This is a genomic window from Kitasatospora sp. NPDC001540 (assembly GCF_042894345.1).
Classification (GTDB): Bacteria; Actinomycetota; Actinomycetes; order Streptomycetales; family Streptomycetaceae; genus Kitasatospora; species Kitasatospora phosalacinea_C.
The window spans coordinates 1-54,713 of sequence record NZ_JBIAVO010000021.1; the positions used below are offsets into that span (position 1 = coordinate 1).

Annotated in this window: 55 protein-coding genes and 1 pseudogene (1 of these 56 running past the window's edge); 31 read left to right on the forward strand and 25 right to left on the reverse strand. The window is 76.4% G+C overall.

Going from position 1 to position 54,713, the window contains the following annotated elements; translation table 11 throughout:
• Window positions 1-259: 259 nt before the first annotated feature.
• From ACFY00_RS23400 to ACFY00_RS23425, 6 genes are read right to left on the reverse strand one after another with little or no spacing between them, the layout of a single operon-like run.
• Window positions 260-859, reverse strand: a complete 600-nt coding sequence (locus tag ACFY00_RS23400; RefSeq protein ID WP_388033472.1) for a GAF domain-containing protein — start codon at window positions 857-859, stop codon at window positions 260-262.
• Between the two features lie 11 nt (window positions 860-870).
• Entirely contained in the window at window positions 871-1,740 is an 870-nt protein-coding gene (locus ACFY00_RS23405; RefSeq protein WP_388033474.1) for a S8 family serine peptidase, read from the reverse strand.
• The gene (locus tag ACFY00_RS23410) at window positions 1,737-4,907 is read right to left on the reverse strand and encodes an adenylate/guanylate cyclase domain-containing protein (protein WP_388033476.1); all 3,171 of its coding nucleotides are present in this window, start codon (window positions 4,905-4,907) and stop codon (window positions 1,737-1,739) included. The genes ACFY00_RS23405 and ACFY00_RS23410 overlap by 4 nt, the downstream gene beginning before the upstream one ends.
• A gap of 1 nt (window position 4,908) precedes the next feature.
• Window positions 4,909-5,109, reverse strand: a complete 201-nt coding sequence (locus ACFY00_RS23415; protein ID WP_388033478.1) for an aroma-sacti cluster domain-containing protein — start codon at window positions 5,107-5,109, stop codon at window positions 4,909-4,911.
• The gene (locus ACFY00_RS23420; protein ID WP_388033480.1) at window positions 5,106-5,789 is read right to left on the reverse strand and encodes an iron-containing redox enzyme family protein; all 684 of its coding nucleotides are present in this window, start codon (window positions 5,787-5,789) and stop codon (window positions 5,106-5,108) included. The genes ACFY00_RS23415 and ACFY00_RS23420 overlap by 4 nt, the downstream gene beginning before the upstream one ends.
• Complete coding sequence (locus tag ACFY00_RS23425) at window positions 5,786-6,874, reverse strand: radical SAM protein (RefSeq protein ID WP_388033482.1); 1,089 nt, start codon at window positions 6,872-6,874, stop codon at window positions 5,786-5,788. The genes ACFY00_RS23420 and ACFY00_RS23425 overlap by 4 nt, the downstream gene beginning before the upstream one ends.
• Before the next feature lie 295 nt (window positions 6,875-7,169).
• Between ACFY00_RS23425 and ACFY00_RS23430 the strand changes: the two genes are divergently transcribed.
• The 6 genes from ACFY00_RS23430 to ACFY00_RS23455 all read left to right on the forward strand — a co-directional run bounded on the left by ACFY00_RS23430 (window position 7,170) and on the right by ACFY00_RS23455 (window position 12,147).
• A complete protein-coding gene (locus tag ACFY00_RS23430) occupies window positions 7,170-7,328 on the forward strand; it encodes a hypothetical protein (RefSeq protein WP_388033483.1) in 159 nt (52 codons plus the stop codon).
• A 77-nt stretch (window positions 7,329-7,405) separates the two neighbouring features.
• Window positions 7,406-7,570: a hypothetical protein gene (locus ACFY00_RS23435; protein WP_388033484.1), complete on the forward strand. Its 165-nt coding sequence runs from the start codon at window positions 7,406-7,408 to the stop codon at window positions 7,568-7,570.
• Between the two features lie 104 nt (window positions 7,571-7,674).
• Window positions 7,675-8,838: a radical SAM protein gene (locus ACFY00_RS23440; RefSeq protein ID WP_388033485.1), complete on the forward strand. Its 1,164-nt coding sequence runs from the start codon at window positions 7,675-7,677 to the stop codon at window positions 8,836-8,838.
• Window positions 8,835-9,992 (forward strand): glycosyltransferase, encoded by a 1,158-nt coding sequence (locus tag ACFY00_RS23445; protein ID WP_388033486.1) that lies wholly within the window; start codon window positions 8,835-8,837, stop codon window positions 9,990-9,992. Before ACFY00_RS23440 ends, ACFY00_RS23445 begins: the two co-directional genes overlap by 4 nt.
• Window positions 9,993-10,053: 61 nt before the next feature.
• Window positions 10,054-10,866 (forward strand): class I SAM-dependent DNA methyltransferase, encoded by an 813-nt coding sequence (locus tag ACFY00_RS23450; protein ID WP_388033487.1) that lies wholly within the window; start codon window positions 10,054-10,056, stop codon window positions 10,864-10,866.
• Between the two features lie 12 nt (window positions 10,867-10,878).
• Window positions 10,879-12,147 carry an MFS transporter gene (locus ACFY00_RS23455; RefSeq protein ID WP_388033488.1) on the forward strand — a complete coding sequence of 423 codons (1,269 nt, stop codon included), beginning with the start codon at window positions 10,879-10,881 and terminating at the stop codon, window positions 12,145-12,147.
• A gap of 42 nt (window positions 12,148-12,189) precedes the next feature.
• Here the strand turns inward: ACFY00_RS23455 and ACFY00_RS23460 are convergent, their stop codons facing one another.
• Window positions 12,190-13,992, reverse strand: coding sequence for a BTAD domain-containing putative transcriptional regulator (locus ACFY00_RS23460; RefSeq protein WP_388033489.1), 1,803 nt, complete (start codon window positions 13,990-13,992; stop codon window positions 12,190-12,192).
• A 296-nt stretch (window positions 13,993-14,288) separates the two neighbouring features.
• On the opposite strand from ACFY00_RS23460, the gene ACFY00_RS23465 reads away from it, so the two are divergent.
• Window positions 14,289-14,750: an Lrp/AsnC family transcriptional regulator gene (locus ACFY00_RS23465; protein WP_388033490.1), complete on the forward strand. Its 462-nt coding sequence runs from the start codon at window positions 14,289-14,291 to the stop codon at window positions 14,748-14,750.
• Window positions 14,751-14,887: 137 nt separating this feature from the next.
• Entirely contained in the window at window positions 14,888-17,743 is a 2,856-nt protein-coding gene (locus ACFY00_RS23470) for a LuxR C-terminal-related transcriptional regulator (protein ID WP_388033491.1), read from the forward strand.
• Between the two features lie 92 nt (window positions 17,744-17,835).
• On the opposite strand, the gene ACFY00_RS23475 is transcribed toward ACFY00_RS23470, so the two are convergent.
• Both ACFY00_RS23475 and ACFY00_RS23480 read right to left on the reverse strand, forming a co-directional pair.
• Window positions 17,836-19,023 carry an alcohol dehydrogenase catalytic domain-containing protein gene (locus ACFY00_RS23475; protein ID WP_388033492.1) on the reverse strand — a complete coding sequence of 396 codons (1,188 nt, stop codon included), beginning with the start codon at window positions 19,021-19,023 and terminating at the stop codon, window positions 17,836-17,838.
• A 24-nt stretch (window positions 19,024-19,047) separates the two neighbouring features.
• Complete coding sequence (locus ACFY00_RS23480; protein ID WP_388033493.1) at window positions 19,048-20,010, reverse strand: SDR family NAD(P)-dependent oxidoreductase; 963 nt, start codon at window positions 20,008-20,010, stop codon at window positions 19,048-19,050.
• 168 nt (window positions 20,011-20,178) lie between these two features.
• Here ACFY00_RS23480 and ACFY00_RS23485 point away from each other — a divergent pair, with 168 nt between their 5' ends.
• Window positions 20,179-22,380 (forward strand): catalase, encoded by a 2,202-nt coding sequence (locus tag ACFY00_RS23485; protein ID WP_388033494.1) that lies wholly within the window; start codon window positions 20,179-20,181, stop codon window positions 22,378-22,380.
• 98 nt (window positions 22,381-22,478) lie between these two features.
• A complete protein-coding gene (locus ACFY00_RS23490; protein ID WP_380475053.1) occupies window positions 22,479-22,649 on the forward strand; it encodes a hydrophobic protein in 171 nt (56 codons plus the stop codon).
• 87 nt (window positions 22,650-22,736) lie between these two features.
• Here the strand turns inward: ACFY00_RS23490 and ACFY00_RS23495 are convergent, their stop codons facing one another.
• The 3 genes from ACFY00_RS23495 to ACFY00_RS23505 all read right to left on the reverse strand — a co-directional run bounded on the left by ACFY00_RS23495 (window position 22,737) and on the right by ACFY00_RS23505 (window position 24,884).
• Window positions 22,737-23,966, reverse strand: a complete 1,230-nt coding sequence (locus ACFY00_RS23495) for a PP2C family protein-serine/threonine phosphatase (RefSeq protein WP_388033495.1) — start codon at window positions 23,964-23,966, stop codon at window positions 22,737-22,739.
• 3 nt (window positions 23,967-23,969) lie between these two features.
• A complete protein-coding gene (locus tag ACFY00_RS23500) occupies window positions 23,970-24,488 on the reverse strand; it encodes a hypothetical protein (protein ID WP_388033496.1) in 519 nt (172 codons plus the stop codon).
• A 129-nt stretch (window positions 24,489-24,617) separates the two neighbouring features.
• Window positions 24,618-24,884 carry a DUF6479 family protein gene (locus ACFY00_RS23505; protein WP_388033497.1) on the reverse strand — a complete coding sequence of 89 codons (267 nt, stop codon included), beginning with the start codon at window positions 24,882-24,884 and terminating at the stop codon, window positions 24,618-24,620.
• 205 nt (window positions 24,885-25,089) lie between these two features.
• On the opposite strand from ACFY00_RS23505, the gene ACFY00_RS23510 reads away from it, so the two are divergent.
• From ACFY00_RS23510 to ACFY00_RS23555, 10 genes are read left to right on the forward strand one after another with little or no spacing between them, the layout of a single operon-like run.
• Entirely contained in the window at window positions 25,090-25,920 is an 831-nt protein-coding gene (locus ACFY00_RS23510; RefSeq protein ID WP_388033498.1) for a hypothetical protein, read from the forward strand.
• A gap of 6 nt (window positions 25,921-25,926) precedes the next feature.
• Complete coding sequence (locus ACFY00_RS23515; protein ID WP_388033499.1) at window positions 25,927-27,087, forward strand: SRPBCC family protein; 1,161 nt, start codon at window positions 25,927-25,929, stop codon at window positions 27,085-27,087.
• 5 nt (window positions 27,088-27,092) lie between these two features.
• The gene (gene gvpJ / locus ACFY00_RS23520) at window positions 27,093-27,518 is read left to right on the forward strand and encodes a gas vesicle protein GvpJ (protein WP_388033500.1); all 426 of its coding nucleotides are present in this window, start codon (window positions 27,093-27,095) and stop codon (window positions 27,516-27,518) included.
• Window positions 27,515-28,303 carry a GvpL/GvpF family gas vesicle protein gene (locus tag ACFY00_RS23525; protein ID WP_388033501.1) on the forward strand — a complete coding sequence of 263 codons (789 nt, stop codon included), beginning with the start codon at window positions 27,515-27,517 and terminating at the stop codon, window positions 28,301-28,303. Before gvpJ ends, ACFY00_RS23525 begins: the two co-directional genes overlap by 4 nt.
• The gene (locus tag ACFY00_RS23530; RefSeq protein WP_388033502.1) at window positions 28,294-28,536 is read left to right on the forward strand and encodes a gas vesicle protein GvpG; all 243 of its coding nucleotides are present in this window, start codon (window positions 28,294-28,296) and stop codon (window positions 28,534-28,536) included. Before ACFY00_RS23525 ends, ACFY00_RS23530 begins: the two co-directional genes overlap by 10 nt.
• Window positions 28,537-28,539: 3 nt before the next feature.
• Window positions 28,540-29,199, forward strand: coding sequence for a gas vesicle protein GvpO (gene gvpO / locus ACFY00_RS23535; protein ID WP_388033503.1), 660 nt, complete (start codon window positions 28,540-28,542; stop codon window positions 29,197-29,199).
• Window positions 29,196-29,663, forward strand: a complete 468-nt coding sequence (locus tag ACFY00_RS23540) for a gas vesicle protein (RefSeq protein WP_388033504.1) — start codon at window positions 29,196-29,198, stop codon at window positions 29,661-29,663. Before gvpO ends, ACFY00_RS23540 begins: the two co-directional genes overlap by 4 nt.
• Complete coding sequence (locus tag ACFY00_RS23545) at window positions 29,660-30,481, forward strand: GvpL/GvpF family gas vesicle protein (RefSeq protein WP_388033505.1); 822 nt, start codon at window positions 29,660-29,662, stop codon at window positions 30,479-30,481. Before ACFY00_RS23540 ends, ACFY00_RS23545 begins: the two co-directional genes overlap by 4 nt.
• Window positions 30,478-30,696 (forward strand): gas vesicle protein, encoded by a 219-nt coding sequence (locus tag ACFY00_RS23550; protein ID WP_388033506.1) that lies wholly within the window; start codon window positions 30,478-30,480, stop codon window positions 30,694-30,696. Before ACFY00_RS23545 ends, ACFY00_RS23550 begins: the two co-directional genes overlap by 4 nt.
• Window positions 30,693-30,980, forward strand: a complete 288-nt coding sequence (locus ACFY00_RS23555) for a gas vesicle protein K (protein ID WP_285738539.1) — start codon at window positions 30,693-30,695, stop codon at window positions 30,978-30,980. The genes ACFY00_RS23550 and ACFY00_RS23555 overlap by 4 nt, the downstream gene beginning before the upstream one ends.
• 20 nt (window positions 30,981-31,000) lie before the next feature.
• On the opposite strand, the gene ACFY00_RS23560 is transcribed toward ACFY00_RS23555, so the two are convergent.
• Window positions 31,001-32,089, reverse strand: coding sequence for a Ku protein (locus tag ACFY00_RS23560; protein ID WP_388033594.1), 1,089 nt, complete (start codon window positions 32,087-32,089; stop codon window positions 31,001-31,003).
• A 135-nt stretch (window positions 32,090-32,224) separates the two neighbouring features.
• Window positions 32,225-32,833, reverse strand: coding sequence for an endonuclease (locus tag ACFY00_RS23565; RefSeq protein WP_388033507.1), 609 nt, complete (start codon window positions 32,831-32,833; stop codon window positions 32,225-32,227).
• A 139-nt stretch (window positions 32,834-32,972) separates the two neighbouring features.
• Here ACFY00_RS23565 and ligD (ACFY00_RS23570) point away from each other — a divergent pair, with 139 nt between their 5' ends.
• Together ligD (ACFY00_RS23570) and ligD (ACFY00_RS23575) are read left to right on the forward strand one after the other, a co-directional pair.
• Window positions 32,973-33,935 (forward strand): non-homologous end-joining DNA ligase, encoded by a 963-nt coding sequence (gene ligD, locus ACFY00_RS23570; protein ID WP_388033508.1) that lies wholly within the window; start codon window positions 32,973-32,975, stop codon window positions 33,933-33,935.
• Window positions 33,932-34,834: a non-homologous end-joining DNA ligase gene (gene ligD, locus ACFY00_RS23575; protein ID WP_388033509.1), complete on the forward strand. Its 903-nt coding sequence runs from the start codon at window positions 33,932-33,934 to the stop codon at window positions 34,832-34,834. Before ligD (ACFY00_RS23570) ends, ligD (ACFY00_RS23575) begins: the two co-directional genes overlap by 4 nt.
• Window positions 34,835-34,877: 43 nt before the next feature.
• Here ligD (ACFY00_RS23575) and ACFY00_RS23580 read toward each other — a convergent pair whose 3' ends face one another.
• From ACFY00_RS23580 to ACFY00_RS23590, 3 genes are all read right to left on the reverse strand, one after another.
• Window positions 34,878-35,681 carry a DUF1206 domain-containing protein gene (locus ACFY00_RS23580; protein ID WP_388033510.1) on the reverse strand — a complete coding sequence of 268 codons (804 nt, stop codon included), beginning with the start codon at window positions 35,679-35,681 and terminating at the stop codon, window positions 34,878-34,880.
• 43 nt (window positions 35,682-35,724) lie between these two features.
• Entirely contained in the window at window positions 35,725-35,994 is a 270-nt protein-coding gene (locus tag ACFY00_RS23585) for a hypothetical protein (protein WP_388033511.1), read from the reverse strand.
• Window positions 35,995-36,076: 82 nt separating this feature from the next.
• Window positions 36,077-37,279, reverse strand: coding sequence for a phosphatidylserine/phosphatidylglycerophosphate/cardiolipin synthase family protein (locus tag ACFY00_RS23590; protein ID WP_388033512.1), 1,203 nt, complete (start codon window positions 37,277-37,279; stop codon window positions 36,077-36,079).
• 132 nt (window positions 37,280-37,411) lie between these two features.
• Between ACFY00_RS23590 and ACFY00_RS23595 the strand changes: the two genes are divergently transcribed.
• The 3 genes and pseudogenes from ACFY00_RS23595 to ACFY00_RS23605 all read left to right on the forward strand — a co-directional run bounded on the left by ACFY00_RS23595 (window position 37,412) and on the right by ACFY00_RS23605 (window position 41,009).
• Entirely contained in the window at window positions 37,412-39,055 is a 1,644-nt protein-coding gene (locus ACFY00_RS23595) for a diacylglycerol kinase family protein (protein WP_388033513.1), read from the forward strand.
• Window positions 39,055-39,981 (forward strand): annotated as a pseudogene (locus ACFY00_RS23600) (YihY/virulence factor BrkB family protein); the annotation flags it as partial. The gene ACFY00_RS23595 and the pseudogene ACFY00_RS23600, both read left to right, overlap by 1 nt.
• A 278-nt stretch (window positions 39,982-40,259) precedes the next feature.
• A complete protein-coding gene (locus ACFY00_RS23605) occupies window positions 40,260-41,009 on the forward strand; it encodes a phosphatase PAP2 family protein (RefSeq protein WP_388033595.1) in 750 nt (249 codons plus the stop codon).
• Between the two features lie 19 nt (window positions 41,010-41,028).
• On the opposite strand, the gene ACFY00_RS23610 is transcribed toward ACFY00_RS23605, so the two are convergent.
• From ACFY00_RS23610 to ACFY00_RS23645, 8 genes are all read right to left on the reverse strand, one after another.
• Window positions 41,029-41,385: an anti-sigma factor antagonist gene (locus ACFY00_RS23610; protein WP_388033514.1), complete on the reverse strand. Its 357-nt coding sequence runs from the start codon at window positions 41,383-41,385 to the stop codon at window positions 41,029-41,031.
• A 72-nt stretch (window positions 41,386-41,457) separates the two neighbouring features.
• The gene (locus tag ACFY00_RS23615) at window positions 41,458-43,089 is read right to left on the reverse strand and encodes a SpoIIE family protein phosphatase (protein ID WP_388033515.1); all 1,632 of its coding nucleotides are present in this window, start codon (window positions 43,087-43,089) and stop codon (window positions 41,458-41,460) included.
• Window positions 43,086-44,846: an ATP-binding protein gene (locus ACFY00_RS23620; RefSeq protein ID WP_388033596.1), complete on the reverse strand. Its 1,761-nt coding sequence runs from the start codon at window positions 44,844-44,846 to the stop codon at window positions 43,086-43,088. Before ACFY00_RS23620 ends, ACFY00_RS23615 begins: the two co-directional genes overlap by 4 nt.
• A 131-nt stretch (window positions 44,847-44,977) precedes the next feature.
• Window positions 44,978-46,156 (reverse strand): ATP-binding SpoIIE family protein phosphatase, encoded by a 1,179-nt coding sequence (locus ACFY00_RS23625; RefSeq protein WP_388033516.1) that lies wholly within the window; start codon window positions 46,154-46,156, stop codon window positions 44,978-44,980.
• Window positions 46,153-46,572 carry an anti-sigma regulatory factor gene (locus tag ACFY00_RS23630; protein WP_388033517.1) on the reverse strand — a complete coding sequence of 140 codons (420 nt, stop codon included), beginning with the start codon at window positions 46,570-46,572 and terminating at the stop codon, window positions 46,153-46,155. The genes ACFY00_RS23625 and ACFY00_RS23630 overlap by 4 nt, the downstream gene beginning before the upstream one ends.
• On the reverse strand, window positions 46,569-46,946 hold the full coding sequence (locus ACFY00_RS23635) for an STAS domain-containing protein (RefSeq protein WP_033216718.1): 378 nt from the start codon (window positions 46,944-46,946) through the stop codon (window positions 46,569-46,571). The genes ACFY00_RS23630 and ACFY00_RS23635 overlap by 4 nt, the downstream gene beginning before the upstream one ends.
• Window positions 46,943-47,782, reverse strand: coding sequence for an STAS domain-containing protein (locus ACFY00_RS23640; protein WP_388033518.1), 840 nt, complete (start codon window positions 47,780-47,782; stop codon window positions 46,943-46,945). Before ACFY00_RS23640 ends, ACFY00_RS23635 begins: the two co-directional genes overlap by 4 nt.
• Before the next feature lie 333 nt (window positions 47,783-48,115).
• Window positions 48,116-48,595: a Dps family protein gene (locus tag ACFY00_RS23645; protein WP_388033519.1), complete on the reverse strand. Its 480-nt coding sequence runs from the start codon at window positions 48,593-48,595 to the stop codon at window positions 48,116-48,118.
• A gap of 242 nt (window positions 48,596-48,837) precedes the next feature.
• On the opposite strand from ACFY00_RS23645, the gene ACFY00_RS23650 reads away from it, so the two are divergent.
• The 6 genes from ACFY00_RS23650 to ACFY00_RS23675 form a co-directional block, all read left to right on the forward strand.
• Window positions 48,838-49,242, forward strand: a complete 405-nt coding sequence (locus tag ACFY00_RS23650) for an SsgA family sporulation/cell division regulator (RefSeq protein ID WP_388033520.1) — start codon at window positions 48,838-48,840, stop codon at window positions 49,240-49,242.
• A gap of 199 nt (window positions 49,243-49,441) precedes the next feature.
• Window positions 49,442-51,055, forward strand: a complete 1,614-nt coding sequence (locus ACFY00_RS23655) for a PP2C family protein-serine/threonine phosphatase (RefSeq protein ID WP_388033521.1) — start codon at window positions 49,442-49,444, stop codon at window positions 51,053-51,055.
• Between the two features lie 218 nt (window positions 51,056-51,273).
• The gene (locus ACFY00_RS23660) at window positions 51,274-52,320 is read left to right on the forward strand and encodes a B12-binding domain-containing protein (protein WP_388033522.1); all 1,047 of its coding nucleotides are present in this window, start codon (window positions 51,274-51,276) and stop codon (window positions 52,318-52,320) included.
• The gene (locus ACFY00_RS23665; RefSeq protein ID WP_388033523.1) at window positions 52,317-52,664 is read left to right on the forward strand and encodes an STAS domain-containing protein; all 348 of its coding nucleotides are present in this window, start codon (window positions 52,317-52,319) and stop codon (window positions 52,662-52,664) included. Before ACFY00_RS23660 ends, ACFY00_RS23665 begins: the two co-directional genes overlap by 4 nt.
• Before the next feature lie 100 nt (window positions 52,665-52,764).
• The gene (locus tag ACFY00_RS23670) at window positions 52,765-54,009 is read left to right on the forward strand and encodes a cytochrome P450 (protein ID WP_388033524.1); all 1,245 of its coding nucleotides are present in this window, start codon (window positions 52,765-52,767) and stop codon (window positions 54,007-54,009) included.
• Window positions 54,006-54,713: the 5' portion of a YihY/virulence factor BrkB family protein gene (locus ACFY00_RS23675; RefSeq protein ID WP_388033525.1), read on the forward strand. It continues 384 nt past the right edge of the window; only the first 708 of its 1,092 coding nucleotides appear in the window; the start codon lies at window positions 54,006-54,008; its stop codon lies off the right edge, out of view. The genes ACFY00_RS23670 and ACFY00_RS23675 overlap by 4 nt, the downstream gene beginning before the upstream one ends.

Sequence of the window (54,713 nt, forward strand, 5' to 3'; positions counted from 1 at the left end):
GCCCGGGAGAGCTCGGCGGCCCACCGCACCCCCGGCCGGTGGCCCTTGGCGCGGAACCGGGCCCCGGGCGCCGCCCCGGCCCCCCCGGGGGGGGGGGCGCCGCCGCCCCCCCCCCCCGGGGGGGCGGGGGGCACGGGGGGCCCGCCCCCCCCCCCCCAACCCACCCCCCCCCCCCACCCCACCCCCCCGCGCCCCCCCGGGGCGGGGGGGGGCCCCCCCCCCCCCCCCCCCGGGGGGGGGGCGCCGCGGCGTCCCTCGTTCAGGCGTGCGGGGCGTCCGCCAGCAGCCGCTCCAGGCGGCGCACCAGCTCGGCCGCCTCGGTGCGCCGCTCGGGGGCCAGGCCCGGACCGGCGGCCGGCCCGGTGCGCTGCCGGGTGACGACGCGCAGGGCGACCGAGGCCTGCCGGGCGAACAGGAACAGCAGGTCGAGGTCGGAGAGGCTGGAGCGGGACTGCGGGGCCGGGTCCAGCACCTCCAGCACGCCCAGCACCCGGTCGTCGTCCATCAGCGGCGCCGCCATGATCGCGTCGGGGACGTACGCGGTGGACTGCGCCAGCGAGCGGTCGAAGGAGGCGTTGGCCGCCAGGTCGTCCACGATCATGGGTTCGGCGGAGGCCGCCACCCAGCCGGCGATGCCCCGGTCGGCCGGGAAGCGCCGACCGACCAGGAAGTCCTCGCCCCGTCCGGAGACGGCCTGGAAGACCAGCTCGCCGGCCTCCTCGTCGAGGAGGAACACCGAGCTCGCCTGGGCTCCGAAGATGGCCCGGGCCACCTCGACGACCGACTGCAGCAGCTCCCGGGCGGAGGGGTCCTCCGGCGGACCGGAGGGGTCGGTGACGGATCGGTTCTCGACTGGCACAGGGACACCTCTTACTGGTGGACGCCGTCGGCGGCGCTCCGCGGACCGCTGCCGACGTGGGGGAGACGGACGTTGGCGGCGGAGAGGTAGAGCGCGCTCTTCAGCTGGAAGGGGGTCATGCGCGGGTACGCCGACAGGATGCGGGCGGCCAGACCGGTGATGAAGGGCGTGGCGAAGCTGTTGCCGGTGGTGCGGATCGTCCCGCCGCCCAGCCAGGCGACCTCGACGTTCTGGCCCGGGGCGAAGAACTCCACCGGCGGTCGCGGGTTGTACAGGTGCAGCCCGGGGTCGTCCTCGTGGTGGCTGCCGACCGAGACCACCGAGGCGAACCGCCAGGGGAAGCTCTCCACCGGGGTGTTGTGCGCCGAGGCGACGATCACCGTGCGGTTGAAGTACGCCTCGTCGGCGAGCTCGCGCAGTTCCTGCACGAACCGGGTCCGGGTGGTCGACAGGCTCAGGTTCACCACGTCGAAGCCCTGCCGGACGGCCCAGCGCAGCCCGCCCATCAGGACGTCGCCGGTGCCGGAGAACCGCTCGCCGAGCACCCGGACGCTGGAGAGCTCGCACTCCGGGGCGACCCGGCGGACGATCCCGGCGCAGGCGGTGCCGTGGCCGCAGGTGTCCCCGGTGTCGGTGGCCTCCACCCGGATCCCGTCCTCGTCCTTGACCACGACCCACGAGCCGTCGACCCGGCCCACGGCGGGGTGGTCGCGCTCGACGCCCGAGTCGACGACGCAGACCCGGACGCCCCGGCCCGTCCCCGCCGCGACGGCGGCGGCGGGGTCGGGGAAGGGGTCCGCGGCCACCGGGATGTCCTCGGGACGCCTGTCCCGCAGGCTCCAGGTGAGGGCGCGGTCGTTCGCGGCGGTCGGTGCGCTCATGGGGACTCGTTCCGGTGCGGGCCTACGGGAAGGGTGTCGGGGCGGGCCCCGGCGGCGCGGGAGAGCTCGGCGGCGCGGGAGAGCTCGGCGGCCCGGGAGAGCTCGGCGGCCCACCGCACCCCCGGCCGGTGGCCCTTGGCGCGGAACCGGGCCCCGGCCTCGGCCGCGGACACCGAGGCCCGGGCGCCGAGGCCGAGCAGCAGGCAGGTGTGCGCGTGGTCCAGGGCGGCCAGGCCCCGCACGACCGGGGAGTCGGTGTCGGCGGCCGTGGCGAGCGCCCGGTCGGCGAAGCGCAGCGCCTCCTCGGAACGGCCCTGCGCGGCGGCGATCCGGCCGCGCAGGCCGTCCAGTTCGACCGCCTCGGCGTGCGGCCGGGCGGTGGCCGCCGCCAGCCGCTCCACCACCGGGGCGGCCCGTTCGAGGTCGCCGGAGTCGACGAGCAGTCGGGCCGACTCCAGGGCGATGCCGTCCAGCAGGGTCCCGGCGCCGTAGCGGCGGCCGTGCTCGGTGGCGGTCGCCAGCAGGGCCAGCGCCCGGTCCCGGCGGCCGGCCAGCGCCTCCACCGCGGAGCCGAAGACCGGCAGGAAGACCCGGGCCTCCGCGTAGCCGAGCTCCGCGGCCAGCCGTTCGGCGTCCGCCAGGCTCGCCCGGGCCTCGTCCCAGCGGTCGTCGAGGGCGAGCAGCAGGGCCAGCGGGCAGCTCAGGGTCAGCCGGACGGTGCGGCGCCGCGCACCGTGCTCGGCGAGCAGCGCCCGGCAGTGGTCGACGGCCTCGGCGGCGGCCTGCGGCCCGCGCCACAGCGAGATGCCCGTCGCGCCCAGCGCGGCGGCCCGCTCCGGCTCGCCGTCGGCCCGCACCGCGTGGGCCAGCGCCCGGGCGAGCAGGGCGGCCGCCTCGCCGTGCCGGCCCTGCGCCTGGTGCCGCTGGCCGAGCCGCAGGCAGGCCCGGGCCTGGCCGAGCTCGTCGCGGGCGGCCTCGAAGACCGGCAGCGCCGCCCGGGCCGCCTCGGTCGGCGTCTCGCCGCCGGGGCGGACCGTCGCCAGCGCCAGCCGCGCGTGGGCGCGTTCCACCGGGTCGGCGGCGGTCGCGAGCACCCGGCGCAGCAGGTCGAGGCCCTCGTCGGTGCGACCGAGGGCGAGGCGGGTCTCGCCCAGCCGGCGCGCGACGGTCGCGCCCTCCGCCGGGTCGGCGCCGTGCAGGGCCGCCGCGCGGCCCAGCAGGTCCTCGGCCCAGGGCAGGTCGGAGCGGGCCTGGGCCTGCGCGCCGGCCCGGCCGAGCGCGTCGGCGGCGCGTCGGCGCAGGGTGTCGGTGAGGCCGTCGGACAGGCCCAGCGCGGCCCGGTGGCGGTGGGCGTGCTCCAGGTGGCCGCCGACCGCGGCGGGGCCGGCCGTGCGCACGGACGGCAGCTCCGCCGCCCGGGCGTGCCCCTCGGCCCGGGCCCGCTTGGACAGCGACTGGTAGGTGACCTCCTGGACCAGCCCGCTGACGAACCGGAACGGGGCCGGGCCCGGGCGCGGGCCGGGCACCGGCTCCACCAGCCGGTGCCGGGTGAGTCGCAGCAGGGCGGCCCGGACGGCGTCCGGCGTGTCCGGCGCGCCCGCGGGCCCGGACGCGGCCAGCCCGGCCAGTTCGGCGACCGTGAACTCCCGGCCCAGCACCGCGGCGAGGTCCAGGACCCCGCGGTCCGGCGGCGCCAGCGCGTCGATGCGCGCCCCGAGCACGGCCTGCACGGTGGGCGGGAGCCCGCCCGGCAGGCCGGACCCGGCGGCGACGGCCAGCAGTTGCTCGAGGTGCAGCGGGTTGCCCCCGGCCCGTTCCAGCAGTGCGGTCGGCGGGTGCTCGGCGTGCGCGCCGAGGTCGGTCAGCTCCGCGGCCAGCAGGGCGCACTCCCGGTCCGACAGCCCGGGCAGCGGCATCGACAGGGCCTGCTCGCCGAGCGGCTCGGCCCGGACGTCCAGCAGCTCCGGCCGGGCCAGGCAGACCAGCAGCACGGCCGCCCCCTCCAGCTCGTCCGCCAGTCGGCCGAGCACGTCCAGCAGCAGCGGCCCCGCCCACTGGGTGTCGTCGACCACCAGGACGACGGGGAGGCGGGCGGCCAGCGCCCGCAGGACGCGCACCAGCGCCGCGCAGGTCTCGTCCAGCGACGGGGTCGGGGTGCCGTCCAGCAGCAGGCCGCCGGAGAGCAGCCGCAGGGCCTCCCCGAGTCCGGGCGCGGTGCCCGTCGGGCCGGCCCCGGCCAGCAGTTCGGTCACCGCGTCGGCCAGCGGGCGCAGGCTGCCCTGCTCGCCGTACGGCCGGCAGCGGCCGGTGCCGTGCAGGTGCGGCCGCGGGGTGCGCCGGAGCCACTCGCGCAGCAGCCGGGTCTTGCCCTGCCCGGCCTCGCCGTGCACCAGCACCCGGCGGACCCGGGGGCCGTCGGCGGTGTCGGCCAGCACGGCGTCGAGCGTCTCCAGCTGGCGGCGGCGGCCGACGAAGCGGACGTCGAAGCGGCGCAGCAGTTCGGGGTCGTCCTCGCCGAGCCCGAGCAGCCGGTGCGCGGTGACCGGTTCGGCCTTCCCCTTGAGCAGCAGCGGCCCGACCGGTTCGGCCTGCACGGTGCTGCCCGCGGCGAGCAGGGTGTCCGGGCCGATCAGGATCTGCCCGGCGGCGGCGTTCTGCTCCAGCCGGGCGGCGACGTTGACGGTCTCGCCGGAGACCAGCGCCTGCCGGGTCGAGGTGTCGGCGCCCGCCACCACCTGGCCGGTGTTGACGCCGATCCTGACGTCGAGCCGCACCCCCAGCAGGGCGCTCAGTTCGGCGTTCAGCCCGTCCAGCGCGTCGACCATGTCGAGGGCCGCCGCGAGGGCGCGGCGGGCGTCGTCCTCGTGCACCGCGGGGATGCCGAAGACGGCCATCACGGCGTCGCCGATGAACTTCTCGACGGTGCCGCCGTGGGCCTCGATCTGCTGCCGCATCAGGTCGAAGTAGCGCAGCGTGACGGTGCGCAGGACCTCCGGGTCGAGCGACCCGGACAGCGCGGTGGAGCCGACCAGGTCGCAGAACAGGACGGTGACCACCTTGCGCCCGTCCGGCGAGCCGGGGCCGGGCGGGGCGCACGCGGCGCCGCAGGACGGGCAGAAGCGGGCGTCGGGCGGCAGCGCGTGCCGGCACGCGGAGCACTCGGCCATGTCAGAACAGCGCCCCGCCCGCGATGTCGACGTGCGCCTGCACTTCGGGCGCGCTCTCGTCCAGTCGGCCCTTGATCTCCACCAGCACGCCGAGTTCGTGCGGTGTCAGGGCGCTCAGCACCTCGCGCTGTTCCTCGCTGAACGCGTTCAGGTCGAACCCCGCCGCCCGCAGGCGGGCGAGTGCGTCCTGGTGCTCGGTCATGCGGAACCTCCTGGGATGGCTGCCAGCTGGAGAAAGAGGCGGGTGACGCCGTCGGTCGTGTGCAGGGCGCTGACCGCGACGGCCGCCTCCTGACCGGGCGTCAGGGGCAGGTCGTCGAGCAGGGCGTCCAGCGCCGCCAGGTGCCCGGAGTCGAGGTCCGCGTGGTCGCGGACGGTGCGGAAGGCCGCCGCGGGCAGCCCGGTGCGCGCCGCGAGCCGGTCGGCCAGCCGGGGTGCCGGGGCGTGGCCCTCCAGGACCCGGATGTAGCCGAGCAGCGCGACCGGGTGGTGGTGCTCGATCCAGTAGTACTGGGCGCCGGCCAGGCCGGCGACGACGGGCGCGCCGAGCCCGTCACGGGCGGCCGCCGGGTCGGCGCCGGCCGCGGCCAGGTCGGCCAGCAGCCACTCGTCGTGGCCGCGCTCCTCCTCGATGTGCCGCTCCAGGTACCGGCCGAGCGGCCCGGCCACCGGGTCGCCGGGCGCCAGCTCCGCGCAGCGCCGGGCGGCCCGCTCCATCAGCGGCACCGAGGCCCGCACCAGGGCGTGCATGGCGTACAGGTAGGCGACGTACCGGCGGGCGCGGCCGGACGGCTCCCACAGCGCGGCGGTGGCGGCGTCCAGCACCGGGGCGGCGAGGTCGAGCTTGACGCGCAGCGCGGCCGACCGGCCCGGGCCGCTCACGCCGCCCCGCGACCGGTCGGCGAGCCCAGCGCCACCAGCTCCGCGAACGGCGGGGAGCCGTGGCGCCGGACCAGCCCCACCGGGCCCGCCGCGAGCTGCGCCCGGGACGCCTCCCGGTCCAGCAGGGCGCCCACCGGGCCGGACGCCTCCCGCTCCGCACCGGCCAGCACCCCGGGGCGCCCGGCCAGGCCGCGGCAGGTGCCGCAGTAGTCCAGTTCGCCGCAGACCGGCTCCGCCGCGTGCCGGGCGACCAGGTGGGCGGGGCCGACGGTCCGGATCATCCGCAGCACGGGGGAGTCCAGCAGCCGGCGACGCACCGTCGGCCAGCCGTCCTCGGCGGCGTGGCCCAGCAGCAGGTGCGCGGGGGCGGGGCGGTGGTCCACGACCCGCTGGTTGCAGCAGGCCAGCACCGCGCCGTCGAACGCCACCACCGGCCAGGCGGCCATCGCGCAGGGCACCGCCCGCCCCGCGTCCACGGGCCGGCGGGCCCGGGCGGCCCAGGCGGCGGCCCGGCCCAGCGGGCGGACCTCGGTGACCAGCATCGGCACCCGGTCGGCGAACTCCCGCCGGACGGCGGCGGTGACCTCGGCCAGGTACGGGTCGTCCGGGCCGTCGCCGGTGAGGTGGAAGCTGGCCGGGACGCCCGCGTCGAGCACCCGGTGCACCGCGCGGAACACGTCGGCGCGGGGGACCTCCCGCTCGTGGTGGACGTCCAGGCTGGCCGAGAAGTGGTCGAGGGCCGAGACCGCCCGCAGGACCGGGGCCGGCACCCGCCCGCCCCGGGCGAAGAACATCCCGCTGAGCAGCGCGGTGCGGCACCCGGCGGCCCGGGCCAGCGCCGCGAGCTCCGCCGCCAGGCCGGGCCGCAGCAGCGGTTCCCCGCCGGTGAGCATCAGCACCTCGGGCCGCTCCGCGGGCGTGAACGAGCCGACGAAGCGCCGCAGGTCCGCGGCGCGCGGCTGCTCGCCCGCCAGGGACGAGGAGGTCGAGCAGTGCGCGCAGCTGAGCGGGCAGCGGCGGGTCAGGGTGAGCAGCAGTCCCGCTCCCGGAACCGGTCGCAGTCCGATGAGTTCGGCCAGTTCCACGCGCCGCCCCCGGTTCGTCGGTGTGCCGCCCCCGCGCGGCCGTGTCGCCAGCAGCGTCCCCGGGACGGGTTTCGATCCGGTCGACGCGCGGTTGCGGACCGGTATGGGCGCTGGTGGCGGGCGGGTCCCGGGCGCCCGGGCGGTGGCCGGGCGCCCGGGGACGGCCGCTCCGAGCGGCCGTGGCGTGCGCCTTAGCCGGTAGTTAAGCGGTTGCCGACCGCTTCCGAACCGGCGCCGCCGATGTTGGTGCCGTGCCGGTGCGGCGCCCGCCGCACAACCGATGCGGAGGAACCGGATGGTCGAGAAGTTCGAAGGCGGGACCCAGGTCGAGTGCCCGCTGTACTACATGACCGAGTTCGGCGTCCCGGAGGACGACGAGGTCCTGGCCCACGGTGCCGAGGTGCCCGGGCCGACCGCCGGGCCGGACGGCACCCCCGCCGGGGAACGGGCCTGACGGCCCGTCCACCGGCAGCGCCGGGGCACCGGCGAGGCACACCCGGAACACCCGCTTCTACCTCCCTGGAGAGAGACATGTCCGAGAAGCCCGAGAAGTTCGACGCCCCCAAGGTCATCTGCGGCGTCTACGACAAGGAGGCGGCCAACTTCCTCGACGACGAGGTCACCGCGCACAGCGCCGAGACGTACGCGGGCGCCGAGGTGATCTGCGGCGTCTACGACAAGGAAGCGGCCAACTAGTCCCGCGCGGCCCGGGTGGCCGGGCCCGCGTTCCGGGCCCGGCCACCCGCCCCCGCTCCCGGCGGGAGCCCCGTCCGACTCGTCACAGGAAGCACAGGCCTACCGTGAGAATCATCGAAGGCAAGTCCGGCGTCTGGCACCTGGGTCCCGGAGGGACCGTCCTCCTGCCCCACCGCTACTACCGGGGCGGGCGGCTGACCGAGGAGGGCGCGCGGGAACTGGAGCAGGCGGACATCGCGCAGGGCGCGCCGACGGACCGCTACAACCTGACCGTGGTCACCTCGACGGCCTGCAACCTCGGCTGCCCGTACTGCTTCCAGAACACCGACGCCGCGCAGCCGGGCCGCTTCGACCCGCCGCGGATCGACAAGCAGGTGCTCGACGGCCCGACCATCGACCGCATCGTGGAGTTCACCCGGCCCCGGATGGAACGGGCGGCCGTCCGGCGGCTGTTCGTGCTGCTGTTCGGCGGCGAGCCGCTGCTCAACCCGTGGGCCTGCCGCGAACTCCTGCTCCGCCTGGCCGCGTTGGGGCCGGTCACCGCCTCGATGGTCAGCAACGGGGTGCTGCTGACCCCCCGCAAGGCCGAGCGGCTGGAGGAGGTCGGGCTGCGCTCGGTGCAGATCACCCTGGACGGCCCCAAGGAGCTGCACGACTCGCTGCGCGCCACCCGCGCCGGGCGCGGCACCTACGAGTCGATCCTGGACAACATCACGGCCGTCCAGGCCGCCACCCGCCTGCGGTTCGGCCTGCGGCTCAACACCACCGCCGAGGGCCTGCCGCACCTGGAGGGCCTGGTCCGCTCGCTGGCCGAACGGGTCGACCCGTCCCGCTGCACCCTGGACATCGCCCCCGTGCTCAACTACGCGGGCATGTTCGACGGCGTGCTGGACCGCTCCGGCGGCGAGGTGGAGACCATCCTGGGCGCCTACACCGCCGCCCTGGAGGCCGGCTTCACCGTGGGCTGGCCCGGCGGCGGCTCGTGCGGCTTCTGCGGCGAGCGGGACGGCGCGTCCGGCGCGGTCATCAACGCCGACGGGACGCTGTACAGCTGCTGGGAGACGATCGGCAAGCCCGGGTACGAGGTCGGGGACATCGACGGCGGCTACCGCTCCTACCCGCAGGACCGCTGGGTCAGCTGCGGCGAGTTCGCCGAGCGGTCGACGACCCGGGCGGCCTCGCAGGCGTTCGAGGACGCGCTCTCGGTGGGCCTGCTGGAGCTGCTGCGCGCGCACAAGCGCCGCGCCGAGGCGGTGACGGCCGGGTGAGGGCGCTGCTCTGCCCGCTGACCAGCCCCGGGTACAGCCACCCGGCCACCGCCGTGGCGCTGGAGCTGCACCGGCGCGGGCACGAGGTCACCTTCTGCTCCGGCGCCGCCGCCCTCGCGCCCGCCGCGGCCGCCGGCCTCGACGTCCGGCCCGGGGCCGCGGAGGCCGCCTTCGACGTCAGCCGCTGGTTCCAGGCGGGGGAGGTCCAGTACCGCACCGTGCTGGAGGCCGCGCGCGCGGTCCGGGCGGACGTCGTGGTCACCTCCGTGCTGTGCCTGGGCGCGCTGCTCGCCGCCGAGACGCTCGGCCTGCCGGTCGTCGTCCTCGGCCTGGCCTGCCACCTGTGGACCCTCCCGGACGCGAGCGGCCCCGCCGGGGACCGCGAACGGGCGGACCGCGAACGGGCGGACCGCGCCTGGCGCGAGGAGCAGACCCTGGCCCACCTCGACCGGACGCGGCGGGCCCTGGGCCTGCCGGGCCGGGACCGGACGGCCGGGGCGGGGTCGCTGTACGGACAGGCCTTCCTGCTGCGCGGCCACCCGGACCTGGAGCCCCCCGGCGCGGTGCTCCCCGCGCGGGTCCGGCACGTCGGCCCCCTGTGGTGGGAGCCGCCGGCGGACCCGGCCGAGCGGGAGGCCGTCGAGGCGTTCCTCGACCGCGGTGCCCCCGACCGGTCCGCCGTCTACGTGCACCTGGGCCGGACGTTCGGCGGCAGCACCCTGTGGCCGTGGATCGAGCGCGCGTTCACCGGCACCGGCCACCGGGCGGTGGTGGAGCTCGGCCGCACCGAGGAGCACCGTCCCGCTCCCGGAGCCGACGTACTGGCGGTGCGGCACCGCTGGATGGGCCCGCTGCTCGACCGGGTCGACCTGGTCGCCGCCAACGGCACCAGCGCCCCGGTGCTGGGCGCCCTGCTGCACGACCGACCGCTGCTGCTGCGGCCCAACGGCGGCGAGCAACCGGTCGTCGGCGGGGCCGCCCTGGCGGCGGGCGTCGCCGTCGAGCTGACCGAGTCGCCCGCGGACCCGGAGCCGTTCGCGCGGGTACTGGGCGACCCCGCACTGCGCTCCCGGGTCCGGAGGCTGGGCGAGTCCCTGCGGCAGGCCAAGAGCGCCGCCCTGGCCGCGCAGGCGGTCGAGGAAGCCGGTCGCTGAACCGGCACCGGGTGCCGCGCCCCCGCACAGGAACCGAACGACAATCGAACAGGAGTCGCTCATGAGCACCGTCCCCACCGACCACGCCGCCGTCGCCTACGACGCCACCGCGCCGTTCTACGACGCGCTGACCCGGCAGGACGACTACACCGTCTTCGGCGATCTGCTGGAACAGCTGATCAAGCGGGCCGACCCGCCCGGCGACCGGCTGCTGGACGCGGGCTGCGGCACCGGGCGCAGCACCGTGGCGTTCGCGCGGCGCGGCTTCCGGCCCACCGGGACGGACATCAGCCCCGCCATGATCGAGATCGCCCGGGCCACGCACGCGGACACCGGCATCGACTTCCACGTCCACGACATCCGGCTGCCGTTCGCGCACGGCGGCCCCTACGACGTGGTGCTGTGCATGAGCGACATCGTCAACTACCTCGCCGACGCCGCCCACCTGGCCGAGGCGCTGGTCAGCCTGGGGCGGGTGATGAGCCCCGGCGGCGTGCTGGTCTTCGACGCCAACACCCGGCGCGGCTACCGGTTGATGCACGAGCCGCACGTCTTCGAGTCGGAGGGCCTGCACGTCGCGCTGCGCGGCCGCTTCCTGCCCGAGGAGGGCGACCCGGAGCGGTTCCGGCTGAACATGACCGCCTTCCGGCGCTCCCCCCAGGCCCCCGACGCCCCCGAGACGTGGACCCGGGAGAGCATCGACCACCTCCAGCGGCACCACTCCGTCGACGAGTTCACCCGGTTCCTGGACGCGGCCGGGCTGGACCTGGTCGCCGCGCACGGCCTGAACCGCGACGGCAGCCTCGCCGACTCGGTGGACGAGGACGGCCACACCAAGGGCCTCTACGTCGCCGTCCGCCGCACCGCGTGTTGACCGGGCACCGCCGTGATCACCAAGAGCTTCACGCTGATCTGGACCAGTCAGGCGCTCTCCGACATGGCGAGCGAGATGACCGCGCTCGCCCTGCCGCTGGCGGTACTGGCCTCCACCAGGTCGCCGGTGGACGCGGCCATGGTGGCCACGGCCGTGGGGATCGCCCAGCTGGTCGCCAAACTGCCCAGCGGCCTGATCGCCGACACGGTCAACCGCAAGTCGCTGATGCTGCTCTGCGACGCCGGCCGGGCCGTGATCGCCCTGCTGCTCGTGCTCACCCTCGTGACGGGGCACCTGAGCACGGTCGTCGCGGTGACCGCGGCGGCGGCGACGGCCGTGGTCTCGACGCTGTTCTCGTCGGCCGAGGCGGGCGTGCTGCGGCAGTCCGTGCCCCCCGAGCGGCGGCAGGACGCCCTCACCCGCACCGTCGTCCGCGTCAACATCGCCATCGCGGTCGGCCCGCCGCTCGGCGGCCTGCTGCTCACGCTCGGCGCGCCGATCGCCTTCCTGGTGGACGCCGTCTCCTACCTGCTCTCCCTGGCCCTGCTGTCCCAGGTGGTGTACGAGCACCTGCCGCGCCCGGTCGAGGCGCCCGCCCGGGCGGGCGCCGGGCCGCTGCGCCACACCGCCGGCGAGCTCACCCGCGGCTTCGGCTGGGTGGTGCGGCGGCGGCCGCTGCTGTTCCTGGTGGGCGTCGCCGCCTACATCAACCTGCTGGGGCGCGCGGTCGAACTGCTCGCCGCGATCGGCGCGTCGGACGTGGGCCGGCACCCGGTCTCGGCCGGCTGGGTGCTGACCGCCGCCGGCTGCGGCGGGATCGTCGGCGGCGTCTGCACCGGCTGGATCCTGCGCCGGTTTCGGCCGGCCACGGTGCTGCTGACCGTGCTGACGGTGTGGCTGCTGGCCACGCCACTGGTGGCGCTCGGCGTGACCGGGCTCACCATCGGGGCGGTGGGCGTGATCGTCTTCTTCCTGCCGCCGATCGGCTCGCTGGTCTTCGTGCAGGTGAGCCTGGACTCGCCGGTCCACCTGCAGGGGCGGATCTCGGCGGCCGTCGCCCTGCTGGCCGGCAGCATCGCCTGGGTCGGGCCCGCCGTCACCGGCTTCCTGATCTCCGGCGCCGGCGGCCGGACCGCCTCGATCGTCCTGGTCGCCCCGCTGCTGCTGCCGCTGGCCGCCCTCGGCACCAGCCCGCGGCTGCGCGCCGCCGTCAACACGCGGCCCGAGCCGGTGGCCGACCCGGTGGGCACCCAGAAGCTCGCGCCCGCCGCACCGAACTGACCCCGGGCCCGGCGGCGCGCCCGCACCGCCCGCGCGCCCGGCTCACGCGGTCTCCCAGCCGGCGTGCTCGCCGTGCACCGTCCACGCCGCCTGCTCCCGGGCGAGCAGCCGGGTGAGGTGCGGCAGGGCGTACACCGCCGCGTGCGCGGTCACCTCGCCGTCCGGACAGAGGACCACCCCGGCCTCGATCAGCCGCTCGATCTGCCGGCGCGCCGCGTCCGGGGCGCAGCCCAGCGCGACCGCCGCGCCCTCCGCGGTGAACGGCGAGGAGTCCGGCAGTCGGCCCAGGCGCAGCAGCGCGAGGCGGTGGGCGTCGTCCAGGCGCCGCCACTCGTCGGCGAGCAGCGTGCGCACGTCGAGGTCGCCGACGGCGAGTTCGTCGAGCACGGTGCGCGGGTCGGCCAGCCGGGCCGCGTACTCGGCCATCGGCAGGTGGCGCAGGACGGTGAGCTTCAGGCCGGCCACCCGGACCGCGAGCGGCAGCAGGCCGCAGGCCCGGACCAGGCGTTCGGCCGCCGCCCGGTCGCAGCCCACCCGGCCGGTGATCCGGTCGAGCAGCTCCAGCGCCTCCTCGACCGAGTACGGCGGCAGGTCCACCCGGCGGGTGCCGACCAGTCCGGCGAGCCTGGTGCGGGCGGTGACCACGGCGGTGCTCGCCCCGGTGCCGGGCAGCAGCGGGCGCACGCTCGCCTCGTCGGGCGCGTCGTCCAGCACCAGCAGCACCCGGCGGTCGGCCAGCCAGGCGCGCCAGGACGCGGCGGCCAGGTCGGGGTGCTCGGGCACGCGCGCGTCGTGGCCGGTGTACCGGGCGAGTTCGGCCGCCAGCGACGCGGGCGAGCGCCGGGAGCCGTCCGGTTCGCGCAGGCCCAGGTGGATGCGCCCGTCGGGGAAGTGCTCCGCCAGGCGGTGCGCGGCGTGCACCGCCAGCGCCGTCTTGCCCACCCCGGCCGGACCGGTGACCAGCACCACGCCCCCGCCGTCCGAGGCCGCCGCCACCAGCTCGGCGACCTGGCCGCGGCGCCCGGTGAAGTCGGGGAGGTCGGGGGGCAGCGCGTGCGGCGCCCGCCGCCCCGCCCCGCCGGGCCGCGCGGCGCCCGCGGCCGGGGCGCCGTCCGCCAGGATCGCCTCGTACAGGCCGGTCAGCGCGGGGCTCGGCGACAGGCCCAGCTCCCGGGACAGGTGCTGGCGCACCTCCTCGTACGCGGCCAGCGCCTCCGCCCGCCGCCCGCAGCGGTGCAGCGCCGTCATGTGGGCCGCCCGCAGGCGTTCGCGCAGCGGGTGCTGTTCGAGGAGCTCCGCCGTCACCTCGGCGACCTCGCCCGACAGCCCCGACTCCAGGGCGGCCTCGGCCCAGTCCTCGCTGACCGCGAGGTAGCGTCCGAGCAGCTGGTCGACCTGGGCCCGCACCGGCTCGGAGCAGCGCAGTTCGGGCAGCGGCGGACCGGTCCACAGCCGCCGGGCGCTGTCGAACAGGGCGGCGGCCGCCTCGAAGCGGCCGTCTGCGGCGGCCGCGCGCGCCGTCCGGGCGAGCGCCCGGAACCTGAGCGCGTCCAGCTCGGGCTCGGCCACCCGGATCAGGTAGCCCCCCAGCCCGTGGTGGATCCGGTCACCGGTCGGCTCCAGCGTCCGGCGCAGCGCGGAGACGTACACCTGGATGTTCTTGCGCGCGGTGCGGGGCGGTTCGTCGGCCCACAGGGCCTCGGTCAGCCGGTCCACCGAGACGAACCGGTTGGCCTCGCCCAGCAGCACGGCCAGCACGAGCCGCTGCTTGAGCGGACCGAGCGGGAGCAGGTCGTCCCCGACCCGGACGGACAGCGGACCGAGGAGGGAGAACCGGACGAGCATGGTCAGGGGTGCCTTTCGATCGTGGCGGGAGCCTCGTGGACGGCGGATCCAGCGCCTCGGCCCGGCCCGGCCCGCGGACCGGGCTCCGCGCGACCGAACACCCGGGCGACTCGGGCGACTGTCAGGGGCATGAGGGGAGGCTAACGGGCGGTAACCGGTCGACCACCCGGTTGTCCGCCGGTTACGTAGCCGATTACGTGGTTCCACCTAGCCGCGGGCGCACCGCATCTGCCGTAGCCCGCCGCCGAGTTGCTACGGTCGCGGACGAACGGACGCCGGGAGAGGAACAGGACCACATGACGACCCGCATCGAACTGGACGCACTCGACAAGCTCCTGATCCGGCTGCTCCAGCAGGACGGCCGCGCCTCGTACACCGACCTGGGCAAGGAGGCGGGCCTGTCCGCGCCCGCCGTGCGCGCCCGGGTGCAGCGCCTGATCGAGCGCGGCCTGCTGGAGTTCGCCGCGGTCACCGACCCGATGAAGCTCGGACTGCCCGTCATGGCGCTGCTGGCCATCAAGGTCGACGGCGGGCTCCCGGAGATCATCGCCGCCCTGGAGGACATCGACAGCGTGATCTACCTGGTCTCCACGGCCGGCTCCCACGACCTGTTCGCGGAGGTGGTCTGCCGGACCATGGACGAGCTGTCCGCGGTCATCAACGACCGGATCCGCACCGTTCCGGGGGTGCGCACCGTCGAGTCCTTCCCGTACTTCGGCATCCACGTGCACCGGTTCACCTGGGACATCCCCGACTGAACGGATCGCCGGACGATATCCGTACGTTGAAATCGACGCCGCAGCGGGTACGCAGCTTCAGAAACGGAAGTCGAACAGGGGTGCTGCCCGTCGGTATGGTTCTCCCGTCAGCGCTCCGCGAGGGAGGGAAGGCGCTCATGGCCGCAGTGCCCGCACCGGCTGTCGAGGAGCGCCTCGCCGGGCGTCTCGTCGGGCGCCTCGTCGGGCGGGAGCGCGAGCTCTCCTCGCTCGCCGGCGCCCTGGACGCGTGGGAGCGCGGCCGCGGCGCGGTCGTCGAGATCCCCGGGGAGCCGGGCATCGGCAAGACCCGGCTGGCCGAGGCGCTCGGCGCACTCGCCGCGCGGCGCGGCCACCCGGTCGCCCGCGCCCACGCCCTGCGCGAGGGCGGCGTCCCGTTCCAGGTCTTCCGCGACGCCTGGCCGGCCCGCAAGCCGACCGGCGGAGCGCCGCCGCGCTTCGACGCGACCGCCGACTGGGCCGGGACCGTCCTGGTCCTGGACGACGTCCACCTGTGCGACCCGGCCTCGGCGGCGCTGCTCGCCCGGCTGGTGCGCGCCGCCGGGCCCGCCCCCTTCCTGCTCGCCCTCGCCCACCGCCCCGCCCGCACCGCCCCCGAGTTACGCCGGGCGCTGGCCGACGGCGTCCGCTCCGGCCGGGTCACCCGGGTCGAACCCGGCCCGCTCGGCCCGGAGGCGGTGGCCGCGCTGCTGGCCCGCCGGGCCGCCCCCGCCGCCCCCGCGCCGCGCACCCCGGTCGCGCCCGACGCGTACGCCGCCCGGCTGTGCGCCGCCGCCGAGGGCAACCCGCGCTACCTGCACCTGCTCCTCGCCGCCCGCTGGCAGCCCGAGCACTGGCCCGACCGCGCGGGCACCGACACCGCCGGGCTGCTGCGCGCGGCCAAGCCGCTGGCCGCCGAGTTCGACGCGCTCTCGCCGCAGGCGGTGAGCGCCGCCTCGGCCGCCGCCGTGGTCGGCAGCCCGTTCCGCCCCGAGGACGTCGCCCGGCTCTCCGGCCTCGGCCTGGACGCCACCCTCGACGCGCTCGCCGAACTCGAGGAGGCGGACCTGGTCCGCCAGGCCGACTGGAAGGGCGGCCTGACCTTCCGCCACCTCGTCGTCGGCCACGTCGCGCACGAGCGGGCCGGTCTCTCCTTCCGGCTGCGCGCCCACCGCCGCGCCCTGGAACTCCTCACCGGGCACCCCGGCCGGGCCCGCGACCGGGCCCGGCACGCCGAGCACCTGCTGGGCAGTGACGCCGCGCTCGCCGCGCGCACCCTGGCCGACAGCGCCGCGGAACTCGTCCTCCACGAACCGGGGACCGCCGCGCGCTGGCTGCGCCTGGCCCTGGAGGCGCTGCCCGACGGCACCGCCCGCAACGGGCTGGAACTCGCCTGCTGTCGGGCACTGATCGCCTCGGGCCGACCGGACGAGGCCCGCACCCGCGCGCACGACCTGCTCGGACACCGGGCCACGGCGCTCACCCCGCGACAGCTGCTCCAGGCCCACGCCGTCTGCGTCGGCGCCGAACGCCAGCTCGGCCGGTACGCGGAGGCCGCCGCCATCGCCGACGTCGCCCTCGGCCTGCTGCCCCGCCCGCTGCCCTCCCCGCTGCCCGCCGAAGCCACCGAACTGGTCATCGAGCACGGGCTGGTGCACGTCCTGCGCGGCACCCACCACCAGGCCCGCGACCTGCTCGGACAGGCCGTCCGGACCCCCGGCGAAGCCGATGCCAACGAGGCGGACCGCACCGTGCTCCGGGTCCTCGACGCGCTCTGCGTCACCCACTCGGGCGACCTGGCCGAGGCGATCGGCGAAGTCGCCCGGTGCGCCCGGCTGGTGGACGCCCTGCCGGACCCGCTCGCCGGGCGCACCCCGGAGACCCTGGCCCTGCTCGGCAGCGCCGAGCTCTACCTGGAGCGCTTCACCGACGCCACCCGCCACCTGAGCCGCAGTCTGAGCGCCTGCCCCAGCGGCCCCCAGCAGCCCATCCTGCTGCACTGCCTCCTCGGACTCGCCACCGCCGACCAGTGGACCGGACGGCTGGGCGCCTCCGAACGGCACGCCCGGGACGCGGAACGGCTCGCCCGCTCGCTCGGGGCGACGCCCGCCGTCGTCCTCGCCCAGGCGGTCCGGGCGACCACGCTGCTCTGGGCCCGCGGCCCGGCGTCCGCCGAGGAGGCCCTCGCCCTGGTCGACGAGGCGGTCGGCGCCGTGCCACCCGACCAGGACTGGTGGAGCGCCTCGGCGACCGGTCTGCTCGCCCACGCCCGGCTGCTCGCCGGCGACGCCGAGGGCTGCCGACGGCTGCTGCTGGACCCCGCACGCGGCCGGCGGCTGCCCCAGGTCCGCCCGTTCTCCCGGCCCTTCCTGCTCTCCGTGCTGGCCACCGCCACCCTGGAGTGCGGGGACCACGCGGAGGCCCGGCGCCTGGTCGGAACCGCCGAGGCGGAGGCCGAACGGCTCGGGCTGCCCGTCCAACTGGCCCACGCCCGCAGCGCCCGCGCCGGGCTGCACCAGGCCGCCGACGAACACGACGCGGCGGCCGGGCTCTTCGCCGCCGCCGCCGGGGCGTTCCAGACCGCCGGGATGCCCGTGCAGTACGCCTGGACGCTCGCGGTCGGCGCCCCCTCCTTCCACGCGGCGCACGGCCCGGCGGAGGCCCGCGACCGGCTCGACGCCGCCGAGGCGGTCGCCCGCACCCGCGCGGCCCTGCTGGTGGGGGAGCGCATCGCCCGGGCGCGCGCCGAGCTGGCGGACGGCTCCTGCCCCGGACACCCGCTCGCCCTGCTCAGCGGCCGCGAACGGGAGGTCGCCGAACAGGCGGCGGCAGGGCTGCGCTCCCGCGAGATCGCGGACCGCCTGTTCCTCAGCCCCCGCACGGTGGAGACCCACCTGTCCCGGATCTACCGCAAGCTCGGGGTCTCCTCCCGCCGCGCCCTGGCCGACCTGCTGCGCAGCCACGGCCTGCGGACCCAGCGGCTCCCGGCGCCGTAGCCGCGCGGATCGCGGGGCACCCGTGCCGGGCCGCGTCCGGGTGGCGCGGCCGGGGGCGGGGCGGACGTGGCCCGGCCGCCCCGCCCGCGCGGTCAGGGCCGGAACAGCACCTTGACCGCGCCGTCCTGCTTCTGCTGGAACATCGCGTACGCCTCCGGGGCCTCCTCCAGCGGCAGGTGGTGGGTGGCGAAGGAGTCCACGCCCAGCGGGTCCTCGTCGGTCAGCAGCGGCAGCAGGTCGTCCGTCCAGCGGCGCACGTTGGCCTGGCCCATCCGCAGCTGCACCTGCTTGTCGAACATGGTCAGCAGCGGCATCGGGTCGGCCGCGCCCCCGTAGACGCCCGACACCGAGATGGTGCCGCCGCGCCGCACCAGCTCCACCGCCAGGTGCAGGGCCTGCAGCCGGTCCACCCCGGCCTTCTGCATCAGCGCCCGGGCCAGCGGGTCCGGCAGCAGGCCGGTGACGCGCTGCGCGGCGCCCGCGGCGGGGGAGCCGTGCGCCTCCATGCCGACCGCGTCGATCACGCTGTCCGGGCCGAGCCCGTCGGTCAGGTCGCGGACGGTCTGCGGCAGCTGCTTGGGCCGGTCGTTCAGGTCCAGCACCACCGCGCCGCGCTCCCGGGCCCGCCGCAGCCGCTCCGGGACGAGGTCGACCCCGATCACCTGCCGCACGCCCGGCCGCAGCAGCGCCATCCGCACGCACATCTCGCCGATCGGCCCCAGGCCCAGCACCAGCAGCGTGCCGCCCTCCGGCACCGCCGCGTACTCGAGGGCCTGCCAGGCCGTCGGCAGCACGTCGGAGAGGAAGACGAACCGGTCGTCCGGCGGACCCTCCGGCACCTTCACCGGCAGCGTGTCGCCGAACGGGACGCGCAGCAGCTCGGCCTGCCCGCCCGGCACCTGGCCGTACAGCTTGGTGTAGCCGAACAGCGCCGCGCCGCTGCCGTACTCGCGCACCTGGGTGGTCTCGCACTGCGAGTGCAGCCCGTTCGCGCACATCCGGCAGGTGCCGCAGCTGACGTTGAACGGCACCACCACCCGGTCGCCCGGGCTCAACGTGCGCACCGCGCCGCCCACCTTCCGGACGACGCCCATCGCCTCGTGGCCCAGGACGTCACCCGGGTCCAGGAACGGCCCGAGCACCTCGTACAGGTGCAGGTCGGAGCCGCACAGGCCGGTCGACGTCACCTCCACCAGCACGTCCGAGGGGTCCTCGACCATCGGGTCGGGCACCTCCGTCACCCGGACGTCCCGCCTGCCCTGCCAGGTCACCGCACGCATCGCGCACTCCTTCCGTTCGATGGGTCAACCCGCCTGCGGGCCGGGTTCGTTGGTGTGCCGCCCGGCCCGGTCGCCGAGCGCGGTCAGGACCGGGACGAGGCGCCCGGTGCGCCCGGACGCCGCCTCGCCCGGCAGGTCGTGCTCCGCCACCCGGCCCGGCCCCGGCAGCAGCCGGCCCGCCGCGCCCAGCAGCGCCCCGAACGTCGCCGGGGCCACCCCCTGCAGGCGCACCGCCAGCTTCGCCGCCGGGGTCAGCACCAGCTCCGGCCGTCCCCACTCGGCGGCCCGCACGATCCGGCGCGCCGCCCGGCCCGCGTCCATCGACAGCAGCGGCATGCTCGCCGCCGCGCCGAACCACGCGTACTCCAGCGGCGCCCGGCCGGAGAACCGGGCCGCCCGGTGCGAGCCCGTCCGCATCAGCCCCGGCACCACCGTGGTCACCCGCACCCCGCTGCCCGCCAGCTCCACCCGCAGCCCGCGGGAGAACGCCGCCAGCGCGGCCTTCGCCGTCACGTACGGCAGCAGGTGCGGCGCCGGGACGGGCCCGCCGATCGAGGCGATGTTCACCACCGAGCCGCCGCCGCGCTCGCGCATCCCCGGCAGCACCGCCAGCACCAGCTCCAGCGGGGCCGCCACCATGACGTCCCAGGAGAGCCGGAAGTCCTCCTCGACCAGCGCCGACAGCGGCCCGACCTGGATCACCCCCGCGTTGTTCACCAGCAGGTCCAGCGGGCGCCCCAGCCGCTCGGCCGCCTCCGCGGCCACCGCCCGCCCCGCGCCCGGCACCGACAGGTCGCACTCCAGCGTCGCCCGGCGCGACGTCAGCCGCCCCAACCGCCGCTCCGCGAAGGCCAGTTCGGCGCCGTCCCGGGCGCACACCGCGACCCGGCAGCCGCGCCGGGCCAGCTCCTCGGCGACCAGCAGGCCCAACCCGCGCGAGCCACCGGTCACCAGCGCCGCCCGGTCCGCGAAATCCACCCGTGCCACGGCCGCCACCTCTCCTCGGGGAACCGACTGCGCCGCGCCTGCCCGAGGTGCGGGCGAGGAAACGGGGCGATAAGAGATGAACGGGGACAATCGTCCGTTTCCGTGCGGGCCCGACCGGTTAGCCGGGTCGGTAACGCCCCCTGACGTCCACGTTCCGGAAGGACTTCCATGACTGCCGACGACACCCGCCCCGACCTGCCCGGCGACCCGAGCGCCGGCCGGCCCACGGTGGAGGAGCCGGTCGAGCCCCGCCCGCCGCTGCCCCCCAAGCCCGACCAGGCCGCGCCCACGCCGGTCTCGGCCACCGGCCGCGGCCCGCGGACGGACGGGCCGCCCCGCGCCCAGGCGGGTGCGTACCTGACCAACGCGCAGGGCACCCGGCTGCCGGACTCCGACCACTCGCTGAAGGCCGGACCGCGCGGCCCCGTCCTGCTCCAGGACCACCACCTGCGCGAGAAGATCACCCATTTCGACCACGAGCGCATCCCGGAACGCGCGGTCCACGCCCGCGGCGCCGCCGCGCACGGCGTGTTCGAGAGCTACGGCACCGGCGCCCGGATCAGCAAGGCCGGGTTCCTCGCCGCCGGGGCGAAGACCCCCGTCTTCGTCCGGTTCTCCACCGTGCTCGGCTCGCGCGGCTCCGCCGACACCGTCCGCGACACCCGCGGCTTCGCGACCAAGTTCTACACCGAGGAGGGCGTGTTCGACCTGGTCGGCAACAACATCCCGGTGTTCTTCATCCAGGACGCGATCAAGTTCCCGGACGTGGTGCACGCCGCCAAACCGCACCCGGACCGGGAGATCCCGCAGGCGCAGTCCGCCCACGACACCTTCTGGGACTTCGTCTCGCTGCACACCGAGGCCACCCACCACACCCTGTGGAACATGTCCGACCGCGGCATCCCGCGCTCCTACCGGACGATGGAGGGCTTCGGCGTCCACACCTTCCGCCTGGTCGACGCCGAGGGCGCCACCTGCCTGGTCAAGTGGCACTGGAAGCCCAAGCTCGGCGTCCACTCGCTGACCTGGGACGAGGCCCAGCTGATCGGCGGCGCCGACCCCGACTTCCACCGCCGCGACCTGTACGACGCCATCGAGGCCGGGGCGTACCCGCAGTGGGAGCTCGGCGTCCAGGTCATGCCCGACACGCCCGAGCAGACCTTCGAGGGCATCGACCTGCTCGACCCGACCAAGATCGTCCCGGAGGAACTGGTCCCCGTGCAGGCGCTCGGCCTGATGACCCTGCACGCCAACCCGACCAACTTCTTCGCCGAGGTCGAGCAGGTCGCCTTCCACCCGGGCCACCTGGTGCCCGGCATCGACATCACCGACGACCCGCTGCTGGCCGGACGGCTGTTCTCCTACCTCGACACCCAGATCACCCGGCTCGGCGGCCCCAACTTCGCGCAGATCCCGATCAACCGCACCCACGCCCCCGTCAACGACATGCTGCGCGACGGCTTCCACCAGGACGCCGTGCACACCGGCGTCGCCCCCTACAAGCCCAACTCGCTGGACGGCGGCTGCCCGTTCTTCGCCGGGGCCGACGAGCGGGCCTTCGTCGAGCACCCGCAGCCCGTCCCGGAGGCCACGAAGGTCCGGGAGGCGCCCGCCTCGTTCGACGACCACTTCAGCCAGCCCCGGCTGTTCTGGGCCAGCATGACGCCCGTCGAACAGGAACACATCATCAACGCCTACAGCTTCGAGCTCGGCAAGTGCACCGAACCCGCCGTCCGCGAACGCACCCTGCGCGTCCTCGCCCGGATCGACGGTCGGCTGTGCTCCGAGGTCGCCACCGCCCTCGGCCTGCCCGCCCCGGAGGGCGAGGCCGCCGACGGGCCCGCCGAGCCCAGCCCCGCGCTCTCCCAGCTCGGCCGCACCTGGCCGGTCGCCGGTCGCACCGTCGGCATCCTCACCGGGCCGGACACCGACCCCGCCGAGCTCGACGCCGTCCGCAGCGCCGCCCTGGCCGCCGACCTGGTGCCCCTGGTGGTCGCTCCCACCGGCGGCGACCCGGCCCGGGTGCAGCGCAGCTTCGCCACCGCCCGCTCCGTCGAGTTCGACGCCGTCCTGCTGGCCGGGGCCCCCGCCCCCGCCGCCGACGCGGCCCCCGCCCGGGACGCCCGCGCCGCCGGGCCGCACACCGCCCTCGACCCGCGGCTGGCCCTGCTGCTCGACGAGGCCTGGCGGCACGCCAAGGCGATCGGCGGCTGGGGCCGGGCCGGCGACGCCCTCACTGCGGCCGGGCTCCCGGCGGACGGGCCCGGCGTCGTCCTCGGCACCGACCCGGTGCAGGTCCTGCGCGACCTGGCGGACCTGCTCGCCGGGCACCGGGTCTGGGACCGGTTCCCGCCGCCCGCCCAGGGCTGAACCGGGCTGATCGTCCTACCGATTGAGGGCCGGGGAACGGCATGTCCGGGCGATCGGCGGGCAGACGGCGGACGTAACGATGTGAAGGAGGACAAATCGTGGTTCCGCTCCTGCTCGTCCTGCTCCTCGCCCTCCTGCTGTTCGGCGCGGGCTTCGCGGTGAAGATCCTGTGGTGGGTCGCGGTCATCGTGCTCGTGGTGTGGCTGGTGGGCTTCCTCGCCCGCAGCACCAACGCGACCGGTGGCCGCGGACGTTGGTACCGCTGGTAGCGGACCGCGGTACCGACCCGACGACGCCGACGGCGGAGGCTCACGGCCTCCGCCGTCGGCGCACGTCCGGGGACGAAGAAGCAGCGTTCACCAGCGCGGCAGGTGGGGACGGGTGTCGTCCAGCAGCGGCGGGGAGAGCGGCTGCCACTCGATCATCATGATGGTGGCGTCGTCGGTGAGCCCCTCGTCCTGGTGCTCCAGGATCGCGTGCATCAGGCGGCGCAGCGTCTCCGGGGCCGTCTCCCCGGCGCCGGCCGCCCGGATCACGAAGTCGGTGAACCGGGCCAGGCCGAAGAACTCGTGGTTGGAGCCCTTCGCGTCCACCACCCCGTCGGTGTAGATCAGCAGCCGGTCGCCCGGCTTCAACGAGAAGGTCCGCACCGTCCGCGGGGCGGCGGCGTAGTGGCCCAGCCCCAGCGGCAGCTCGCCCGGTCCGTCCAGCGCGCCCGGCACCACCTCGCCGGAGCGGATCAGCAGCGGGTGCGGGTGCCCGCAGTTGGCCCAGTGCAGGGTGCCGGTCGCCAGGTCCAGGCGCAGGAAGACGCCGGTCGCGAACCGGTCCGGGAACCAGTCGTGCAGCGCCCGGTCGATCGTGTCGACCAGGTCCGGCAGGTCCGCGCCGTTGCGGCGGGCGTTGCGGCAGGCGCCCAGCGCCAGCGAGGCGGTCAGCCCGGACGCCAGGTCGTGCCCCATCGCGTCCAGCACGGCGCCGTGCAGCACCCCGTCGGCCAGGGCGTGGTCGAACGCGTCCCCGCCCAGCCGGTAGGCCGGCTCCAGGACGGCGGTGGAGATCGCCCGGTCGGTACAGACCGTGCGCGGCGGCAGGAAGGCCCGCAGCATCTCGGACGGCAGGCTCATGGTGTCGGCCCGGGTGCCGTGCGCGTAACTGTCGCTGGTGTCCCGCTTGGAGGTGATCACCATCGCGAGCACCGAGGCCAGCAACCGGCAGCGCCGCACCGCCTCCCGGTCCAGGGACGCCGTGCGCAGCCCCAGCACGCCCAGCCGCTCCGCCCCGTCGGTCAGCGGGAACCAGACCGCCAGGCCGGAGTCGGGGTCCTCGGCCACCCGCATCGTCCCGGTCCGGAACGCCCACCCCGCCAGCGTCCCGTCGATCGGCAGGTCCGGCCCCTCGGCCAGGGCGACCAGGCGGTGCTGCTGGATGTCGGCCAGGTACACGGCGGACGAGCCCAGGCCCAGCGCCCGGGTGTACTGCTCGGCGAAGCGCGGCGCCTCCCCCGGGTCGAGGGTGCGGCCCGCGGTCAGGAACTGCTCCAGCAGACGTTCGCCGAGGTTCAGGGGCGCTGTCTCGTCAGGCATCTCTCAAGCCGATCGCGGATACCGGGACGGCGCAGCCCCGGCCCGCTGCTCCGGGCACCGGGACAACCCGGACGGCGTACCGACCCGCGGGCCCCGGCCGCCGATCGGGCGGACCTCCACCGGCCACTGCACGACCGGAGGGTGCTCGACCGGGCGGGGGTCGGGCCCGGCGTGCGGGCCCAGTTGCAGCTCGCGCTCCAGCTCCTCGATCCGGGCCGCGACCTCCTGCGGGTCGGGCCGGAGAGCGGCGGCGCGCCCGCGGTCCAGGGCCACCGCCCCGACCAGGCCGTGCAGCGCCAGGACGGGCAGCGCCACCGGCCACAGCGCGCCCGCGCACAGAGCGAACGCCTCGGTCTGCTGCCGCTCCTGCCGCTCGAAGGTGCCGACCCGCCGCTCGTCGGCCACCGCCCGGGCGCCGCCCGCCCGCAGGAAGCGTTCCCGCTCCCGCCGGAAGACCGTCCGGGCCGTCAGCAGCCCGCCGAGCGCGTAGCCCGCCACCACCCCCAGACACAGCAGCACCACCGCTGACCGCCTCCTCGATCGCCGAAAGCCTCCGGATACGCCGCACGTATGCCCGACATTCCGGCGCCCAACGGGTGGACCGACACAAAAGCCGCCCGGGCGGCGTGCGCCGGGCGGCTGCTGCGTCGGTCAACGGTCGGCGGGGCCGTCCCCACGGCGCGGGGGCACGGCCGACCCCGGGCCCGGCGAGTCGTCCTCGGGCGTGCTCCAGGAGTCGGCCCGCGGGGCGGCGGGCCCGGGCCCCGCCGGAGGACGCCGCCGACGACGGCTGCCCCACACGAACGCCCCGATCAGGGCGGCGACGATGATCAGCGCCGGAACGACCACCACCAGGAGGGACGGACCGCTCGACTCCTTCGCCAGTGATCCCGCCGCCAGTACCGCGTCGACCGTCATGACCTGCTCCTTCGTTCCGGTGGACCCGTCCGATCGGACCCGCGTCGAACCCCGTCTACCCGGTGCGTTCGGAATGAACGCCCGAAAGATCCGGATATCGGTGTGTCGTGTTCCGGTGGTCGGGTAGGCGGTACGACTGCGAAGAGGGGCGGCCACAAGGACCGGTCCGACTCCTTCTGCGGGGTATCCGATGAAGAATTCGAAGTTGGCAACCGCCGTGGTCGCGGGCTACTTCCTCGGGCGCTGGCGCAAGGCCCGCTGGGCGCTGGCCCTGGCCGGAATGGCGGCGGGAAAGAAGCTCAGCACCAACCCTGGCGTGCTGTTCGGGCAGCTCATGGAGTCCTCGCCGCAACTGCGCGGCCTGGTGGACGAGATGCGCGGCGACCTGACCGAAGCGGGCAAGAACGCCCTCGTGACGGCCGCGGGCAACCGGATGGGCGCCCTCACCGACCGGCTGCAGCAGCAGACCGAAGCCGTCCGCGACCGCACCGCGGGCCGCGGCCGGGACGACGAGGAACCGGACGAGGACGAGGTGGAGCCGGAGGAGAGCGAGGAACCGGAGGAGGCGGAGGCCGAGGAGTCGGACGAGGAGCCGGAGGAGGAGCAGCCCGAGGACGAGGACGAGGAAGAGGAGGAGGAGCCGGAGCCGGAGGAGGCCGAGGCTGAGGACGAGGAGCCGGAGGAGGAGCAGCCCGAGGAGGAACCGCCGCCCCGGCGACGCGCCTCGCGGAGCAGTAGTACCTCCCGAGCGAGCGGCGGGACCGGCAGCGGAGCGGGCGGCGGCACGAAACGCCCGTCGCGGGCCAAGAGCAGCACGGCGTCCACCGCCTCCCGCTCGACCAGTAGCGGTGGCCGTAGCAGCACCGGCAGCGGCACCGGCGCGAAGAAGACCGCGAAGAAGGCGGCTGCGCCGCGGAAGTCCGCGGCCACCAAACGGACCGCCTCGTCGGCCACCGGACGGAAGTCGACCGGCACCGCGTCCGCCCGGAAGAGCACCGGGACACGGGCGTCGGCCAAGAAGACGAAGGCGGGGTGACCGGCGATGGCCAGGCAGCCCCGGTCCGACGAGGGCGACAGGAACGGCTCGGGCAGCGTGCTGGAGGCGCTCCCCACCGAGCAACTGATGGACCAGGCAAAGGAGTTGGCGACCGCTGTGGGGGAGCGGGTGATGACGTCGGCGGCCGACAAGGTCGGCGGGCTGACCGAACGGCTCGTCGACTACGTGGCGAACGGCGGCAGCAGCAGCGGCGGCGATGGCGATGACGACGACGGTGGTGGCGGCGGCGGGGGCGGCAGCGTCGGCGGGACCATCGCGAAGAAGCTGGTGGGGGCCGGAGCGTCCAAGGTGAAGGATGCCGTGACCGGGAAACTCGGTGGCGGCGGTGGCGGTGGCGGCGGGAACAAGGAGACCAAGGTCACCAACATCATCGAGCAGGTCGACGTCGGGGTCCCCGTCCGGGTCGCGTACAACCAGTGGACCCAGTTCCAGGACTTCCCGAAGTTCACCAAGCGCCTCGAACAGGTCGACCAGTCCGCCGACGAGAAGCTGAGCTGGAAGGCCGGGATCTTCCTCTCGCACCGCACCTGGGAGTCGACGATCGTCGAGCAGGTCCCGGACGAGCGGATCGTGTGGCGCTCCAAGGGCGAGAAGGGCTCGGTGGACGGGGCGGTGACGTTCCACGAACTCGCCCCCAACCTGACCAGGATCCTGGTCGTCCTCGAGTACCACCCCCAGGGCCTGTTCGAACGCACCGGCAACCTGTGGCGGGCCCAGGGCCGCCGCGCCCGGCTGGAGCTGAAGCACTTCCGCCGTCACGTGATGACGCGCACGATCCTCGACCCCGACAGTGTCGAGGGTTGGCGCGGAGAGATCCGCGACAGCGAGGTGGTCCGCTCCCACGAGGACGCCGTGAAGGAGGAGGAAGAGCAGCAGGACCAGGACCAGCAGGACCAGGAGCAGGAGCAGGACGACCAGGACGAGCCGGACGAGGAGGAGTACGAGGAGGAACCGGAGGACGAGGACTACGAGGACGAGGACCAGGACGGCGACGAGGAGTACGACGACGAGGAGGACGAACCCGAGGACGAGGACGAACCCGAGGACGAGGAGTACGAGGACGAGGACGAAGCCGAGGACGAGGAGGACGAGCCCGAACAGCCCGCCCGCCGAGGCTCCCGCCGGGCCTCCTCCCGGAAGAGGTGAGAGCGGTGTCGGTGGCCCCGCGTTCCAGCAACTACATGTCCCGCCCGTCCTCCTCGGGCCTGGTGGACGTGATCGACCTGATCCTCGACAAGGGCCTGGTGATCGACATCTACATCCGGGTCTCCCTGGTCGGGATCGAACTCCTCACCATCGACGCCCGCATCGTGGTGGCGAGCGTCGACACGTACCTGCGCTTCGCCGAGGCGGTCAACCGGCTCGACATCACCCAGGACAACAGCAAGGGGCTCCCGCAACTGGTGAACGACATGCAGGAGGGCGGGGCCCGGCACAAGACCCGCGGCGCGCTCGAAGGCGTGAAGGAGAAGGTGTCCGACCTGGTCGGCGGGGGCGGCGACGAGGAGGACGAGGAGGAGCCGGAGGAGCGGCCCCGCCGGCGGACCCGGCCGGCCCGGAAGGGGCGTGAGCAATGAGCAGCACCCCGCCGTCCGACGCGGCCTGCTACGTCTACGGCATCGTCCCGGCCGACGCCTCCGCGCCGGAGGGGGTGGTCGGCGTCGGCGACCCGCCCGCGCCGGTCGTCCCGGTGCGGCACCGGGAGCTGGCCGCCCTGGTCAGCGAGATCGACCCCCGCCGCCCGCTCGGCACGCCCCAGGACCTGATCGGCCACGCCCGGGTGCTGGACGCGGTGGCGGCCGGACGCACGCCCGTCCTGCCGTTCCGGTTCGGCGCGGTGGTCCGGGACGCGGCGGCCGTCACCGACGAACTGCTCGCCCCGCAGCAGGAGCGCTTCCTGGCCGCGCTGGAGGGGCTGGAGGGCCTCGCCCAGTTCACCGTCCGCGGCACGTACCGGCAGGACCGGGTGCTGCGCGAGATCCTCGAACAGCGGCCCGACATCGCCCGGCTCCGGGAGGAGATCGCCACACTGTCCGAGGACGCCTCCCGCTACCAGCGGATCCGGCTCGGCGAACTCGTCTCCGAGGAGCTCACCGCCCGCGCCCGGGCCGACGCCGACGAACTGGCGGCGCAGCTCGGACCGCTCGCCGCGGCCACCGCCCGCGGCGACTCCTCCGCCGACCAGCCGGTCAACGCCTCCTTCCTGGTCGCCGAGGACGACCGGGAGGAGTTCGAACGCGCCGCGGACGGACTCGCCGCCACCTGGGAGGGCCGGATCGACCTCCGGCTGCTCGGCCCGCTGGCCCCGTACGACTTCGCCTCCCAACTCGTCGACGCCCAAGGACGCGGGTCATGGGACTGATCACCGGCCTGATCACCCTGCCGCTCGCGCCCGTCCGCGGCGTCGTCTGGGTGGCCGAGCAGCTGTACGACCAGGCGTGGCAGGAACTGAACGACCCGGCGGCCGTCCGCCGCCAGCTGATGGAGGTCCAGGCCGCCCGGGAGGCCGGCACGATCAGCGAGGAGGACGCGACGGCCCGGGAAGCCGAACTGGTACGGCGGCTGGTGCCGCCGAGCGAGGGTTGGGAGGTGTGAGCCGTGCCCGAGTCACGCACCCGCCGCCCGGACGACCGTCCGAAGCGCGGCTCGTCCACCGGCGCGCCGCGACGGCGACCCGCACGCGACCCCGAAGCGGAGCCACGGACCCGCCGCCGGGCCGCCGACGCCGAGGAGCGGCCCGACACCGACGAACCGGAACGCGAACGGGCGGAACCGCCACGACGGCGGCGTCGGCCCCCTGACGAGGGCGCGCCGCCCAGCGCCCCGGCCCGACGACGCCGGGCCGCCCGGCGCGACGAGCCCGAGGACGCGGAGCCGGAGGAGGTCGAACCCGAGGAGGACGAGCCTGAGGAGGACGACGACTTCGAGGACGACGAACCGGAGGAGGACGAGGAGCCGGAGGAGGAGGACGAGCCCGAAGCCGCGCAGCGCCCCCGGATCGACGCCGCCGGGGCCGCCCGTCGGGCCGCCGTCCAGGTGCAGGCGATGACCGGCCGCAGCCCGGAGGGCGTCACCGCGGTGGAGCGGACCGAGGACGGCTGGCGGGTCGGCATCGAGGTGGTGGAGAGCCGCCGGATCCCCGACTCCACCGACATCCTGGCCCTCTACCGGGTCGACCTCACCCCGGACGGCGACCTGCTCGCCTACCGCCGGGACAGCCGCTACCACCGCGGCCGGTTCCCCGAGGAGGAGCAGTGAGCACCCCGACCCCGTGGCGCGGCAACGGCGCGGCACCCGCGTACCCCGGGACCTCCGCCGCGCCGCAGCCCGCCAACCTGGCCGACCTGCTCGAACGCGTGCTGGACAAGGGCATCGTGATCGCCGGGGACATCCGGATCAACCTGCTGGACATCGAACTGCTCACGATCCGGATCCGGCTGCTGATCGCCTCGGTCGACCGGGCCCGCGAGATGGGCATCGACTGGTGGGAGCACGACCCCACGCTCTCCTCCGGCGACCGCCGCCGCGACCTCGCCGCCGAGAACCGCCGCCTGCGCGAACGCCTCGGCGAACTGGAGGCCGCCCGCTCGAAGGAGGCCGCCGGGGAGACCGACACCGGCATCGACGCCGACACCGGGCCGGAAGCGGTGGAGCGGCCCCAGGACCCGCCCCCGGCCCGGAAGGGCACCGGCACCGGCACCCGCTCGCGGAGGACGTCATGACCTACACGTGGCTGTACGCGGTGGCCCCGGCGGGCCCCGACCCGCTCCCGCCGGACCTCCCCGGCGGCGTCGCCGACGAGGGCCCGCGGACGGTCACGGCCGACGACCTGCTCGCGGTCGTCGGCTCGGTGCCCGCCCCGGACTTCGACGGCGACACCCTGCAGCGCCACCTCGGCGAACCGCAGTGGCTCGAACGCACCGCGCGCGCCCACCACCGGGTGGTCTCCGCGCTCGGCGGCCGGGCCCTCCCGGTCCGCTACGGCACGGTGTACCGCGACGACGAGCGGGTCCGCGCCCTGCTGACGACGCACGCCGACGGCTTCCGGGCCGCCCTCGCGGGCATCGCCGACCGCACCGAGTGGGGCGTCAAGGCGTACCTGGACCGGACCGACCCGGACGAGGAGGCCGGGGCGGTCGGGGAGGACGGCGCACCGGAGGGCCGTCCGGGCACCGCCTACCTGCTGCGTCGCCGCTCCGCCCGCGACCGGGCCACCCGCGCGCTGACGGAGGCCGGCGAACGCGCCCGGCAGGTCCACCGGACCCTGGCCGGGCTCGCCGACCGCAGCACCGAGCACCCGCCGCAGCCCCCGGAGGCGACCGGCGTCCGCGACCCGATGCTGCTCAACGGCGCCTACCTGGTGCACCGTTCGCGGGCCGCGGAGTTCGCCCGCGCGGTCACCGACCTCCAGCGCCGGTACGGCCCCGCGCTGCGGGTGGAGCTCACCGGGCCCTGGCCCCCGTACTCCTTCGCCGACCTGCCGGCCGGGGTGACCGGCGCAGTCGGGGCGGCCGGGGCGGCCGGGGGCGACGCGGAATGAGCGGGTACGACCTCGCCCCCGAGCTGCGGCAGCACGAGGTCGCCCTGGTCGACCTGCTCGACCGGGTGCTGGCCGGCGGCGTGGTGATCGCGGGCGAGATCACCCTCTCGATCGCCGACGTCGACCTGGTCCGGATCAGCCTGCGGGCGCTGATCGCCTCGGTCAGCTCGCTGGCCGCCGACGAGCCGGGCGCCGCCGGGGGAGCGGTGCCGTGAGCGGCGACCGGCCCCGGCGGGTGGAGCTCGACCCCGAGACGGTCGGACGGGACCTCGCGTCCCTGGTCCTCACGGTGGTCGAACTGCTCCGCCAGCTGATGGAGCGCCAGGCGCTGCGCCGGATCGACCGGGGAGACCTGGACGAGGAGCAGGTCGAGCAGTTGGGCCTGACCCTGATGGCGCTGGAGGACCGGATGGCGGAACTCCGCGAGCACTTCGGCCTCACCCCCGAGGACCTCAACATCGACCTGGGCCCGCTCGGCCCGCTGCTCTCCTCCGACTGACGCCCGGCGCACCCGCCCGGTCAGGACGCCCTGCCCAGCTTCCGGTGCGGCCGGGCGGCGGCCTTCAGGGCGTACTGGAGCTGGTCGCGCGTCATGGTGGACCGGTGCGGGACGCCGAGGGCGGCGGCCCGCCGGTACAGCTCGGTCTTGCTGAGCGAGGCGAGGTCCTCCACGGCCTCGGCGGGCTCCGCCGACTTCCGCCGTCCGGCGCGCTCCCGCTTCGGCGTCCCCTCGGTCCGGGCGGCTCCGGCAGCCTTGGCCCTGGCCGCTCCGGTCCGCCCGGCCTTCGCACCGCTCGCGCGGGCCGTACCGCCCCCGCGGGCCGCGCGGGCCTCGTCCAGGCTGCGGCGCAGGACGTCCACCAGGTCGGTCAGCTCGGTGGGCTCGGGCTCGTCGCCGGTGGAGAGGGCGATCTCCCGGCCCTCGGCCTTCGCCTCGACCAGGGCCCGGACCCGCTCCTCGTAGGTGTCGTGGTAGTCCTCCGGGTTCCAGCCGACGGACAGCATCTCGATGAGCTGCTCCGCGGTGGCCAGCTCGGTCCGGTTGAAGTCCTTGCGCCGGGCGGGCAGGTCGGGGACCTCCTGCTGCGGGTCGCGCAGTTCGTCGGCCCAGTGCATGGTGCGCAGCTCCAGCAGCCCGTCGGCGGAGTCGACCGCGGTCAGGTACTCCTTGCCGCGCATCGCGAACACGGCGATGCCCGCCCGGTGGGAGTGGGCGAGCGCCTCCACCAGCAGCTGGTAGACCTTGGCGGTCGCCGGGTCGGCGGGGCCGAGGTAGTAGGTCTTGTCGAAGAAGACCGGGTCGATCTCCGAGAGGTCGGCGAAACCGCCGATCTCGATCGTCCGGGAGCGCCCGGGGGAGAGCTCCTCCAGCTCGGCGGGCTCCACGACGACGTACTGGCCCTCCGCGAGCTCGTAGCCCTTGACCACGTCCTCGAACGGCACCTCCTCGCCGGTGCGCTCGTTCACCCGTCGCTGCCGCACCCGGTCGGTGGTGCCGCGCTGCAACTGGTGGAAGCGCACCGCGTGCGACTCCGTCGCCGGGTACAGCGCCACCGGCAGGCTCACCAGCCCGAACGTCAGCGTTCCCTTCCACACCGCCTTGGCCATCGTGCTCACCTTTCCCTCCGCCGCCTCGGCGGCGCGTGCCGCGCGACTGCCCGATCCGGGCCGCGCCCACACCAGGGTCCGGCCGCGGGCGCCGGACCGCACCCGGTCGGCCCCGGGCGAGGCCTCACGCGGGCCTCACGCGGCGCCGGAGCGGACCAGGGCGGCGGCCAGGACGGCGTACCGCTCCGGCGGCACCAGGTGGGCCAGGCCCTCGGGCGTGCCGGGCAGGCCCAGGTTCCGCGCCGCCCGGCAGGCCCGGGCGTCGAAGGACGGGCGCAGCCACGGCCACACCGCCTGGGCCTCCCGGCAGAAGACGTCCGCGCCGACCGGGCCGATCCGCGGCACCTCCCGCAGCAGCGCGCGCAGCGCCCCGGGGTCGCCGTCCGCCTCCGCCGCCATCCGGCGCAGGTCGCCGCGCCAGCGCTCCAGCACCAGCCGGGCCCCGTCGCCGAGCGCGGTGGCGGTGCTCTCGTCGTACCGGACGTAGTGGGCCCGGCCCAGGGCGTCCACCCGGTCCTGCCAGGCCGCGTCGGCCATCGCCCGCGGCGTGCGCAGCCCGGCCCGGGACAGCTCCCGGGCGGCCGCGACGGCCGTGGCGGCCCTGATCCGGATCGAGCTCAGCACCGTCAGCACCAGCAGCCGGTACAGCGGCGAGGGCCGGTCGCGCAGCGTGATCCCGGCCTCCTCCGCGTACGTCCGGCCGTGCTCCGCCAGCAGTTCGGAGGTGACCGTGTCGACCGTCATCGCCCCGCACCTCGCCTTCCGCGGTACTTCCGCCGTACCCCGCCACCGCGCCTGCCCCGGATCGGCGCCCCGCACGCGGGACGTGTCGGCCCGACCCAGGCCGGGTAGACGCCGGGGCCCGGCCGGAGGAGGCAGGACGATGCCCCGAACGGACGCCCGCGGGCCCGAGCAGCCGATGCTCGCCACCCTCAGCGACCGCCGCACCTTCGACGCCGACATGCTGTTCGAGCGGAAGCTGGACGGGGTGCGGGCCCTCGCCGTGCGCGACGGCGACCTGGTCCGGCTGCTGTCCCGCACCGGGCGGGACCTGGGCCCGACCTACCCGGAGGTCGTCGCCGCCCTCACCGCCCAGCCGGTCCGGGACTTCACCGTCGACGGCGAGATCACCGCCGTCCGCGGCGGACGCAGCGACTTCGCCCTGCTCCAGCAGCGCATGCAGCTCACCCGCGCCGAGGACGTCCGGGCCAGCCCCGTCGCCGTCCGCTACTACCTGTTCGACCTGCTGCGCCTAGACGGCCGCGACACCACCGCGCTGCCGCTGCGCAGCCGCAAGTCCCTGCTGCGCCGGGCGCTGGAGTTCCGCGCCCCGCTGCACTACACCACCCACCGGGTCGGGCGGGACGGCCGCGAGCTGCTCGCCGGGGCCTGCGCGCGCGGCTGGGAGGGGCTGATCGCCAAACGGGCCGACGGCCGCTACCGGCGCGGACGCTCCCCGGACTGGCTCAAGCTCAAGTGCGCGGCCGACCAGGAACTGGTGATCGGCGGCTTCACCGAACCGGCGGGCAGCCGGGTCGGCTTCGGCGCCCTGCTGGTCGGCCACTACCAGGACGGGCGGCTCCGGTACGCGGGCAAGGTCGGCACCGGCTACGACACCCCGACCCTGCACGCCCTGCGGGCCCGGCTGGAGCACCTGGAGCAGGAGCGCCCGCCGTTCGCCGACCCGGTCCGGGAGCCGGGCGCGCACTGGGTGCGACCCGAACTGGTCGCGCAGATCGCCTTCACCGAGTGGACCAGGGCCGGGCGGCTGCGCCACCCGCGCTACCTGGGCCTGCGCGAGGACAAGCGGCCCACCGAGGTGGTCCGGGAACGGAGCACGCCATGACCACCGTCGAGATCCGGGCCAGCGGGCGGATCGTCCAGCTCAAGCGCGCCGACAAGGAACTGTTCCCGGCGGACGGCCTCACCAAGGCCGACCTCGCCGCGCACTACCGCCGCGTCGCCCGGCGCATCCTGCCGCAACTGCGCGACCGCCCGCTGATGCTGGAGCGCTACCCCGACGGCATCGACGGCCCCCGGCTCGTCCAGAAGGACACCCCCGAGCACTTCCCGGAGTGGATCCGGCGCGCCGAACTGCCCAAGGAGGGCGGCACGGTGCGCTACCCCGTCTGCGACGACCTGGCCACCCTGCTCCACCTGGTCGGGCAGGCCTGCGTCACCCCGCACCGCTGGCTCGCCAAGGCGGACCGGCCCGACCACCCCGACCTGCTGGTCCTCGACCTCGACCCGGCGGGCGAGGACTTCGAGCCCGTCCGGGAGGCCGCCGTCCTGGCGCACGGGCTGTTCGCCGAACTCGGCCTCCCCGCCGACCTGATGACCACCGGCTCGCGCGGACTGCACCTGCTGGTCCGGCTCGACCGCAGCGCCCCCTTCGACGAGGTCCGGGCCTTCGCCCGGGACGCCGCCGAGCTGCTGGCCCGCCGCCATCCGGACCTGCTCACCACCGAGGCCCGCAAGGCGGCCCGCCGGGGGCGGCTCTACCTCGACGTCCAGCGCAACGCGTACGGCCAGAACGCCGTCACCCCGTACGCGGTCCGCGCCCTGCCCGGCGCGCCGGTCGCCACCCCGCTGGCCCTCCACGAACTGGACGACCCCGACCTCACCGCCCGGCGCTGGACCCTCGCCACCACGGCGGAACGCCTCCAGGCCCCCGACCCGTGGCGGGGCGCCGCCCGCCGGGTCCGCTCGCTGGGCCCCGCGCGCCGCCGCCTCGAACAGCTCTGACCGCGCGCCCGGGAGCCGGGGCCCGTCGTCACCCGGCGGGGGCTCAGAACCGGCGCCAGCGCGCCGAGGCGAAGGAGAACACGCCGTACAGGACCAGCCCGGCGGCCACCGCCACCAGCAGCCACGGACCGGCCGCGCTGTCGGCGAAGGAGCGCAGGGTGTCGTCCATGCCCCGGGCCCGGCCGGGGTCGAAGCGGACGGCCGCCACCACGACGAACGCTCCGGCGGCCGCGTACACGGCGCCGCGGGAGACGTTGCCGGAGACGCCCGTCCCGGTCACCGCGGCCTGGGTGCGCGGGCTCATCGACGCGGTGTCGAGCTTGCGCAGGAAGCGCCGCTGCAGGGCGCGGACCGCGATCGCCGCGCCGACGCCCGCCAGCACCAGCCCGGCCGCGCCGACCAGCCAGCGGCCGCCGGGCCAGCCCAGCGTGGTGGCCGTCCAGTCCTTGGAGGCGGTGTCGCTGTCCGAGCCGCCGCCGGAGCCCGCCGCGTACGAGGCCGTCCCCCAGGCCACGAAGCCGTAGAACACCGCCCGCCCGGCCGACAGCAGCCGCGAGCCGGTCTTCTTCCGCCCGGCCTCGCCGAAGACCGCCGTCGAGGCCCGCCACAGCGCCATCCCGACGAAGCCGACCGCCAGCGCCCAGAGCAGCACCGTGCCGAACGGCTGCTCCGCGACCTGGTGCAGCGCCCCCTGCCGGTCGGCGTCCTCGCCGCCCGCCCCGAAGGCGATCCGCAGGGCCAGCACCCCGACCAGGGCGTACACCACGCCCCGGGCCACGAAGCCCGTCCGGCCCGCGGCCGTCGTCACCCGGCCCAGCCGGGCGTCCTCATGCGGGTTCGCATCCATCGACGTCCTCCTCGTTCTTTGCTCGTGGTTGTCGCGGGCCGACTCAGTCGAGGGCCCGGCTGCGGGTGACGAGGTTGCCGATGGCCACGTAGACGACCGCCGGGATGCCGTAGTCCAGGAGGACCTGCGCGGTGTGGTTGGAGACCGTGAACAGGCCGCGCGACCAGCCGGAGAGCCAGTCGGCGGCGGTGTGGAACCAGTTGACGAGGCCGTTGCCCTGGTTGGCGCCGAAGAGGTCCAGCAGGATCCAGACGACCAGGATCGCCGCGAGGACGTGGGCCAGGGCCGATATCACCGAAGTTGTCCGTCTCATGGCTGCCGCCTTGCCCGTCGCGGCTGCCCCAAACCCGTTGCAGGGGAGGGGAGTTGGCCATCCCTGCCCGGGGCGGGGGCGCTCACAGGAAGTGCCGGATCGGGGCGGTGGCCGCCTCCAGGGCGCGCCGGGCCGGGCCGCGGCGGTGCCAGCGCTCCGGCACGACGGTCTCGCTGCGCGCCAGGTCCTCGTCGAAGTGCCGGTCCAGGACGGCGGTGAACTCCTCGTCCACCACGGCCAGCACCACCTCCTCGTCGTGGTCCAGCGAGCGGCGGTTGAAGTTCGCCGAGCCGACCACCGCGGCCGTCCCGTCCACCGTCAGCACCTTGGCGTGCATCATCGTCGGCCCGTACCGCCAGACCGTCACCCCCGAGGCGGTCAGCCGCCCGAAGTGCCGCTCGCCCGCCAACTGGCACACCCGCTTGTCGGTGTGCCGGCCCGGCACCAGCAGGTCGACGGCGACCCCGCGGCGGCCCGCGGCGCACAGCAGGTCGACGAAGTAGTCGTCCGGCGCGAAGTACGCCGTCGCCAGGCGCAGCCGCCGCTCGGCCGAGGAGATCACCACCCGCATCAGGGTCTGCAGGTCCTGCCAGCCCACCGCGGCCGAACCCCGCACCACCTGCACCACCGCCTCGCCCGGCTGCTCGTGCTCCGCGAACCGGTCCGCCGCGTCGTACAGCGTTCCGGGGGCGCACTCGGCCCAGTTCTGCGCGAAGGCCGCCGCGATGCCGTCCACCGCGGGCCCGACCACCCGCACGTGGGTGTCGCGCCACTCGCCCGGGTGCCGGGCGTCGCCGCACCACTCCTCGGCGATGCCGACCCCGCCGGTGAACGCGGTCCGGCCGTCCACCACCAGGACCTTGCGGTGGCAGCGGTGGTTCTGCTTGAACGGCGACAGCCGCACCGGCCGCCGGAACCAGGAGATCTGGACGCCCGCCGACTCCATCAGGTCTATCAGCTCCGGCTCGATCAGCCGACTGCCGAACCCGTCCAGCAGCAGCCGCACCCGCACGCCCAGCGCCGCCCGGCGGGCCAGCGCCCGGGCGAAGACCCGGGCGATCTCCCCGCGCCAGTACACGAACGTCATCAGGTCGACCGTCCGCCGCGCCCCGTCGATCGCCTCCAGCATGGCCGGGAAGATCTCGTCCCCGTTGCGCAGCGGCGTCAGCAGGTTGCCCTCGGTCGCGGCGATGCCGATCAGCCCTTCCAGTCGGCGGCGCAGTACCCGGCCGCGGTCCGCGGGCAGTGGAGCCGGGGCGGGCTCGGGCGCGGTTTCGGTGGTCATGGGTCCCTCCGTCCGGGGCGGGTCGCTGTGGCGGGCCCTCGGCTACCCACTGCGCCGGGAACGATGCCCGCGGAGCGGGACCGAAGAGGAACCGGGAGGGATGAAAACCGCGGACCGGGGGACACGGGGGCCATGACGAGGACTCGGGGACGGGCGGCCAGACCGCTCGGCGTACTGGTGGCGGTGCTGGGGCAGTTGACGGCACTGGTCGCCGTCGGACTGCTGATCACCCATCCGCCGGGCCACTGGTGGGACCCGGGCGAGAAGGGCCTGGTCGGTTGGCTGGCCGCGCACCGCACGCCCGCCCTGACCACCGCCAGCGACTGGCTCTCCGCGCTCGCCTTCACCCCGGCCATCGTGGCGGTGACGGCCGCCGCCGCGGTCCTGCTGCTGCTCCGGCACCGGTGGCGGGCCGCCGCACTGCTCGCCGGTGCGGTCGCACTGCAGGCCACGCTGTTCGTGACCGCCGCCCACCTGGTCGACCGGGCCCGGCCCGACGTCGTCCGGCTGGACGGCGCCCTGCCCACCTCCAGCTTCCCGTCCGGGCACGTCGGCGCGGCCACCGCCCTGTACGGCGGACTGGGCCTGCTCGCCCTGCACGCGCTGCGCGGACGGCGACGGGTGCTGCCCGTGCTGCTGTGCGCCCTCGCCTGGACGGTGCCGGTGCTGGTCGCCGCCAGCCGCCTCTACCGGGGCATGCACCACCCCACCGACGTGGTGGCCGGGGCGCTCAACGGCGCGGCCGCCCTGTGGGTGGTCGCGCACGCGCTGCCCGCCCGCGAGCGGCGGACGCCGGTCGCCGCCGCCGTCCCGCTCCCGGCCGCGCTGGTGCACAACCCGCTGTCGGTCGACCAGGCCCTGCTGGACCGGCTCACCGCCGTCCTGACCGCCCACGGCCACGGACCCGTCCGCCACCTGGCCGGGGACGCCGAGGACTGCGGCCGGGCCGCCGCCGCCCGCGCCCTCGCCGACGGCGCCCGCCTGGTCGCCGCCTGCGGCGGCGACGGCACCGTCACCGCCTGCGCCGAGACCCTGGCCGGCACCGGCGCCACCCTGCTGGTCGTCCCCTGCGGCACCGGCAACCTGCTGGCCCGCAACCTCGGCCTGCCCACCGACCCCGAAGCCGCCCTGACCGCCGCCCTCGCCGGCCGCACCCGCCGGATCGACCTGATGCGGGTCGAGGGCGACGGCCTGCCCGCCCGGGCCGCCGCGACCATGGCCGGGATGGGCCTCGACGCCGCCGTGATGGCCGACACCGGTCGCACCCTCAAGCGCCGCCTCGGCTGGCCCGCCTACCTGGTCGCCGGGGCCCGCCACCTCACCGACCGGCGCTTCCCGCTGACCGTCACCGTCGACGGCGCCCCGCCGGTGCGCCGACAGGTCCGCACCGCGATCGTCGGCAACGTCGGCACCCTCCAGGGCGGGGTGCGCCTGCTGCCCGAGGCGGCGCCCGACGACGGGCTGCTCGACCTCGTCCTGGTGCAGCCGCACGGGCCGCGCGGCTGGTGGCAGACCCTGCTCTCGCTGCTCACCGGCACCCGCCCCCCGGGCCCCGGCGCCCCGCTGGAGCACTTCCGCGGCCGCTGCATCGAACTGACCGCCGACCGCGCCCACCCGCGCGAGTGCGACGGCGACCCGGTGGACGAGGGCCGCAGCCTGACCCTGACCGCCCGCCCGGCCGCCCTGCTGGTGCGCGTCCCCGGCGCCCCGTACGAGGCCCCGCCCGCGCCGCCCGCCGGCCCCGTCACGGGGTGGGTCGAGCGGGAGGTGGCCTGATGGGAACCGCCAGCCGGGTCCGACCCGGCCACGAGCACCTGTCCGCGGACGAGGCGGTCGGAACGCTGCGGCGCCGGGCCTGGTGGCCGCTGGCCCGCGACGCCTTCGTCCGGTTCCGCTACGCCGACGGGTTCAGCCACGCCCGCGCCCTGGCCTTCCAGGTGGCACTGGCCCTGGTGCCGTTCGCGATCGCCGTGGTCGGCCTGGCCTCCTCGCTGCACGGCGGCCCGGTCGGGCAGCTGGTCGCCGCCAGCATCCAGCGGATGGTCCCGGCCTCCAGCGCCGACCTGGTGCGCGAGGTGCTCGACCGCAGCCGCCACCGCACCGGCGGCACCCTCGCGCTCTGGTTCGGCGCCCTGTTCGCGCTCGCCAACCTGGTCACCGCGATGTCCCAGATCGAACGCGGCGCCAACCGGATCTACGGCATCGAACGGGACCGCCCGTTCGACCGCAAGTACGGGCGCAGCCTGCTGATGGCCGCGGGCGCGGGCCTGCCGATGGGCACCGGCTTCCTGGTCCTGGTCGCCGGACCGCAGGTCGCGGCCGCCGCCCAGGAGGTGTTCGGCACCGGCCCGGCCGCCACCGCCGCCTGGACCCTGCTGCGCTGGCCGGTCGGCGTGCTGCTCACCCTCACCTCGGCCGCGGTGGTCTTCCGCCGCGCGCCCCGCCGCCGCCAACCCGGCTACAGCTGGCTGGCGTTCGGCGCCGGGGTCCACCTGGTGCTCTGGCTGGCGGCGACCTGGCTGCTGAGCCTGTACCTGCGCCTGAGTGGCTCGTTCGACGCCGTCTACGGGCCGCTCAGCGCGGTGTTCTCGCTGCTGGTGTGGGCCTACCTGACGGCGATCGCGCTCTTCCTCGGCCTCTCCTTCGCCGCCCAGCTCGAAGCCGACCGCACCGGCAGCCCCGGTCCCGTCCTCCCCGACCCGCTGGACCCGGGCCGGGAGACGGACGCGGGCCCGCAGCCCCCCGCGCACGCGGCGGCGCCGGGCCACCCGGCCCCCGACCTGCTGGCGCCCGTTCCGCCGGACGCCGCTCCGCCGAACGCCGATCCGCCGAACGCCGATCCGCCGGTTCCCGGTCCGTCGAGGCCGGACCGGCCGGACCGGTCGGACCACGCCCCCGGGAGGTCGCCGCAGTGATCCGCCACCCCCTCCGTCCGCACCCCCTCCGTGCGCGCCCGCTCCGTGCGCGCTCGTACCGGTGGCTGCCGCCGCGCCGCACCGCCGACCTGCGGCTGGGCCGGCGCCTGCTCACCGCCGTCGCCGCGTTCGCGGTGGCCGCCGTGCCGACCGCGCTGCTGCTGGTGCTGATCGAGTCGCACTGGGCGCCGCTGCACCGGCTCGACGCGGGCGCGGCGCACCGGCTGCACACCACCGTGCGCGACCACCCCGCCGTCCTCTCGGTGCTGCGCACGCTCAGCAACGGGGTGTGGGACCCGCTGACGATGCGGCTGCTGGTCGCGGCGGCCGTCGGCTGGCTGCTGTGGCGGCGGGCCTGGCGGCTGGCGCTGTGGACCGCGGCGACGGTGACCGCCTCCGGGCTGGTCGGCTGGGCGGTGAAGGCGGCGGTCGCCCGGGCCCGGCCCGCGCTGCCCGATCCGGTGGCGCACGCCCCGGGCTTCTCGTTCCCGTCCGGGCACGCGATGACGGCGGCGACCTGCTGCGCCGTGCTGCTGCTGGTGTTCTCGCCGGTGCTGCGCCCGGCGTGGCGGTGGGCGGCCCGGGTGGTGGCCGCGGTGAGCGTGCTGGGGGTGGGGTTCACCCGGGTCGCGCTCGGCGTGCACTGGGCCAGCGACGTGCTGGGCGGGTGGCTGCTCGGCCTGGGCCTGGTCGCGGCCACCGCCTGGGCGTTCGAGGGCTGGCGGCGCGAGACCGGCCGTCCCGTCCCGCCGCCGCTGGCCGAGGGCCTGGAGCCCGAACTCGCCCCGGACGGCCCGCGGCGGCCCGAGGAGTGAGGTGCGCGCCGGGGCGGGCTCAGCCGTCCCGGCGCAGCGCGCCGACCGCGGCGTCCACGGTGGCGTGGCTGGGCAGCAGCGTCTCCAGGCCGGAGATGGCCAGCAGCCGGCCGAGGTCGGGCGTGGTGCCGGCCAGGGCGAGCGAGGTCCCGGCGGCCCGGGTGCGGCGGAACGCGAAGAGGAGTTCGGCCACGCCGACGGAGTCGCAGAACCCGAGCCGTGCCACGTCCAGCACCAGTGGCAGCTCCTCGGCGGTCCGCTCCACGGCCCGGTGCAGGCGCGGCGCGGTGTGGAGGTCGAGTTCGCCCGCGAGGGCGACGACGCTCACCCCCGCGGGATGGGTGCGGACCTCGATGGTCAGGGCGTACTCGGGCACGGGGGCTCCGTACGGTGCGGGGCGGGCAGGACGGGCAGGGCGGGCGTGGCGGGCGTGGCGGGGGGCACGGGCTCAGCCGAGCCGGGCCAGCAGCAGCGCGACGTCGTCGGTCTGCGCCCGGGCGAACGAGGACAGCAGCAGGTCGGCCGCCGGGTCCAGCGCGGCCGGGGCGGCGGCGAAGGCGTCCCGCAGGGCGTCCAGGCCGGTCTGCAGGTGCTCGCCGGGCACCTCGATCAGGCCGTCGGTCACCAGCAGCAGGGTGCTGCCGGGCTCGACCGGGTGGTCGACCGGCGGGGGCTGCGGCACGTTCAGGCCGAGCAGGATGCCGTGCTCGGCCAGGTAGCGGGCGGAGCCGTCCGGCCGCCGCAGCAGCGGCGGCAGGTGCCCGGCGTTGGCGACCTTGACGCTGCGCCGGTCGGGCGCGATCAGCACCAGGCACACCGTCGCGGTCAGGCCGGGTCGCAGCCGGGTCAGCAGGGCGTCCAACCGGTGCAGCAGGGTCTGCGGGTCGTGGCCCTCGATGGCGTAGGCGCGCAGCGCGTGGCGCAGTTCGCCCATCGCCATCGCCGCCTCCAGCGAGTGCCCGGCCACGTCGCCGATCGCCAGCAGCAGCCCGGCGGGGGTGTCGATGGCCTCGTAGAAGTCGCCGCCGATCTCGCTGTGGGCGGAGGCCGGTTCGTAGCGCACGGCGAGATCGACCTCGGGGACGGCGGGCAGCCGGCTGGGCAGGAAGCTGCGTTGCAGGGTGAGGGCGAGGGCGTGCTCCTCGGCCTGGCTGCGCTGGGCCTCCAGGGCGAGCGCCCCGGCCTGGGTGAGCTGGGGGAGCAGGTCGCGTTCGTCGGGGGCGGCGACCGCCTCCCGGTCGACGACCACGGCCAGCAGCGGGCGGCCGGGCTTGGTGCGGGCCACCACCAGGGCGACCGGCCCGGCGGGCAGGCCCGCGCCGTCCAGGCCGTGCCCGGCCAGCACCTCGTGCCACTGCTCGGCGTCGAGCAGGGCGGTGTCGGTGCCGGTGGCGTCGCCGAGGGTGTGGTGGGCGATGGCGTCGAGCAGCACGGGCGGTGCCTGGAGCAGCCGCACCGCCGGGCCGTCCGGCGGGTGCGGGTCGTGGTGGGCCAGGTGCAGGGCGTCGCGGTCCGGTCCGAGGGCGATCGCGGTGGCCCGGGCGGCGCCGAGCCGGATCGCGCCGAGCGCGGCCGCGCCGACCAGGGCGTCGGTGTCGGCGGCGCCGTACAGGGCGAGCGTGCTGCGGTGCAGGGCCGCGACCCGGGCGGCCAGGCGTTCGGCGTGCCGCCGGGCCCGGGCGTAGCGCAGCACGGCGGTGACGGTGGCCTGCAGCTCGGCCGGGTCTATCGGCTCGGTCAGGTAGGCGTCGGCGCCCCGGTGCAGGCCCTGGGTGCGGTCGCTGGCGGCGATCGCGGTGGCGGAGATGTGGACGACGGGCAGCGCGGCGGTGCGCGGTCCGCTCTTGATCCGCTCGCACACCTCGAAGCCGGTCATGTCGGGCAGGCTGATGTCCACCACGGCGAGCTCGGGCAGCTCGGCGGCGGGGGTGCGCTCCAGCAGCGCCAGGGCCTGCGAGCCGTCGACCGCCTCGACCACGGTGTGCCCGGAGCGGCGCAGCCAGCTGCCGACGATGTAACGGGTCGCGTCGTTGTCGTCGAGCACCAGGACGGTGGCGGGCCCGGAGTCGGAGCCGGTCATGACCCCTCCTCGGGGGACTCGGGGGACGGCCGCCGCGGCGGAGCGGGGCGGGGGGCGGACAGGGCGGCGGCGATCCGGCCGCTGCTGAGGCCGGACTTCGGCAGCACGGCGCGGGCGTGCGAGAGCCGGGCCCGGTCGGCGGCGGTCAGCGAGGCGGAGGTCAGGACCACCACCGGCGTCCGGCACAGCACCGGGTCGGCCCGCAGCTGGGCGAGCACCTGGTAGCCGTCCGTGTCGCCGAGGTGCAGGTCGAGGACGATCCCGTCGGGCTGGACGTCGCGGACCAGCGGCAGCGCGGCCCAGCCGTCGTCGGTCTCCACCACCCGCTCGGCGATCTCGTGCAGCAGCGGGCGCAGCACGTCCCGGAAGGCCAGGTCGTCGTCGACCGCGACCAGCACGCCCCGCCGGGGGCCGGGCGGCGGGGCCGGGCGCGCGGGCAGCCGCACGGTCAGCGTGCTGCCCCGGCCGGGCGCGCTGTCCAGGCGCAGCGTGCCGCCGAGGATCTCGGCCAGCCGACGGGCGTACGGCAGGCCCAGGCCGGTGCCGCGGCGGCCCCGCTGGTGCGCGCCCTTCACCTGGTAGAACTCCTCGAAGACCCGTTCGTGCTGGTCGGCCGGGATGCCCACGCCGGTGTCGGTGACGGTCATGACCAGGAACGGGCCCTCGCCCCGGGCCTCCTCGATCCGGGTGGTCAGCTCCACCGACCCGTGCTCGGTGAACTTGAGCGCATTGGACAGCAGGTTGCGCAGGATCCGCACCAGCATCGTCTCGTCGCCGAGCAGCGGCTCCGGCACCTCGGGCGCGGGGCCGATCCGCAGCTCGACGCCGGGGCGGGCCAGGCCGCGCAGGGTGCCGTCCAGGTGGGCGAGGACGGCGCGCAGGTCGAGCGGCGCCCACAGCGGGTCGAGGGTGCCGGACTCCGCCTTCGCGACGTCCAGCAGCTCGTCCACCAGGGCGAGCAGGGTGCGGCCGGAGTCCGCGATCAGGGTCAGCTGGCGGCCGCGCTCCTCCGGCGGGGCGTCGACGTCGGCGCGCAGCAGTTCGGCCAGGCCCACCACCGCGTTGACGGGGGTGCGCAGCTCGTGGCTGACGTTCGCCCAGAACCTGCTCTTGGCCTCGCTGGCCTCGCGCAGCTGCCGCGACTTCTCGTCCAGTTCGGCGTAGAGCGCGACCACGCCCCGGTTGGTCTCCTCCAGCTCCTCCGACAGCTCCGAGTACAGCGCCAGGACGCCCCGGTTGGTCTCCTCCAACTCGCGGTTCAGACGGCGCAGTTCCTCGCGCTGGGCCCGGGTGCGCTCCAGTGCGGCGATCAGGTCGCGGGTCTGCGCCCGGGAGTCCTCCAGGGCGCTGGCGCCGGTGTGCGCGGCGAGCAGGCCGCGGGCCCGCCCGATCAGCTCCGGGTCCGGCTCGGGGCCGTGGCCGAGCCGCTGCTCGACCCGCACCAGGCCGTCCCCGCCGGCGTGCTCGTGGCAGGTGGGCAGCAGCCGGGCGGACGCCTCCAGGGCCTCGTCGGGCAGCCGGTGCCCGCCCCGCCAGGCCAGGGTGACCCGCAGCGCGGCCGGCCGCCCCGGCAGCAGGTCGAACGCGGCGGTGAGCCGGTCGGCGCCGAGCAGGCCGCGGCCGAGCTCGCTCAGCACGGTGGCCAGCCGGACGGCGTCCTGCCCGTCCGCGCCGAGCAGGTCGGCGACGGCGCGGGCGCTGCGGCGCAGCGCGAAGGTGTCCTGGGCGGTGAGCACGGGCGCGACGCCCAGGTGCACGGCCGGTTGCCCGGCGGCCCGGTCGGCGGCCTCCTCGCTCGTACGGTCGTCCACGGGGTGGTCGGTGCGGTCGTGCCCGGGCCCGTGCCCGGGGTCGTCGGTGCGGTCGGGTCCGGGGCCGTTCGGTTCGTTCACCAGGCGCCCTTCGCGACCACCACGCCGGCGTCGTCCCGGCGCACCCCCGCCTCGCGCAGCAGCAGCGCGGCCGCGGTGACGGGCAGGTGGGAGAACAGGCCGGGCACGTCGGTGGCCCGCCAGCGGTCGGTCAGGCCGTCCGAGTGCAGCACCACCGCGCTGCCGGGCGGCAGGTCCTGCCGGACGGGGTGCGGCGTGGGCAGCTGGTGGCCGACGATGCCGGGGGAGGAGGGCAGCGACCGGCGGGTCCCGGTGGCGGTGTCCACCACGAAGGCGCTGACGTTGCCGACCCCGCAGAACGTCAACCGGGCGGCGGCGGGCTCGACCAGGGCGACCGCGATCGCCCCGCCGCGCCCGCTGCGCAGCACCCGGTGCAGGTCCGCCAGGACGTCCTCGGGCCGGTGCGCGCGGCTGCGGTGGAAGGCCGCGACGGCGTCCGAGGCGGCCCGGGCGGCGAGCGGGCCGTGGCCCAGCCCGTCGCAGAACAGCAGCAGGAAGGACCCGGCGTCCGTCCGGCCCGGCCCGGCGGCGGGCGGCGGGGGTGCCTGGTTGGTCAGCACCGACCAGTTCAGCGCCGCCCCCGCGGGCCGCGGCACGGCCGGGGCGGGCCCCGGCAGCGGCCCGACCGGGCGCACCGCCCAGGCGTCGCCGCACAGCTCCTGCCCGCTCATCGGCCGGGTCAGCCCGGCCGCGGCCGGTTCGCCCGCCGCGGCGGCCGCCCGCCCGGCCGGGGTGCGGTTCCAGAACCGGGCGGTCAGCACGGTGCCCCGGCCGGGCAGCGAGTGCAGGTCGAAGGCGTCGGCGAGGCGGGCCACCGCGCCCAGGCCGATGCCCAGGGTGGGGCCGGAGGAGTAGCCGTCGACGAGCGCGGCGGGGACGTCCGCCATGCCCGGCCCGCTGTCGACGGTGAGGAACTCCAGCGCCGCCTCGGTGTCGGTGCGCACCACCCGCAGCACCATCGCCCCGTCGACGGCGTGCCGACGCAGGTTGGTGGCGGCCTCGCTGACGGCGAGCGCCACCTCGGCGACCCGCTCGGGCAGCAGGCCGATCCGTTGGGCGAGCTGCCGGGCGGCGCCGCGGGCGGCGGCGGGCAGCGAGTCGGAGTGCCGGAACCACACGGTGTCCTCGCACTCCGTCGGGGCGGAGGTCGCCGGGCCCGCCCGGTCGGGGGTCACCGCGCCCACTTGGTCACCGACACCGTCGTCCCGGAGCCGGGCTCGCTGTGCAGCTCGAACTCGTCCACCAGCCGCCGGGCCCCGCTCAGGCCCAGGCCCAGGCCGCCGCCGGAGGTCCATCCGTCGGTCAGCGCGAGGTCCAGGTCGGGGATGCCGGGGCCGCTGTCCTCGAACACCGCCTGCACGCCCACCCGGGCGCCGCTGCGGACGACGGCGCAGCGCATCAGGCCGCCGCCGCCGTACACCAGCGTGTTGCGGGCGAGTTCGCTGGCGGCGGTGACCAGCTTGGTCTGGTCGACCAGCGACAGCCCGCGCTGCTGGGCGTACGTCCGGACGGTCTGCCGGGCCCGCACCACGTCGTCGTTGGAGCCGATCGGCACGCTCTGCTCGTCCTCCACCACCCGTGGCCCGGTCACGGCCGGCCCGTACGCGCGGTACGGTCCCGCTCCAGCAGCGCCAGGCCCTTCTCCAGGGTGAGCGCGGTGCGCACCCCGCCCAGCGAGAGGCCCAGTTCGACCAGGGTGATCGCCACCGCCGGGCGCATGCCGACGACCACGGTCTCGGCGTCCAGCATGCGCGAGATCGCGGCGGTGTTGGCGAGCATCCGGCCCACGAAGGAGTCGACGATCTCCAGCGCCGTGATGTCGATGACCACGCCGGTCGCGCCGGTGGCGACGATCCGCTCGGCCAGGTCGTCCTGCAGGTCCAGGACGATCTGGTCCTCCAGGTCGACCTGGATGGAGACCAGCAGGACCTGGCCGAGCTTCAGGACGGGAACGCGGTCGCTCACCGGGTGCCGCCCGAGGGCAGCGCGGTGCCGCTCTGCTGCAGGACGTGGCGCAGCGCGTCCTGCAGGGTCGCCTTGGTGACGATGTCGCCGAACTGCACGCCGAGCGCGACCAGGGTCTGCGCGATCTGCGGCCGGATGCCGGAGATGGTGCACTCCGCGCCCATCAGCCGGGCGGCGACCACGGTCTTCAGCAGGTGCTGGGCGACCTCGGTGTCCACCGCGGGCACGCCGGTGATGTCGATGATGGCGTGCTCGGACTCCGAGTCCACCAGGCTCTGCAGCAGCTTCTCCATCACCACCTGGGTGCGCGCCGAGTCCAGGGTGCCGACCAGCGGCACCGCGACCACGCCCTCCCACAGCTTGACCACCGGCGTCGACAGTTCGAGCAACTGCTCGGCCTGGGCGCTGATGATCTCCTCCCGGGTGCGGGCGTACGCCTCGATGGTGAACAGGCCCAGCGCGTCGAACAGCCGGGCCAGCTGGAGGTAGGCCGTGATGTCCTCGGCGCTGCTGCCCGCGGTGGGCTCCAGCACGTCCTTGCCCGCGAAGACGCTGACGGCCGTCTCGGTCGGCGTGAAGCCGTGCCGGGCCCGGCTCCGGGAGAGCTCCACCAGCAGGGCGCGCACCTCCGAGTACGCCTCGTCCTGCCAGTCCAGGCCGCCCTTGTCCAGGGCCTGCAGCAGGGCCTGGTACAGGTCCGACAGCTCGCGCTCCAGCTCGGCCCGGCTGATCCGGCCACCGAGGGACGCCGCCACGGCCGCCACCCACTGCTCCTGCACCGCATCGTCCCGGGTGAGCAGCTCCACGAGCCGTTCCGACGCACGCTCCACCGCCATCAGGCGCTCTCCTCAACTGAGAACAAGACCCCCACGGAAGGGGGCCGGGCCGTCGCACGACGGGGGGGGGGGGGGGGGGGGGGGGGGGGGGGGCGGGGGGGGGGGGGGCGCGCGCCGGCGCCCCGCGGCCCCCCCCCCGCCCGCGCCGCCCCCCCCCCCCCCCCCCCCCCCCCCCCCCCCCCGGCCGGGGGGGCCCCCCCCCCGCCCCCGGCCCCCCCCCCCCCCCCCCGGCGGGGGGGGCCCCCCCCCGCGCCGTCTGCCCCGATCGGCACGGGGTATGCAGCGGCGGCCGAAGAATTTTTCGGCGCCGTGCCGCAGCGGGAAAGCCGCAGCTCAGCGTCGGTCCACGTGCTCGGCCCGGAACATCCAGGCGTGCTTCTCGAGCGCCGCGGTCACCGTGATCAGCAGGTCCTGGGTCACGGGGTCGGCTTCGCCGGTCTTCGCGATCCGTTCACGCATCCGGCCGACCACCGCCGCGAGCGCCCCCACCAACTGCTCGACGACCGCGGTGTCGGCCTGCCAGCCCGAGGGTACTCCGGGCAGGCCGCCCGCCGCGACGGTCGCGGCCCGCCCGTCCGGGCTGACGCCGATCGCGGCCGCCCGCTCCGCCACCTGGTCGGCGAAGTCGCGGGCGGTGGCCACCACCTCGTCCAACTGCAGGTGGACGGAGCGGAACCGGGGGCCGTACAGGTTCCAGTGCGCCTGCTTGCCGATCAGCGACAGGTCCACGAGATCGACCAGGGCGCCCTGCAGTGCCTCCCCGGCGGTGTCGCGGTCGGTCGCGTCCAGCGGGCTGCCGGTGGCGATGTCCATCGTCGTTCCTCTCCACGTCGGGGACGGTCGGCGAACGCCGACCGTCCCTCGGCTGCCCGACGCTGCCGGCCGGAAACCCGCCCGCGCCCCCGGATAACGGTTTGGCAACTCCCGCGTGGACCGCGCGCGGTCGGGTAGCCGCGCGGACGCAGCCCCGGCCGTTCGGTCCCGCACCCGGGCCGGGCCGCCCCCGCAGGCACGCCACCGGCACACCAGCACGCATCAGGAACAGGGGACCCCACATGCCCGTCGCCGTGTCCAGGCCGATCTCCGTCACCCTCCCGGAGAGCCCCTACCCCCACACCCCGGTCGCGGGACAACTGCGCTTCGACCCGGCCCTGCCCTACGGCGTCGGGCTGGCCTTCCCGCCCCGCCGCCCCGGCGACCAGGACATCGTCTGGTGGTTCGGCCGCGACCTGCTCGCCGAGGGCCGCCGCACCCCCAGCGGCGAGGGCGACGTGCGGGTCGCCCCGGGCCCGGGCGGCAAGGTCCTGGTCACCCTCGGCAGCCGCGGCGACCGCGCGGTGATCAGCGCCCCTGCCGAGACCGTCGACGCGTTCCTCGCCGACACCTTCGCCCAGGTGCCCCCCGGCAGCGAGTCCGCCCACCTCGACCTCGACCTCGACCTCGCCCGCCTGCTGGCCTGACCTGCCGCGGGCCGTTCCCGGACCTACCTGCGGCAGGGTTCCCCGCGGTCGGCGGTACCATGGCGGTTCGGGTGCGGCCCGTCGGACCCGCCCGCGGGAACCGGCAGTTCGCGCCAAACCCGCCGACTGCGGTGGCCCACGGGCCCGACCGGGCGGCGGAAACCGAATTGCGAGGTGAGGACCCGTCAGGGCCCGAACGATGGCATCTTCTTCCCCCGCGGCCACCACCGGCCGGGAGTTCCTCGACGCCGCCCCCTACCCGGTGGTGGTGCTCGGCCCCGACGGCGCCCTGCTGCACTCCAGCCCCAGCGCCCGCCGCCTGCTGGCCGATCCGGCCGGCGAGGGCGTGCCGCCCTGGCTGCGCCGGGCCCACCTGGACCTCGCGGCCGACGGCGCCCGGCCGGGCCCCGTCCGGCACGCCCACCCCGTCGCGGGCCCGGTCGAGGCGCACCCCGCGCCCCGGTCCGACGGCAGCACGGTGTGGTGGCTGGTCACCCCCGAGGGCTGCCCGGGCCTGCTGCCGCGGGCCGCCGCGGACGGCGCCTGCGACTGGGAACTGCTGACCCGGCTGTCCGGCCTGCTGCTCTCCTCGCTGAACGTCGACCGGATCCTGGAGACGGTCGCCCGCCAGGCCGCGCTGCACCTGGCCGACGCCGCCGTGGTGGTCGCCCCCGGCGGACGGGCCCTGCGCCTGGTCACCTGCCTGCGCGGCGGCGACCCGGCGCACGTCCAGGTGCGGGCCGACCCCGCGGAGGTGCCCGGCCTGGCCGAGGCGCTGCAGGGCTTCCCGCCGGTGCCCTCGCGCTGGATCGACCCGGACGCCGTCCCGCACTGGCTGCGGCCCGCCGGGTTCGGCCGGGTCGGCTCGGTGCTGGTCACCCCGCTGCCCGGGCACGGCGTCCCCGCCGGGGCGCTGGTGCTGCTGCGCGCGGCGGGCCGCGGCCCGTTCGCCACCGAGGAGGAGGCCTTCGCCCGGCTGTTCGCCACCCGGGCTGGCGCGGCCGTCTCCGCAGCCGTCATGTACTCCGAGCAGGCCGCCGTCACCGACCTGCTGATGCGCGAACTCCTCCCGCCCCGGCTCGAACACCTCGACGGGGTGGACTACGCGGGCGGCTACCGGGCCTCCGTCGACCGCGACCGGATCGGCGGCGACTTCTACGACGTCCACCCCGCCGCCGAGCCGGGCGGCGAGACGCTCGCCCTGCTCGGCGACGTCAGCGGCAAGGGCCTGGAGGCCGCCGTGATGACCGGCAAGGTCCGCAACACGCTGCACGCGCTGCTGCCGCTCGCCGACGACCACGGGCGGGTGCTGAGCCTGCTCAACCGGGCGTTGCTCACCTCCCACCACACCCGCTTCGTCAGCCTGGTCCTCGCCTCGGTGCGCCGCGAGGACGACCGGGTCCGGGTCCGGCTGTCGGCCGCCGGGCACCCCGCGCCGCTGGTGCTCAGGGCCGACGGCCGGGTCACCGACTCCACCACCCTCGGCACCATCGTCGGCGTCCTGCCGGAGGCCACCACCCGCACCGACACCGTCCTGCTCGAACCCGGCGAGGCGTGCGTCCTCTACAGCGACGGCATCACCGAGGCCATGGGCGGCCCCACCGGCCGCGAACAGTTCGGCGAGCACCGGCTCCGCCAGGCCCTCGCCCAGTGCGCGGGCCTGCCCGCGGAGGCGATCGTGGAGCGCGTCCAGATGCTCGCCGCGCAGTGGCTGCGCGGCGGTCGGCACGACGACATGGCGGTCATGGTCATCGCCGCACCCCCGCACGGCCACCTGCCCGTGGTCGCCGAACGGCGAGGAGACACGACATGAGCACCGACACCCCACCCCTCGCCCCCGCCGCAGCGCCCCGGGCCGCCGTCCGGGGTGGAACCGCGCCGCTCCCGGCCCAGGGGGCGCCAGGGGCCGGGCCCGCCCCGGTGGTGGCTCCGCCCGCCCCCGCATCGGCTGCGCCCGCTCCAGCTGTGACCCGGGTCGGGACCGCTCCGCTTTCGGCCCCGACCCCGGCGGCGCCCGCCCCCGCAGCGCCCGTGCCCGTGCCGGTGCCCGCCCTCACCGAGCAGCTCTGGGAGGCCGTCACCGGCGGTGACCAGGCCAGGGCCGCGGCCCTGGCGACGGGGGCGCTGGAGGCGGGCCTGGAGCCGGAGGCGCTGCTGATCGACGTGATCGGCGGGTTGCAGGCGCGGGTCGGCCGGGAGTGGGCGGCCGACCGGCTGACCGTGATCCAGGAGCACGCCGCCACCGCCGTCAACGAGCGGGTGGTGGCGCTGGTCGCGGGCCATCCCGCGTTCGCCGCCGTCGCGGCCCGCCGGCCGGACCGCGGCCGGATCGCGGTGGCCTGCGTCGACGGCGAGTGGCACGCCTTCCCGGCCCGGCTGCTGACCGAGGTGCTGGTGCTGCGCGGCTGGCGGGTGGACCACCTCGGCGCCCAGTGCCCCACCCCCCACCTGATCGCCCACCTGCACCGCACCGCCCCCGACGCGCTGGCCCTGTCCGCCTCGCTGTCGACCCGGCTGCCCGCCGCGCACGCGGCCGTCACCGCCGCCCAGGCCGCGGGCGTGCCGGTGATCGCCGGGGGCGCCGCGTTCGGCCCGGACGGCCGGTACGCCCGGCTGCTCGGGGCCGACGCCTGGGCACCGGACGCCCGCGCCGCGGCCGAGCGCCTCGCCCGGGGGCTGCCGCTGCCCACCACCCCGCACCAGCCGGTCGACGACCTCCCGCACCTCGCTGACCAGGAGTACACCCTGGTCAGCCGGAGCTCCCGCGAGCTGGTGGGCGCCGTGATGGCGGCCCTGGAGCGGGAGCACCCGGCCGCCCGCTCCTACACCCCGCTCCAGCGCGCGCACACCCTCGACGACCTGGGCCACATCGTCGAGCACCTGGCCGTCACCCTCTACACCGGCGACCCGGAGCTGTTCACCGCGTTCACCGACTGGACCAGGGAGGTCCTGGAGGCCCGCGGCGTCCCGGACGCCCTGCTGGCCTTCGCGCTGACCGTGCTGCGCGAGCAGTTGCGCGACCTGCCGCGCAGCGTCGCCGTCCTGACGGCCGCCCTGTCGGCGGGTGGCGCCGCGTGAGCGCCCGCCCCGCGCCCGGGCCCGGTGCTGAGCCCGCGCCGGGGTCCGGGCCCCGTACGGTCACCGTCCCGGTGGAGGGCGAGCTCGACCACGAGAGCTGCGAGGAGCTCGTCCGGGCGGTGACCGTCCGGCTCGCCGCCCGGCCGCCGGTCGAGGTGCTGCGGCTGGACTGCGCGGGCATGTCGCTGTGCGACTCGATGGGCCTGTCCGCGCTGCTCCAGATCCGCCGGGACGTCGACGCGGCCGGGGGCCGCCTGCGGCTCGACCGCCGCCCCGCCCACCTGGACCGCCTGCTGCGCCTCACCGGCACCGCCGGCTACCTGCTCGCCGACCGGCCGGACTGAGCCGCCCCCGCCCCCGCCGGGCCCCCGACCAGCGCTGCCGTCCGGGTGACGGGCCGGACGGAGGTCGTTTCCGATTCCCGGGCCGGGGCAGCCGACGGCCATGGACCGACGACACCACCCCCGGTGGGACAGTACCCTCCCACTGCTGGCGCGCGGCTACGCGTGGCTGCCCGACCTGCGCCGACGCCACCCCGGCTCGGTGGTCCGGACCAGGCTGGCGGGCCGCCCCGCGGTCGCCCTGCACGGGCCGGAGGCCGTCCGCTTCTTCTACGACGAACGGCACGTCACCCGCGCGGGCGCGCTGCCCGAGCCGGTGAGGAGCACGCTCTTCGGACACGGCGCCGTGCACTCCCTGGACGGCCCGGTGCACCGGCTGCGCAAGGCGATGTTCCTGTCGCTGCTGGCCGACCCGGTCCGGGTCCGCGCCCTGGTCGACGAGGTCGGCGCGGCGTGGGACGCCGCGGTGGACGACTGGGCGGGGCGGCCCCGGGTGGTGCTGCTGGACGCGGCGGCCGAGGTCCTCACCGAGGGCGTCCGCCGCTGGGCGGGCCTGCCGCTGCCCGCGGACGGCGTCGGCCCGCTCGCCGCGGACCTGGTCGCGATGGTCGACGGCTTCGCCACCCCCGGCCCGCGGCACTGGCGCGGACGGCTGGCCCGGCGCCGCCGGGAGGCCTGGATCGCCGGGATCGTCGAGGGGGTGCGGGACGGCAGCGCCCCGCTCCCGGCCGACTGCCCGGTCGAGCGGGTGGCGCTGCACCGGGACGCGGACGGCGAGCTGCTGGAGCCCCGGGTCGCGGCCGTCGAGGTGCTCAACCTGGTCCGCCCCACCGTCGCGGTCTGCTGGTTCGTCGCCTTCGCCGCCCACGCCACCCACCGCTGGCCGCAGACCCGCGAGGCGCTGGCCACCGGCGACCCGGCCTACGCGCGGGCCTTCGCCCAGGAGGTGCGCCGCTTCTACCCGTTCGCCCCGTTCGTCGGCGGCCGGGCCGCCGCCGACCTGACCCACCGGGGCGAGCCGATCGCCGCGGGCACCACCGTGCTGCTCGACCTGTACGGGCAGAACCACGACCCGGAGCTGTGGCCCGACCCGTACGCCTTCCGCCCCGAGCGCTTCCTCGAACGCCCGGAGGACGTCGGGCAGTTGGTCCCGCAGGGCGGCGGCGACCCGGCCACCGGGCACCGTTGCCCGGGCGAGGCCGTGGTGGTCGGGCTGCTGGAGGACCTGTCGGTGCGCGTGGCCCGGCTGGAGTACGTGCTGCCCGCGCAGGACCTGTCCGTCCCGCTCGGCCGGATGATCGCCCGGCCGAACAGCGGCTTCGTGATCGAGGCGGTCCGGGCCGGATGAGCGCGTACGGACGGCAGGACGACCACCAGGACGAACGGGAGGGGACGCGGGTGTCGCGGCAGGAACAGCAGGAACAGCAGGAGCAGGACGGGCGCCGCCGGGCCGGGAGCAGCCTCGCCCCGGAGGGGCCGCAGGACGTGCCGGCCCGCGGCTGGCTCGCGGTGCTGCGGCGCACCGCGAAGGAGTTCCTGGACGACGAGCTGCCGGACCGGGCCGCCGCGTTGACCTACTACGGGGTGCTGGCGGTCTTCCCGGCGCTGCTGGTGCTGGTCTCCGTGCTCGGGCTGCTCGGGCGCTCGGCGACCGACACGGTGCTGGACAACCTGCAGCAGCTCGCCCCCGGCCCGGCCCGGGACGCGCTGCGCTCCACCGTCGAGCAACTCCAGGACGGGCGCGGCACCAGCGGGGTGCTGGCCGTGATCGGCCTGCTGGGCGCGCTGTGGTCGGCCTCGGGCTACGTCGCCGCGTTCATCCGGGCCTCCAACGCGGTCTACGACATCCGCGAGGGCCGCCCGGTGTGGAAGCTCACCCCGCTGCGGGTCGGCCTGACCCTGCTGATGATGGTGCTGCTGCTGGCCAGCGCCGTGATCGTGGTCTTCACCGGCCCGGTGGCCCAGCGCGCCGGAGACGTCCTCGGGCTGGGCGCCACCGCCGTGACGGTCTGGTCGATCGCCAAGTGGCCGGTCCTGGTGCTGCTGGTCTGC

Excerpts from the sequence above, each read along its gene's own strand:
- ACFY00_RS23405 (WP_388033474.1), bottom strand. The coding sequence starts at position 1,740 with ATGAGCGCACCGACCGCCGCGAACGACCGCGCCCTCACCTGGAGCCTG.
- ACFY00_RS23410 (WP_388033476.1), bottom strand. The coding sequence starts at position 4,907 with ATGGCCGAGTGCTCCGCGTGCCGGCACGCGCTGCCGCCCGACGCCCGC.
- ACFY00_RS23415 (WP_388033478.1), bottom strand. The coding sequence starts at position 5,109 with ATGACCGAGCACCAGGACGCACTCGCCCGCCTGCGGGCGGCGGGGTTC.
- ACFY00_RS23430 (WP_388033483.1), top strand. The coding sequence starts at position 7,170 with ATGGTCGAGAAGTTCGAAGGCGGGACCCAGGTCGAGTGCCCGCTGTAC.
- ACFY00_RS23435 (WP_388033484.1), top strand. The coding sequence starts at position 7,406 with ATGTCCGAGAAGCCCGAGAAGTTCGACGCCCCCAAGGTCATCTGCGGC.
- ACFY00_RS23450 (WP_388033487.1), top strand. The coding sequence starts at position 10,054 with ATGAGCACCGTCCCCACCGACCACGCCGCCGTCGCCTACGACGCCACC.
- ACFY00_RS23460 (WP_388033489.1), bottom strand. The coding sequence starts at position 13,992 with ATGCTCGTCCGGTTCTCCCTCCTCGGTCCGCTGTCCGTCCGGGTCGGG.
- ACFY00_RS23465 (WP_388033490.1), top strand. The coding sequence starts at position 14,289 with ATGACGACCCGCATCGAACTGGACGCACTCGACAAGCTCCTGATCCGG.
- ACFY00_RS23470 (WP_388033491.1), top strand. The coding sequence starts at position 14,888 with ATGGCCGCAGTGCCCGCACCGGCTGTCGAGGAGCGCCTCGCCGGGCGT.
- ACFY00_RS23475 (WP_388033492.1), bottom strand. The coding sequence starts at position 19,023 with ATGCGTGCGGTGACCTGGCAGGGCAGGCGGGACGTCCGGGTGACGGAG.
- ACFY00_RS23485 (WP_388033494.1), top strand. The coding sequence starts at position 20,179 with ATGACTGCCGACGACACCCGCCCCGACCTGCCCGGCGACCCGAGCGCC.
- ACFY00_RS23495 (WP_388033495.1), bottom strand. The coding sequence starts at position 23,966 with ATGCCTGACGAGACAGCGCCCCTGAACCTCGGCGAACGTCTGCTGGAG.
- ACFY00_RS23505 (WP_388033497.1), bottom strand. The coding sequence starts at position 24,884 with ATGACGGTCGACGCGGTACTGGCGGCGGGATCACTGGCGAAGGAGTCG.
- ACFY00_RS23515 (WP_388033499.1), top strand. The coding sequence starts at position 25,927 with ATGGCCAGGCAGCCCCGGTCCGACGAGGGCGACAGGAACGGCTCGGGC.
- ACFY00_RS23525 (WP_388033501.1), top strand. The coding sequence starts at position 27,515 with ATGAGCAGCACCCCGCCGTCCGACGCGGCCTGCTACGTCTACGGCATC.
- ACFY00_RS23530 (WP_388033502.1), top strand. The coding sequence starts at position 28,294 with ATGGGACTGATCACCGGCCTGATCACCCTGCCGCTCGCGCCCGTCCGC.
- ACFY00_RS23545 (WP_388033505.1), top strand. The coding sequence starts at position 29,660 with ATGACCTACACGTGGCTGTACGCGGTGGCCCCGGCGGGCCCCGACCCG.
- ACFY00_RS23550 (WP_388033506.1), top strand. The coding sequence starts at position 30,478 with ATGAGCGGGTACGACCTCGCCCCCGAGCTGCGGCAGCACGAGGTCGCC.
- ACFY00_RS23560 (WP_388033594.1), bottom strand. The coding sequence starts at position 32,089 with ATGGCCAAGGCGGTGTGGAAGGGAACGCTGACGTTCGGGCTGGTGAGC.
- ACFY00_RS23565 (WP_388033507.1), bottom strand. The coding sequence starts at position 32,833 with ATGACGGTCGACACGGTCACCTCCGAACTGCTGGCGGAGCACGGCCGG.
- ligD (WP_388033508.1), top strand. The coding sequence starts at position 32,973 with ATGCCCCGAACGGACGCCCGCGGGCCCGAGCAGCCGATGCTCGCCACC.
- ligD (WP_388033509.1), top strand. The coding sequence starts at position 33,932 with ATGACCACCGTCGAGATCCGGGCCAGCGGGCGGATCGTCCAGCTCAAG.
- ACFY00_RS23580 (WP_388033510.1), bottom strand. The coding sequence starts at position 35,681 with ATGGATGCGAACCCGCATGAGGACGCCCGGCTGGGCCGGGTGACGACG.
- ACFY00_RS23585 (WP_388033511.1), bottom strand. The coding sequence starts at position 35,994 with ATGAGACGGACAACTTCGGTGATATCGGCCCTGGCCCACGTCCTCGCG.
- ACFY00_RS23590 (WP_388033512.1), bottom strand. The coding sequence starts at position 37,279 with ATGACCACCGAAACCGCGCCCGAGCCCGCCCCGGCTCCACTGCCCGCG.
- ACFY00_RS23595 (WP_388033513.1), top strand. The coding sequence starts at position 37,412 with ATGACGAGGACTCGGGGACGGGCGGCCAGACCGCTCGGCGTACTGGTG.
- ACFY00_RS23615 (WP_388033515.1), bottom strand. The coding sequence starts at position 43,089 with ATGACCGGCTCCGACTCCGGGCCCGCCACCGTCCTGGTGCTCGACGAC.
- ACFY00_RS23640 (WP_388033518.1), bottom strand. The coding sequence starts at position 47,782 with ATGGCGGTGGAGCGTGCGTCGGAACGGCTCGTGGAGCTGCTCACCCGG.
- ACFY00_RS23645 (WP_388033519.1), bottom strand. The coding sequence starts at position 48,595 with ATGGACATCGCCACCGGCAGCCCGCTGGACGCGACCGACCGCGACACC.
- ACFY00_RS23650 (WP_388033520.1), top strand. The coding sequence starts at position 48,838 with ATGCCCGTCGCCGTGTCCAGGCCGATCTCCGTCACCCTCCCGGAGAGC.
- ACFY00_RS23655 (WP_388033521.1), top strand. The coding sequence starts at position 49,442 with ATGGCATCTTCTTCCCCCGCGGCCACCACCGGCCGGGAGTTCCTCGAC.
- ACFY00_RS23670 (WP_388033524.1), top strand. The coding sequence starts at position 52,765 with ATGGACCGACGACACCACCCCCGGTGGGACAGTACCCTCCCACTGCTG.